A 51,192-nucleotide genomic window follows, 5' to 3' on the forward strand; every position below is an offset into this window, starting at 1 on the left:
GTCGGGGACCGGCAGCAGCTGCGCGGAACCCTGCCGGACCTCCACGTTGCGCAACCCCGCACACCGCCGGCGGGCCCGGTCGACGAGGTCCCCATGGGGCTCCACACCGATCACCCGCGCGGCCTGCGCCGCGAACCCCGGCAGGTGAAAACCGCTGCCGCAGCCGACGTCGAGGACACGGGCGCCGGTCAAGGGTCGGCGTTCGAGCATGGCGGACTCGATCACCCGGTCGGGGTCGACGGCGAGGTTCTCGAGTTCGTAGGTCCCGGGGCTGTTCCAGATGTTGGGGCTCGGCCGGGCGCCCTTCGCGATCCGCGGCATGTCGAAGGCTCTGACCTGACCCGTGGCTCAGGTGAGCTTGCGGGCGCGGGACGCCTTCGCCTTGGCCCGCAGCGGGTCCGCGGGATGCGGGGCCAGCCGTTCCCGGGCGGCGAGATGGGCCTCGCAGTGCTTGACGACTTCGTCGTACGCACCCTTGCCCATGAGCTCGACCAGCTCGGCCTTGTTGGACAGGTAGAGCGGCTCGCGCGCGGTGTGCGCCTCGGTGTTGCCCGTGCAGTACCAATCGAAGTCGTGGCCGCCGGGCCCCCATCCGCGCCGGTCGTACTCCGTGATCGTCACCTCGGTGTAGGTGGTGCCGTCGGTGAGTTCGACGTCGCGGTAGAGCCGCCGGATGGGAAGCTGCCAGCACACCTCCGGCTTGGTCTCCATCGGATGGAGGCCGGTACGCAGCGCGTACTTGTGCAGGGAGCAGCCGGTGCCGCCCTCGAACCCCGGCCGGTTGTGGAAGATGCAGGCGCCGTCGTAGACGCGGGTCTTGCGGTCGCCGTCCTCGTCGGTCTCGATCCAGCCGTTCTTGCTGCCTTCGGCGCGTAGCTGCCAGTCCTCGGCGGTGAGCTTCTTGACGAAGCCGCGGACGCGCTTCTCGTCCGCCTTGTCCGCGAAGTGGGCGCCGAGTACGCAGCACCCGGCGTCGGGTTGTTCGGTGAAGATGCCAGGACAGCCGGCGCCGAAGATGCAGTTCCACCGGGACGTGAGCCAGGTGAGGTCACAGCGGAAGACCTGGTCGGCGTCGTCGGGGTCGGTGAACTCCACCCACGCGCGAGGGAAGTCAAGCGATACCTCGGGCACGCCCCGAACCCTACGCCCCGGCCGTCCGCGCACAGCCGCGCCCCGCCGGACCGGCTCGCGGAGGTCACGCCGCGCCGTACCAGCTCGATCGCCGCGGCCAGTCCTGACCTGGACGGGTTTGTGTCCAGATGGGCTCCACCCCTGACCAGCCCGGGCGCTGCGGAGCGCCGGTCGGGCCTAACCGGGTAGCGTCAACTCATGCGGCTTGGCGTGCTCGACGTGGGCTCCAACACCGTCCATCTCCTCGTGGTCGACGCGCGCCCCGGTGCCCGACCCCTTCCGGCCTACTCCCACAAGGCCGAGCTCCGGCTCGCCGAGCACCTCGACGACCAGGGCGCTATCTCCGACGCCGGGCGGGCGGCACTCGAGCGGTTCGTGGCCGAGGCGCTCGAGATCGGTGAGGACAAGGGGTGCCAGTCGGTTCTGGCGTTCGCCACCTCTGCCATCCGGGAGGCGACCAACGGCGACGACGTCCTCCGTGCGGTCGCCGAGTCGACCAGCGTCGAACTCTCCGTTCTGCCCGGTGCGGAGGAGGCCCGGCTCACCTTCCTCGCCGTGCGCAGGTGGTTCGGATGGTCCTCGCGCCGGCTGCTGGTGTTCGACGTCGGCGGCGGGTCGCTGGAGATCGGCATCGGTGTCGACGAGGACCCCGACGCCGCGCTGTCGATGCCGCTGGGTGCGGGTCGCCTGACGCGTGACTGGTTCACGTCCGACCCGCCGGACCGCGACGAGGTGCGGGCGTTGCGCAAGTACGTCCGAGCCGAGATCGCGCGGCACGCCGGTCTGGTGGTGCGGTTCGGTGCGCCGGACCATGTGGTGGGTACGTCGAAGACCTTCCGCCAGCTGGTCCGGGTCTGCGGCGCGGCGCCGTCGTCCGAAGGGCCCTACGTCAAGCGGGTGATGGCGCGGAGCGTGCTGGAGCAGTGGATCCCGAAGCTGGCCGCCATGTCGGCGGGGGAGCGGGTCGAACTGCCTGGCGTCTCACCGGGACGCGCGCACCAACTCCTCGCTGGCGCGATCGTCGCTGACGCGGCCATGGATCTGTTCGGGGCTGAGGAACTCGAGGCGTGTCCCTGGGCGCTGCGTGAGGGTGTGATCCTCCGGCACCTCGACACGATGGAGCCGGAGGACTTCGCATGACAGAGCTGTCCGCGTGAGGGAGGCCGTCGCCTGATGGGGGTCTGCGCGTGATGGGGGTCTTCATGTGATGAGGGACGTCGCGTGACGCGGGACTTCGGTGTCCGGTTGGTGGTCGACGGCGGACAGACCATGCTCCGGATGGGCGTCCTCCAGGAGTCGGACCAGCCGGTTCCGCCGCTGCGCGAGCAGGTCTCGGTTCCGGGGTTCCAGTGGACGGCCGGTGAGGACCCGGTCGAGCAGCAGTGCCAGCGGGTCGTCGCCGCCTGGGAGGCGCTCGGCCGGCCAGGTCCCGTCGACGTGGTGGCTCTTGGTCTTGCCGGCGGCGCGTCCGACCGGCCGAGCCGGGAACGCCTCGCGCCGCTGGTCGCCGAACGCCTGGGCGCCCGCAAGGTGCTCCTGACAGGCGACGACGTCACGACGCACCTCGGCGTCCTCGCCGGCGAGCCCGGGGTCGTCGTGGCGGCCGGGACCGGCGTGGCCTGCCTCGCCGTCACGTCAAGCGGGCAGCTGATCAACATCGACGGGCTGGGCTACCTCTTCGGTGACTCCGGCGGTGGGTTCTCGCTGGGACTGGCCGGTCTGCGGGCCGCGCTCGCGGGCTACGAGGGCCGGGGCGCCGCGACCGCGTTGACGGCCCGGGCCGAACGCCGGGTCGGCCGGCCGCTGCGGGACGCGGTGAAGACGTGGTACCGCTCGCCCTCGCTGGTCGCCGACGTCGCGGCGTTCGCGGCAGAGGTGGCCGAGGTCGCGCAGGCGGACCCGGTGGCGCGGGTGCTGTGCCTGTCCGCCGGTGAGGAACTCGCCGTCAGTGTGACCGCCGCCGTCCGTAAGGGTTTCCCGGCCGCGCCCGACGGGAGTGTGCCGGTTTCCTGGGCCGGTGGGGTCCTTGGGGCTCCCGTCATCTTCGAGGCGTTCTCGACCGGAATGGCCGAGCTGTGCCCGGCCGCCACGTTGCGTACGCCGCAGGGCGACTCGCTCGGCGGTGCGGTGCGGCTGGCCGCCAGCGCGGAGGTGCCGCACCTGGCCAGTGTGGTCGTACACCTGACCGCGACCGCCCGCCCCGAGGGGCGGTAACCCCGCTGCCTGAGGGGGTCGGTAAGCGGCTGCCCGAGGGGCGGTAACCGCCCGCCCGGGGGAGCCCGGCTTCGCAGTCGCCGGACCGCGCGGGCGCGGTAGCCGTACGCTGGGGGCCGTGCAGCCCGTCGCGCCCACTACCCATGTCCGGGGCAAGGACGTCGTCGTCCGGGTGCCCGACGCGCGGATCGCGCTGTCCTCGGCGTCGGTCTACCCCGAGTCGACCGCGACGGCGTTCGAGCTGGCCGCCCGCCTGGGGTTCGACGGCGTTGAGGTCATGGTGGGTGCCGATCCGCTGAGCCAGGACATCAGCGCGCTGCGCCGGCTGAGCGACTACCACCAGCTGCCCGTCGTCTCCATCCACGCACCCACGCTGTTGATCACCCAGCGGGTCTGGGGCACGGACCCCTGGGGCAAGCTCGACCGCAGCGCGGAGGCTGCGAAGGAGCTCGGCGCCTCCGTGGTAGTCGTCCACCCGCCGTTTCGCTGGCAGCGCGACTACGCCCGCGACTTCGTGACCGGGGTGGCCCAACGCCAGCAGGAAACGGGCATCAGTTTCGCGGTCGAGAACATGTTCCCGTGGCGGGCCGCCGGGCAGGGCCTCCAGGCGTACCTCCCGGGTTGGGACCCGCGGGACTTCGACTACGCCGAGGTGACGCTCGACCTGTCCCACACGGCGACGGCGGGCGTGGACGCCTACGAGATGGCGTACGACCTGGGCGACCGGCTGACCCACGTGCACCTCGCGGACGGCACCGGCTCCAGCAAGGACGAGCATCTGGTGCCCGGCCGCGGTAACCAGCGCTGTGCCGAGGTGCTCGAGCTGCTCGCCCGGCGCGGCTTCACCGGCTCCATCGTCCTGGAGGTCAACACCCGGCGGGCGGCCAGCCGGGCAGAGCGGGAGGCTGACCTCGCCGAGGCACTCGCGTACGCCCGCCTCAACTTCGCGGCTCCCGTCGTTCCTTCCTACGCCGTGACCGTCGACGGCACCATCGAGGCGGTCGGCGGCGGCACGTCCGGCTGACTCCGAGTCGCCGCTACGTTCTCTCTCCCGGGATGCTCACCCGCCTCCCGGACCCGCGCCGTGAACTTCTTTCGGGCAGCCTCTTGCCCTGAATGTCTCTTTCGCCCATCCTGACTAGGACATCCCTTCCCAAATCCGGGCGCCTACCTGCGCACATCCGGATTTCGGGCGCAGCCGGCGAAAAGAGGTCCGGTGATGGTCAGGATTCGGCATCAGGCGTTCAGACTTCTCGTACTCCTCGGGTTCGCTACCGGATCGCTGATCGCGACCGGTATTCCCGCCGGCGCCGCCACTCCCACATACACCGCGCTGGGTGACTCGTATTCGTCCGGCGTGGGCACCCGCAGCTATTACTCCGACGGCACGAACTGCAAGCGTTCTCCGTACGCCTATCCGGTGTTGGACGCCGCCCGGCTCAGCGCCAGGTTGACGTTCGCGGCCTGTTCGGGTGCGAAGGTCGCCGACGTTCGAAATGGTCAGTTGGGCAGCCTGAATTCCGCGACGACCTACGTCACCGTCTCGGTCGGCGGAAATGACACCGGGTGGTCGTCTGTCCTTCTGAAATGCGCCCAGCCCTGGCCGACGACCTGCTGGGGCGAGATCGACGCCGCGAATTCGTTCATCCGTAACACCCTGCCGGGTCGGCTCGACGGACTCTATTCGGCGATCAGGGCTGCCGCGCCCAACGCGCGGGTGGTCGTCGTGGGATATCCGCGCCTCTTCAACGGCCGGGAATGCAATCTCGCGGCCCGGATCAGCCCGGGTGAGCAGAGCGCACTCAACGCCAGTGCCGATTTGTTGGTGACGACGATCGCGGGTCGGGCGGCGGCACACGGGTTCAGGTTCGTCGACGCGCGGGGACCGTTCACCGGCCACGCGGTCTGTGACACCGTGGAATGGCTCAACGGTCTGTCCAACCCGATCAGCGAGTCCTATCACCCCAACCGGAGTGGGCAGACGGGGTACGCCAACCTGGTGGAATCCGCCCTGCGAAGCTGACCGCCTTTGCGGACCGTTGATCAACCGTCAGGCCCGCGCCCGCGATATGAGACAAGGCCTCTGAGCTTGTTGGGTTGTCAGAGGTTTCTCGGTCTCTTGGCCGATAAACCTCTGACAACGTGCGGGTTACCTTGCGCGGTCTTACTGAGTACCGCCTATTTCTCAGAGGCGACCGCACGGAGACGGCGATGACCCCCCATTCCCACGCGCCATCGCCGTCTTCGTGCGGTCGCGACCGCCGGCCAGGTCAGCCAGCTGATCAGGTCAGCTGATCAGGCCGACCTGAACTGCTCCTCCTCCGTCGAGCCCGTCAGCGCCGTCGTCGACGACTGCGGAGAGATCGCGGTGCTCACCAGGTCGAAGTAGCCCGTCCCCACCTCGCGCTGGTGCCTGGTCGCGGTGTAGCCGTCCCGCTCGGCCGCGAACTCGCGCTCCTGCAGAGCGACGTACGCCGTCATGCCATCTCCGGCGTACCCATGCGCGAGCTCGAACATCGAGTGGTTCAGCGCGTGGAAGCCCGCCAGGGTGATGAACTGGAAGGTGTATCCCATCTCGCCCAGCTCCCGCTGGAACTTCGCGATCGTCCCGTCGTCGAGGTGCTTCTTCCAGTTGAACGACGGTGAGCAGTTGTAGGCGAGCATCTGGTCGGGGTATTCCGCCTTGATCGCCTCGGCGAACTCCCGCGCCACGTCGAGGTCGGGCTTGGAGGTTTCCATCCACAGCAGTTCGGCGTACGGCGCGTAGGCGAGGCCCCGCGCGATGCAGGCGGGCAGGCCGTTGCGGACGCGGTAGAACCCCTCAGCCGTCCGCTCGCCGGTCACGAACTCCCGGTCCCGCTCGTCGATGTCGCTGGTCACCAGCGTCGCGGCCTGCGCGTCCGTCCGCGCGACGATCAGCGAGGGTACGCCGCACACGTCGGCGGCGAGCCGGGCCGCGTTGAGGGTACGGATGTGCTGGCCGGTCGGGATCAGGACCTTTCCACCCAGGTGGCCGCACTTCTTCTCCGAGGCAAGCTGATCCTCCCAGTGCACGCCGGCCGCGCCCGCGGCGATCATCGCGCGCATGAGTTCGAACGCGTTCAGCACGCCGCCGAACCCCGCCTCCGCGTCGGCCACGATCGGGGCCAGCCAGTACGGCGCGTCGCGGTCGCCCTCTGCCCAGGTGATCTGGTCGGCCCGGAGCAGTGCGTTGTTGATCCGGCGAACGACCTGCGGCACGGAGTTCGCGGGGTAGAGGCTCTGGTCGGGATAGGTCTGGCCGGCCTGGTTCGCGTCGGCCGCGACCTGCCAGCCGGACAGGTAGATCGCCTTCAGTCCGGCGCGTACCTGCTGCACGGCCTGGTTGCCCGTCAGCGCCCCGAGTGCGTTGATGTAGTCCTCTGTGTGGAGGAGGCGCCACAGCCGCTCCGCTCCCAGCCGGGCGAGGGTGTGTTCCTCCTGGACCGAGCCGCGCAGGCGTACGACGTCCTCGGCGCTGTAGGTCCGCTTGATGCCCTTCCACCGTGGGTCGCTCTCCCAGCTTCTCTGTAGCTGCTCGGTGAGAGAGCGTGCCGCCGGTTCCGGCTCGTCCTGAGTCGTGGTGTTCGTTCCGCTTGACGTCGTCTCCGTTGGCGTCATCGCGCTCACCCTCCCATTTGGTGGACCTCTGTCTGAGTCTCGGACGGGTACGACCGAAGGCGGGCCGATCTGCGGTGGAAACTTCGAGCGTTCTTCTCCTACGATGAACTCACGCCGTTCGTTCAGCATGAAAGGATGGCTGAAATTGCCAACAGATCTGCATCTTGCGACCTTTGGGCAGCGACTGCGGCATCTGCGTCGGACGCGCCGCCTCACCCTTGCCGAGTTGGGTGCCCGGGTTGGTCGGGCACCGTCCCAGCTGTCCCTGATCGAGAACGGCCGGCGCGAACCCAAGCTCTCTCTCATCAGCGCGCTCGCGGACGCTCTCGACGTACCCCTCGACGACCTGCTCTCACCGGCGCCTCCGAGCCGCCGGGCGGAGCTGGAGATCGCGCTCGAGGACTCCCAGCAGGAGCCGCTCTACCGCGGGCTCGAGCTGCCCTACCTCAGGGTCGGCCCGCGCGTCCCGATCGAGGTGCTCGAACACCTCGCCGCGTTGTACACCGAACTCCGGCGCCGCGACACCAAGCCGACGGCCACCCCGGAGGAGGCGCGGGTCGCCAACGCCGAGTTGCGGCGGCAGATGCGGCAGCGGGGCAACTACTTCCCCGAGATCGAGCAGCTTGCCGTCGGGATGCTGGACGCGGTGGGATATCGCAGCGGCACGCTGTCAGACGCGCTCGTCGCGGCGATCGTGCTGCACTGCGGATTCAGCGTGCGGTACGCCGAGGACCTGCCACGGTCAGTCCGCTCCATCGCGGACCTGCGCCACCGGTGCATCTACCTCCGCCGCGAGTCGCTCGGGATGCACACGCCACGCGGGATCCTGCTCCAGACTCTCGGCCACTTCGTCCTCGACCACGAGCAACCCCGCGACTTCGCCGACTTCCTGCGCCAGCGGGTCGAGGCCAACTACTTCGCCGCCGCGGTGCTCGTGCCCGAACAGGTCGCCGTGCCGTTCCTGCGGCGGGCGAGGGACGACCGGGACCTCGCCGTCGAGGACCTGCGGGACGTGTTCTCCGTGTCGTACGAAATGGCCGCCCACAGGTTCACCAACCTGGCCACGAAGCACCTCGGCGTGCGCTGCCACTTCGTCCGCAACGACGAGGCCGGCACGATCTACAAGGCGTACGAGAACGACGGGCTGGTCTTTCCGTCGGACTCCTCCGGCGCCATCGAGGGGCAGCGGATGTGCCGGCACTGGGCGGGCCGGCGGGTCTTTTCGTCCCCGGACCGGTACTCCGCCTACTACCAGTACACCGACACCCCCGAGGGCACCCACTGGTGCGTGGCCCATGTCGATCCCGGCCGCGAACGGAACTTCGCGGTGACGCTCGGCGTGCCGTACGACGACTCGCGGTGGTTCCGGGGGCGCGAGACCACCAACCGCGCCACCTCCCGCTGCCCGGCGGGGCCGTGCTGCCAGCGCCCGCCCGCGCCGCTGGCCGACCGCTGGTCGGGCATGGCCTGGCCGTCGGCCCGGGCGCACTCCCACGTGCTCGCCGTACTCCCGCCCGGGTCGTTCCCCGGCGTCGACGAGACGGACGTCTACGCGTTCCTCGACCAGCACGCCCCGCCCGACTGACGAATGCCCAACGGCTGGCTGGAAGCGTAGGGTCCGGGCACAAACGATCACGTACACGTGGTCATTGGGGGCTTCGCATGGTGTCGATGCCATGCAAGGCGGGTAATGACCACGTTTACGTGATCATTTCGCCGGTGGACCCTGTACGGCGCTCTTGGCCAAGGGTGCTGCCGACCCAGAACCGGTCCGTTCGGCTCTGCCAGCGGCCGCGCCGGCCGGGTCGTACCCTTGGTCCCAGATGCACCGCCCCCGCGTACCCGAGAAGGACATGGAAGGCTCACCAGGTTCCGCGGCCACTCCGCCCGCGTCAGATCCCGTGGGCACTCCGCCCGCGCCTGATCCGACGGCCATACCCGCGCCTGCAGGCCACTCCCGACCTGAACAGAAACAGGAGCGCGGGGTGCGCTGATGCTGACGACCTGGCTGCTGCTCGCCACCGCGATCCTGCTGATGCTGGTCTGCGGGGTGTTCGTCGCGGCGGAGTTCTCGCTGGTGACGGTCAGCCGCCCGACGGTCGAACGCGCGGCCGACGCCGGTGTCCCGGGCGCCCGCGGGGTGCGATCGGCGCTGCGTTCCCTGTCGACCCACCTGTCGAGCGCCCAGATCGGGATCACTCTCACCAACCTCGTCATCGGCTGGCTGGCCGAGCCCTCGGTGGCCCGGCTGATCGCCGGCCCGCTGGGAGCGGTCGGTGTTCCGAGCGCGGCCGTGACCGGTGTCGCGTTCGCGCTCGCGCTCGGTCTGGTGACCGTGGCGACGATGGTGTTGGGCGAGCTGGTGCCCAAGAATCTCGCGATCGCCCACCCGTTCGGTGTCGCCCGCGTGGTGCAGGCGCCGCAGCGGGCGTTCACGGCGTTCACCCGACCGCTGACGACGTTGCTGAACGCCGCCGCCAACCGGATCGTCCGCGCGCTTGGTATCGAGCCGCAGGAGGAGCTCGCCTCCGCGCGCGGCCCCGAGGAGCTGGCCTCGGTCGTACGCTCGTCGGCTGAGTCGGGCTCCCTGCCGCCCTCGACGGCGGCGCTCGTCGAACGCATGCTGCGGTTCGACGACAAGCAGGCGCGGGACGTGATGACGCCGCGGACCCGTCTCGTCTGGGTGCACGCCACCGATCGGGTACGCCGGGTCATCGAGCTCGCCCGCGAGCACGGAATCTCCCGGTTTCCCGTCGCCGGCGCTGACCTTGACGACATCGTGGGGGTCATCGAGCTGAGCCAGGCGGTCGCCGTACCCCGCGAGGCCCGTGACTCGACGATGGTCGGCCCGCTGGCGAGTCCGCCACTGCGGGTGCCTGACACAGCGCCGCTCGACGAGGTGCTCTGGGCCCTGCGTGACCACGGGACCGAGTTGGCGGTCGTCGCCGACGAGTACGGCGGTACGGCGGGGATCGCGACGTTCGAGGACGTCGTGGAGGAGATCGTCGGCGAGGTGTCGGACGAGCACGACCAGCCACGGCCGGTGTATCGCCGGGTGGGCGCGGGTTGGATCGTCTCCGGCCTGCTGCGGCCCGACGAGCTCCACGCCCTGACCGGGCTCAGGCTGCCCGAGGCGCACCACAGGTACGAAACGATCGCCGGACTGGTGCTCCAGGAGTTCGGCCGGGTGCCGTGGGCCGGAGAGTCGCTCGTCATCGACGGTCTCGTCGTCACCGTCGAACGCATGGACGGCCGTCGCATCGACCAGGTGCGGATCGAGCCGGCGCCGGAGGGTACGAACCCACACCCACCGGGCGGTCAGCGATGAGCAACGGCGTCGCGCTGCTGGTGGCTCTGGTGTTGCTGGCCGGCAACGCGTTCTTCGTCGGCGCGGAGTTCGCGCTCGTGTCAGTACGCCGCAGCCAGATCGAGCCCCTGGTCGAGAAGGGCTCCCGGCGGGCCCGCGCGACCATGTGGGCGATCCGCCGGGTCTCGCTCATGATGGCGGGCGCGCAGCTTGGCATCACCCTGTGCACCGTCGGCCTCGGCGCGGTGGCCGAACCCGCGGTGGCGCACCTCCTCGAACCCGCGTTCCACTCCCTCGGCCTGCCCGCGGCGGCGGTCCATCCGGTCGCGCTCACGATCGCGTTGGTGATCGTGGTGGCGCTCCACGTGGTGATCGGGGAGATGGTGCCCAAGAACCTCGCCCTGGCCGCACCGGACGAGGCCGCCTTGGCGCTCGGCCCGGTGTTGGGCGCGATGGTGCGGGCGATCCGGCCGGTGATCAGCGCGCTCAACGGCATCGCGAACGCCCTCCTCTGGCTGGTGCGGGTCACCCCGCGAGACGAGGTGTCCGACGCGGTGACACACGAGGAGGTCGGCCATCTGCTCGCCGAGTCACGGCGGGAGGGCCTGCTCGACCCCGACGAGCACCGGCTCACCGCCGAGGCCCTGTCGTTCGCCGAGCGCACTGCCTCCGATGTCGTGATCCCACTGGACTCCGTGGTCCTCGCTGGTCCCGACACGACCCCCGCCGAGATCGAGGCGCTGGCTGCCAGCACGGGCCACTCGCGATTCCCGCGCCGTGACGAACGCGGTGACCTGTCCGGCTACGTGCACCTCAAGGACGTCCTGGCCGTGGCCGGTGACCAGTGGACCTGGCCGGTGCCCGCGGAGCGGATCCGACCCCTGCCGGCGATTCCCGCGACGACACCGCTCGTCGACGTCCTCGCCGCGCTGCGCAACGGCGCGAGCCACCTCGCCCGGATCGACGACGAGCAGGGCACGACGATCGGGATCCTGACCCTCGACGACGTACTCCTGAACCTCGTGCCCTCCCGGCACCCGCAGGGCTCCGAGCTGTGACGACCGGGCGGGCGGGTGGGCGTAGCCGGTGGGCGTAGCCTGTTCCCGCCGATCGGCGAGCGCTGGACGGGCGTACGACAACGAGTCCGATCGGTCGATGTAGGGAGGCCCAGAGTGGTGCTACGCCAGGCGCTGCTGACCGCAGCCCGCAGCGGGCGGCTGAAGAAGTTCGTCTCCACGATGCCGGTCTCAGCGGCGATCGTGAGCCGGTTCGTCGCGGGTGAGACAGCCGACGAGGCGGTCGAGGCGGCCCGTCGGCTCATCGGGGGAGGCCTGCAGGTGTCCCTCGACCATCTGGGCGAGGACACCCGCGACCGCGAGCAGGCCGACCGCACGACCCAGGCCTACGTCATCCTCCTCGAACGCCTGTCCCATGCCGGTCTGTCCCGCGGCGCCGACGTGTCGGTCAAGCTCTCCTCCATCGGTCAGGCCCTCGGCGCCAACGGCGAGAAGATCGCCCTCGACAACGTCCGCACCATCGCCCTCGCGGCGCGGAACGCCGGGACCACCGTGACCTTCGACATGGAGGACCACGCGAGCGTCGACTCGACGCTGTCGGTGCTGCAGGAGACCCGCCGGGACTTCCCCGAGACCGGCGCGGTGCTCCAGGCGTACCTCCACCGCACGGAGGCGGACTGCCGCGACCTCGCCCACGAGGGTTCGCGGGTACGGCTCTGTAAGGGCGCCTACGACGGTCCGCCGCACCTCGCGTACCAGAAACCGCACGACGTCGACCTGTCGTTCGTCCGCTGCCTGAAGGCCCTCATGGCCGGGCAGGGCTACCCGATGGTGGCGACCCACGACCCGCGCCTGATCGAGATCGCCGGCGCCCTCGCGATGCGGCACGACCGGTCGCGCGGGAGCTATGAGTTCCAGATGCTGTACGGCATCCGGCCCGACGAGCAGCGCCGGCTGGCCTCCCTCGGCGACACCGTCCGGGTGTACGTGCCGTACGGCGACCAGTGGTACGCCTACCTCATGCGCCGGCTCGCCGAGCGTCCCGCCAACACCGGGTTCTTCCTGCGCTCGCTGCTGAGCCGAACCTAAGGGGACCCCGCCTTTTGTACGGGCCGCGCCTTGATACGCGCCGGTCCTGACATGGAAAGGAAATGGAGAAGAAGCGGGATGAGCGAGCGCAGCGAGCGAATCATTCGATACAGCGCGACGAAGCGAGGACGCGCATGAGCACGGGTCAGCACACGATCGCCATCATCGGCGCCGGCAAGATGGGCGAGACGATCCTGTCCGGCCTCCTGCGCGCGGGCTGGCCGGCATCCGCCCTGGTCGCGACGGTACGCCGGGCTGAGCGCGCGGAGCAGCTCGCCGCGAGGTACGGCGTCCGGGTCCTGTCCAACGACGAGGCCGTGGTCGCCGCGGACGTTCTCGTGATCGCGGTCAAACCCCAGGACGCGTCCCGGCTGCTCGCCGAACTCGGGCCGAAGGTCCCACCGGGCAAGGTGGTCGTCTCGCTGTGTGCGGGTCTGCCGACGTCGTTCTTCGAGAAGCGGCTGCCTGACGCGACCCCGGTCGTCCGGGTCATGTCCAACACCCCGGCGCTGGTCGACCAGGCGATGAGCGCTATCTCGGCAGGGTCGCACGCGACCGCGGCCCACCTCGCCCTCGCCGAGGAGATGCTCCAGCCACTGGGCAAGACGCTGCGGGTGCCGGAGTCGCAGCAGGACGCCGTGACCGCGTTGTCGGGTTCGGGTCCGGCGTACTTCTACTACCTCGTCGAGGCGATGACCGACGCCGGCATCCTGCTCGGCCTGCCCCGCCAGGTGGCGCACGACCTGATCGTCCAGGCGGCCCTCGGCGCCGCGGTGATGCTGCGCGAATCCGGCGAGCACCCGGTGACCCTGCGCGAGGCGGTGACCTCGCCCGGAGGGACGACGATCAGCGCGATCCGCGAGCTGGAGAGCCACCGGGTGCGCGCGGCGGTGCTCGACGCGATCGAGGCGGCCCGCGACCGCGCCCGCGAGATCGCCGCCTCGGTCGACTAGGAGGTCGCGCGACCTCCTAGCCGCCCCGGCCCGTGCGCGGTCGGTCTTACAGCGTGCCGAGCCCGATCGCCTGCTTCGCAGCCGCGACGGTCGGTGCGGCCAGCGCCTGCGCCCGCTCAGCCCCCGCCCGCAAGGTCGCGTTGACGTACGCCGGATCCGCGGCCAGGTCGGCGCACTTCTTCCGGAGGGGATCCAGCACCGCGACCACCGCCTCGGCGACGTCCTTCTTGAGAGCGCCGTACGACTGGTACCTGCGGGCGAGGGCGGCTGGGTCGTTCTCGTCCAGGCAGGCCGCGAGGATTTCGAGCAGGTTGGTGATCCCGGGCTGGTTCTCGACGTCGTGGCGTACCTCGCTGCCGGGGTCGGTGACGGCCCGCATGATCTTGCGGCGTATGACGTCGGGGGAGTCGAGCAGCCGGATGGTGCCGGCGGCGTCATAGGGGGCGCTCTTGCTCATCTTGGCGGTGGGGTCCTGCAGGTCCATGACCCGCGCGGCGACGATGGCAGGGCTCATCTCGGGTACGACGAAGATCTCGCCGTAGCTGCGGTTGAACCTGAGCGCCAGGTCGCGGGCAAGTTCGAGGTGCTGCCGCTGGTCGTCGCCGACCGGGACCTCCGTCGTGCGGTAGGCGAGGATGTCCGCGGCCATCAGGACGGGGTAGGTGTACAACGACACCCGGGTCTTCGGCCGGCCCCGCCCCTTCTCCTTGAACTGGATCATCCGGTTGAGCTCACCTGTGTACGCGGTGCACTCGAGCAGGTAGGAGAGTTCGGTGTGCGCGGGCACGTCGCTCTGCCGGACGATCACGCAGACTCCGGGATCAAGACCTGCCGCGAGGAACAGCGTCACGGTCTCCTCGGCGAGTTGGCACAGCCGTCTCGGATCATGGTCGGTCGTCAGGGCGTGCAGGTCGGCGATGCAGAAGACGCAGCGCGCCTCGTGCTGGACGCTGACGAACCTCCGCAGGGCGCCGAGGTAGTTGCCGAGCGTGAGCCGGCCGCTCGGAACGATGGCCGAGAAGATGGTGCGGGTCATTGGAGGTGTGCTCCTTCGGGTCGGAGCCGCTCCGGCGAGGGGAGCGCCGCCCACGACAGAACGGCCGCCCTCGACGGGACGGCCGCGGTCGCTTTGTGTGTGCGCGCGAATGTTGGGCCGCCCTAGGCGGCCCACCAACCAAGGAACCGTTGCGTACGCACGGGTCCACGATAACCGCTCGCCCGCCGGACGCGCACCGTGCGAGGATCCTCGCCGTGGTGAGCGAGCAGAGGACCGCGGCAGACGCGGGCAGCGGGTCGAGAGCCGTGGAGATCCGCCGAATCGGACCCGACGACTGGCAGGTGCTGCGCGACATCCGGCTGGCAGCCCTCCGCGAGGCGCCGTCCGCGTTCGGGTCGACGTACGCCCGCGAGGCTGCGTTCGGTGAGGCGGAGTGGCGGGACCGGCTGGCGGCGCGCCGGACGTTCTTGGCCTACGTTCCCGGGCTCGGCGCCGGTCCGGTAGGGATCAGCGGCGGGTACGTCGACGAGGACAGTCCGCCCGGCGAGGTCGAGCTGGTGTCGATGTGGGTCAGCCCGACCGCTCGCGGGCATGGGGTCGCCGCGCCGTTGGTCGAGGCGGTCCTGGGGTGGGCACGGGACGAGGGCGCCCAGACCGTGCACCTGTGGGTCACTGTGGGGAATGACCGGGCGCGCCGGTTGTACGAACGCTGCGGGTTCATCCTGACCGGCGAGAAGGCGCCGCTGCCCTCAGACCCGAGCCTCTCGGAGCTCGGCATGGCGCACGCGGTCGCCTGACGCCGCCACAAGCAGTCGCACCGCCTCACAGGACCGCCGGGGCGCCGGTCCGTAGTTCCCAGGCGAGCGCCACCAGCTCGGTATACCAGGCCTCGTTCGTGGCGAGGAGCAGCTGCGCCTCGGCCAGCGGGACCGCGCGTACCTCCTCCACCTGTTCGCCGTCCGGCGGATTGGTGGGTGTGGAGTCGAGGACGACGTCGGTGAAGCACCAGAGCCAGGCCTTTTCTGGATGCGGGAGATGGGGCCGGTAGGGCTTGGGCTGGTCGCTCACGCAGTAGTGGGCACCGAACCACCGCAGCGGTCCGACCCGCCGCGCGCCCGCCTCCTCCGCGATCTCCCGGTCGACGGCCTGCTCGACGGACTCGTCGGGTTCCCGGGTGCCGCCGGGCAGGAACCACTCGCCGGTGTCGCCGCGGCACACCGTGATCGCCTCGCCGACGAACCCCACGACGTGGATGCTCTGGACAAGATCCGCAGGCGGCAGCGTCGTGGAGAACCGCGCGTCCATGTGGCCCCACTGCCAACGTTGCGGGGCGTGCAGCGCAGGGAAGCGTACGGCGAGGCTCGTGGGTTCCATGCCGGCGAACTCTAGGCCGTACCCCCCAGCCCCGGCATGCGCCGGCCGCCAGCGGCCGGACAGGATGGCCGTCGTGACCGAGGAGAGAACCCACCCACCGGTGATTGGCGTCGACGTCGGCGGCACCGGTATCAAGGCCGGACTCGTCGACCATGACGCGCGCATCCTGCGAACGCTGCGGCGACCGACGCCCACCACCGGCGGCGCGGCCGCCGTCCTCGACACCGTGGTCGAGGTCGTCCAGTCGCTGCGGGCCGAGGCCGGGAAGCCAGTCGCCGCCGTCGGGCTCGCCGTACCCGGCATCATCGACGAAGCCCGCGGCGTCGCCGTACTCTCCGCCAACCTCTGGTGGCGCGACACCCCCGTCCGCGACGCGATCGCCCATGCGACCGGCCTGCCCGTCGCGCTCGGCCATGACGTCCGCGCCGCCTGCGTCGCCGAGTGGCAGGTGGGTGCGGCGCGCGGCAGTTCCGACGTACTCCTCCTCACCCTCGGCACCGGCATCGGCGCCGGGGTGGTGACCGACGGGCGGTTGCTGGTGGGTGGTGGGTACGCCGGGCAGCTCGGCCACGTTGTCATCGACCCCGATGGTGCGGCGTGCGGCTGTGGGCAGCGGGGCTGCCTCGGCAAGATCGCCTCGGCCAATGCGGTCGTACACCGCTACCGCGAGCGGGTCACGGCCGCCGACGCCGCGGGGCCGGACCTCTCGGCGCGGGACGTCGCCCGGCTCGCCGGCGCCGGCGAACCCGCCGCGGTCCAGGTGTGGGAGGAGGCGGTGGCCGCGTTGGTGACCGCGCTCGCCACCGCGGTGACGATCTTTGGTTCGGAGCTGGTGGTGCTCGGAGGCGGCCTCTCGCTCGCCGGTGAACAGCTGCTGAGCCCGGTCCGCGAGCAACTGCACGCGCGGCTGACGTTCCAGCGCAAACCCCGGATCGTATCCGCCGCCCTGGGCGACGAGTCGGGCCTGCTCGGCGCCGCGATCCTCGGCCGGGGCGCGGCCACGCCGTCCTCGGCGGTGGACGGGTCCGCCCAGTAGGGCAAGGTGGGGCTTTGACGTCCTCTCCGCCGTGAAGGGCGGGGATTTCAACCCACTATCCGGAGGTAGCGTGTTGTGGTTCACGCTTCGCGGCGGTGCCCGACGGCACCGCTCTGCGTGCTGTCACGGCCCGTCCGGCCCACATCGACCACTGCTCCAACGCCAGGTTCCACATGAACCGGGCGTGCCCACAGTGATCCAACAGCCCTGCCTCCTGCGTAGGCGATGGCATCAAACGGAACCGGGACACAACTCCTCATACAACCACCGACCACTGACAAGCCGACCAATGATCGAAAGGAGGGAGTGGCGTATCCACTCCGGCCCAAAAGCCGGGACTTCCACGCCACACACATGGTGACGGGACTCGCGCGGCTGGTTTACGACGAAGGCCTGACGGCGTACAACTTCGGCCCCTCCCATCCGCTGGCGCCGATCCGGGTGAAGCTGACGGTGGCGCTGGCGATGGAGTTCGGCATCGTCCGGCCAACGGTCGGCCCCAACGACCTGGGCGGAGTCGAGCTGGTCGCCGCGCCGTCCGCGCCGGACGACCTGGTGACCCGGGTCCACGATCAGGCGTACGTCGACGCGGTCAAGCGAGCCAGCGTCAACCCCGACCTGACAGACCTGGAGCACGGCCTGGGTACGCCGGACAACCCGACGTTCGCGGGGATGCACGACGCATCCGCCCACGTCGTCGGCGCGAGCGTCGAGGCGGCGCGCAGCGTGTGGGAGGGCGAGGTGCTCCACGCGGTCAACGTCGCCGGCGGGCTGCACCACGCCATGCCCGCGTCGGCGAGTGGATTCTGCGTCTACAACGACCCGGCGGTCGCGATCCGCTGGTTGCTGGACGCCGGCTGCCCGAGGGTCGCCTACCTCGACCTCGACGTTCACCACGGCGACGGCGTCCAGGAGATCTTCTACGACGAACCCCGCGTCCTCACCATCAGCCTGCACGAGTCGCCGCGCACGTTGTTCCCGTGGGTGAGCGGCTTTCCCACCGAGACAGGTGGTCCGCACGCCGACGGGTGCGCTGTCAACGTCGCGTTGCCGATGGGTACGGGTGACGGCGGCTGGCTGCGGGCCTTCCACGCGGTGGTGCCGCCTCTGCTGCGGGAGTTCCAGCCGACCGTCCTCGTGAGCCAGCATGGCTGCGACAGTCACCGGGTCGACCCGCTCGCCCACCTGACGCTCTCCGTCGACGGGCAGCGGGCGGCCGCGCTCGCCGTCCACGACCTCGCGCACCAGGTCTGCGAGGGCCGCTGGGTGGCGACCGGCGGTGGTGGGTACGCGCTGGTCGAGGTCGTCCCGCGCACCTGGAGCCATCTGCTCGCCGTGGCCGGCGGCCAACCGCTCGCGCCAGAAACCCCAATCCCGCTGTCCTGGCAGCAGGCCGTCGAGACCGACTGCCGGCGCCCGGCACCGCGCACGATGACGGACGGCGAGCCGGCGGACTACCTCGACTGGTCCTCCGGCTACGACCCCGCGGATCCGCTCGACCGGGCGATCAGGGCGACGCGGTTCGCGTCGTTCCCCTCCCACGGGCTCGACCCCGGTCTCTAAAGAGGTCGCGCGAGTAGCTCCTACTTCCAGGCCGGCTGACTCTCGGCGTCCCGCGGATGCCGCGAGGTGCCGGCAGTACGGACAGGCGGGCGGGCCGAGCGCCCGGTGCTGGCCTGTACCCTGTGAGGGCGCGTCAGTCCACCTCAGGCACGTTCGCGGTATTTTTCGCGGGAAGTCCAGAGTTCGGGTGCGCATTCATTGGGTACGTACTTGTCCGAAAGGTATCCGCGTGGGTTCCGTTATCAAGAAGCGTCGCAAGCGTATGGCTAAGAAGAAGCACCGCAAGCTCCTCAAGAAGACGCGCGTCCAGCGCAGGCGTCTGGGGAAGTAGCGACCTTTCGTGCCCACGGGGTGAGGCGCAGATGGCGCGCGTTGTACTTGTCACTGGAGTCTCCCGCGATCTCGGGAGCCGCTTCGCGCGCCTGCTCGCCGCCGACCCGGCGGTCGACCGCGTGCTCGGCGTCGACGTCGTACCACCACGGCACGATCTTGGTGGTGCGGAGTTCGTCCGCGTCGACCTGCGCAGCCCGGTGGTGTCCCGGGTCCTCGCCCGTGAGGAGGTCGACACCGTCGCGCACCTGAACGTCATCTCCACGCCGCAGCACGCCGGCGGTCGCGCGACGATGAAGGAGATCAACGTCATCGGCACGATGCAGCTGCTGGCCGCCTGCCAGCGGCTGCCGTCGGTCCGCAAGGTGGTCGTGAAGTCCTCGACCACGGTCTACGGCGCGTCGCCCGATGATCCGGCGATGTTCACCGAAGACATGGAGCCGCGGAGTAGCCCCCAGTCGGGGTTCGCCAAGGACGCGGTCGAGGTCGAGGGGTACGTCCGGGGTTTCGCCCGCCGCCGGCCCGATGTCGCCGTGACGACGTTGCGGTTCGCCAACGTGATCGGGTCGCGGGTCCGCACCCCTATGACCCGCTATTTCACGATGCCGGTCGTGCCGACCGTGCTGGGCTTCGACGCGCGGTTGCAGTTCACGCATGAGGACGACCTGCTGGAGGCGTTGCGGCACGCGACGGTGAGCCAGGCGCCCGGCACCTTCAACATCGCCGGCGACGGCATCCTCATGCTCTCCCAGGCGATCCGGCGGATGGGTCGCCCGGCCGCGCCCGTGCCCGCCTTCGCGGTGGCGACCTTCGGGCAGGCGTTCCGGGCTGCCCGCCTTGCGGACTTCACGCCCGAGCAGCTCTCCTACCTCACGTACGGCCGGGGAGTCGACACCACCCGGATGCGTGAGGAACTCGGTTTCAAGCCGACCTACACGACCGCCGAGGCGTTCGAGACGTTCGCCTCCGCGCACGAGCCGGGCCTGATGAGTGACGAGCGGATCAGGAACGCCGAAGACGGAATCGCCGCATTTCTCGGTGTGCGGGACGCGTCAGAGGGGGTACCACAACGCCATGGCTGATTCGTCCGAGGCGAAAGTTATCCCGATCAGGGGACACCACGCCGGAGCGAACGCCGGTTCGTCCGAGGTGCCGGACGCGGGCGCGGCGCACTCGATCCCCGACACCCTGCGGGACACCGCGGGCGCGCTCGCCAAGGGCATCGCGTCCCGGTTCCTCGGCGACGACTGGCAGGGCAAGGTCGCCGCGGGCCTCGCGTTCACCCGGCGCCGGCTGACCGGCGACTACCAGGTCGACGACCTCGGCTTCGACCCCGACCTCACCGAGAACGTCCTGATGGCGTTGCTCCGCCCGCTCTATCAGAGCTGGTTCCGGGTCGAGGTGCGCGGCATCGAGAACATCCCCGAGGTCGGCGGTGCGCTCATCGTCGCCAACCACTCCGGGACGCTGCCGCTGGACGGCCTGATGACGCATCTCGCGGTCCATGACACGCATCCCAACCGCCGCCACGTCCGCATGCTCGGCGCCGATCTTGTGTTCCGGATGCCCTTCATCTCCGAACTCGCCCGCAAGGGCGGCACCACCCTCGCCTGCAACGAGGACGCCGAGCGGCTCCTCACCTCCGGAGAGCTGGTGGCCGTCTTCCCGGAGGGCTACAAGGGACTGGGAAAGCCGTTCTCGGAGCGGTACAAGCTGCAGAGGTTCGGACGCGGCGGTTTTGTTGCGGCCGCGCTCCGCACCGGCGTACCCATCGTGCCCTGCTCCATCGTGGGTGCCGAGGAGGCCTACCCCCTGCTCGGGAACGTCGAGCCGCTGGCCCGCCTGCTGGGCGTTCCGTACCTGCCGATCACGCCCACCTTGCCGTGGCTTGGCCCACTGGGCCTGATCCCGCTGCCGTCGAAATGGATCATCGCGTTCGGTGAGCCCGTCTCGACCGAGGCGTACGACTCTGACGCCGCGGAGGATCCGATGCTGGTCTTCGACCTCACAGACCAGGTCCGCGAGACGATCCAGCACACGTTGTACGCGCTCCTGCTCGACCGCCCCGACGCCTTCTGACCGGAGCCTCCGAGCAGCCGTTCGGTAGGCGTTCTGCGTGTCGCCCCGGCCAGAAGCCGAATCAGAAGCCGAAGAGGTGGTCGAAGATGCTCCTCGACGTCTTGGTCGGTGACGGCTCCGGCTTGGGCGGGTCGATCGTCGGCAGGGGCCGCAGGGTCTCCCGTGGTGCCGGTGAGTCGCTGGGCCGAGGACCGCTCGTCGGGGGCGTGGGCGCCGGAGACGTGGTGGGCACCTGTGTCGGCAAGGGCTTCGGCAGCGGGAGGTGGGTGCCCGTCGGGGCCGGCGCACCCTGCTGAGGGAACGGCCACGGCAGGGGCAGCGGGAGCGGAAGCGGCAAAGCCGTCGGTAGCGGCAAGGGCAGCACCGTCGGCAGTGGTAGCGGGAGAGGCAGCGGGTTGGGCGCTCTGCTGGTTGGCGTCGGCCCGGGGCTCCCGATCGTCCCGGTCGGATCTGGCTCTGGCTTAGATGGCCACGGCCAGGGGAGGGGTAGCCGCGGATCGAGCGTCGGTAGCGGCTTGGATGTCTCGGGTCCTCGTGGGCCGGGATTGGTGGGGTAGGGGAACCGTGGTGCCTTGGGAAGTCGCGGGCTCGAGGTCGGGGAGGTCGAGCCGGTCCTGCGCTGGGGGGTGCTCGAGGTGCTCGGCGTCGGCGAGGCGGTCGCGGTGGGGTCGTCGGTCTCCGGTGTGTCGACGACCGCGTCACTGACGTCGCTGGTGCCGGAGGAGCAGAGCGGGCACAGCGTGAGCGCCCGCTGCTCCATCTGGTCGAGGGTCGTCATCGCGTCGGTGTAGGCATCGTCGACCTGGGCCGGAAGCATCGCTTCGAGCGCCCGCAACCGCGGTTTGGTGTTGGCGACGAACTCCAGGATCTGCGTGATGGGCGCCGTCCGCTCGCCCTGGTGGTAGGCCTCGACGAGGAGGTTTCCGCCCTGGCGTACGTCGTTGGTGAAGTCGTTGAGCGTCGACTGGCTCAGCTGGATCCGGTGGGTGTCCCGGGAGGAGATCGGCCGGCGACCGGTCAGCGCGGAGGCTTCGGTCAGCCGGGTCGACGCCTGGTCGAGGTACTGCCGGCCGCGGGACTCGGCGTTGGTGGCGACCGCCGTCTCCGTGCGCTCCAGCCCGCGCTTGATGGCGTACAGCCAGTCGCCGGGCTGGGCGCTCCGGGCCGCGGCGGCGGTGCCTGCCATGCCTCCCGCCAGCACGACGGCGACGGCGACCGCGATGACGCGGAGCCGGGTGGGGGTGCGTACGCCGCCCCGGGCCGTGGGCACGGGATTGTGGGTGGGGGCCAGGCGGGGCGGCGCCTCGGCGGCCGCCGAGAGGAGGCGCTCACGCAGGGATGAGCGGAAGGCGTCGGAAGGTGCGACCGGGGCGGGCCGCAACATCGCCACGAGCTCCAGCAACGGGGCGACATGGGGATCGTGTGAGTGCCGCGAATTTTCGACGAGGCGCGCGAAGTCCTCAGCCCGCCGGCGGGACGCCAGGAGTGAGGTCATCAACGGTCTCCTCGAGCATGCGGTCTGGGGATGGTTGAGGTCATCCGCATCAGCTGAGGCGATCCGGACATCCCGCTCAACGATTTGCGCTGCTCCGGGTTACGACCTGGTGCACAGGGGGTGCACAAGCGGACTGGACGCACGGTGAGATCTGGCCCCACGGACTACCGGATGCCCTCGGGGAGCAGCTTCGCCAGATTGCGGACCGCCCGCAGCTGGAGCTGCTTCACCGCACCCTCGCTCTTGGAGAGCACCTGCGCGGTCTCGGCCACCGACAGGCCGTTCAGGAACCGTAGGACGAGGCACTCCTGCTGGTCGGCGCCGAGCTGCTTGATCGCCTTGACGAGCGCCTCGTTGGTGAGACTCGCGAGGACGTCGTCCTCGGGGCCGTCGGCGGCCGAGTCGTAGTCGAGGATCTCGCCGGTGGCCACCTCGAGTCGGAACCTCCCCGACTTGAAGTGGTCGGCGACGAGGTTGCGGGCGATGGTGACCAGCCAGGCGCCGAAGTCGCGTCCCTGCCACCGGAACGTCGAGAGCGCGCGGAGCGCCCGCAGGAAGGTCTCGCTGGTGAGGTCCTCGGCGAGCACATGCGTACCGGCCCGGTAGTAGATGTAGCGGTACACCGTCGACAGGTAGTGGTCGTAGAGCTGGCCGAAGGCTTCGGCGTCGCCCCTCTTGGCCAGCTCGACCAGGGCCACGATCCGGGTCGTACCAGCGTCCTCGGCCTCCTGGCGTACGCCCGCCCGCTGGAACGCGAGGTGGGTGCCGGTGCGTGCCTTGGCTGCCTCGCCGTGCGAGGCCTGCATCAGCCAGGGGTCGCCGAGGTCGGCGACAGCATGGTGGTCAACCGAGCCGGTCGACCCGCCCACGGAGACGGTCGCCAGAACCCGATCACGATCGGGGTCCAGCGCCGCTGCCAGCACCGCATGGACGAGTGCGTACAGCTCGGCCACTCCAGCTTGGTCTGCGAGAGTGGAGCGTTCGGTATGCGGCATCAGTGTCTGCTCCCGCTCCCCAGGAAGGGGATGGTTCGGCCTACGCATCGCATCGTAGGGAAGATCGACTCAGACGGGAACATTCTGTAATGAATGACTACGCTCTGCCGCCAGTTTTCTGTCATACCCGTCGCCCGACGTTCCGCCGCAGAGCGGCGGCCGCGGCCAAGGCGCCACCCACCGCACCCGCGAGCCCAGCCGCGACCAGGCCGGCACGGGCAGCACGACGGCCTCGACGGAAGTCGCGGATCCGCCAGCCGCGCTTGCGGGCGTGGGCGCGCAGCCGGCGGTCGGGGTTGATGGCGTACGGCGTGCCGACCAGCGAGAGCATCGGGACGTCGTTGGCCGAGTCGGAGTAGGCCGAGCAGCGGCTGAGGTCGAGCCCTTCCTGCGCGGCGAGCAGGCGTACGGCGTCCGCCTTCGCCGTGCCGTGCATGAGGTCACCCACGAGGCGGCCGGTGTAGTAACCGTCGACCGTCTCGGCGATGGTCCCCAGCGCCCCGGTCAGGTTGAGCCGGTCGGCGATCAGCTGGGCGATCTCGACCGGAGCGGCGGTCACCAGCCAGACCCGCTCACCCTGGTCAAGGTGGCGTTGGGCGAGGGCGGCGGCGCCGGGCCAGATCTTGGTCGTGAGCACCTCGTCGAAGATCTCCGCCGCGAGCTCGGTGAGCTCACTGACCGGCCAGCCCCGGATGAACGCCAGCGCCTGCTCGCGGATCTGGTGAACGTCGTCGGGGTCCTCCGAGCCGATGACCCGGAACTTCAGCTGCTGCCAGCCGGCGCCGAGCACCTCGCGGGTCGAGAAGAACCGGCGGCTGTGCAGGCCACGGGCCAGGTAGAACAGCGAGGCGCCGCGCATCAGGGTGTTGTCCACGTCGAAGAACGCGGCCGCCCGCGGATCTGTCGGGACAGGGTGTTGCGTCGCCGTCGCACCAGTGGACGGAGAGTTCTGGACATCCTCCGCGGGCGTCATGAGCACCGAGCTTAGAGCGTCTTGGCCGCCTCGTGCCGGCAGCACCGGCGCCTACCCGGCTCGCCCGCGTTTTGCGGCCGGCCGCCCGCCGCGCCGGCCCCGATATGTCTCGGCGCGGATCGCGGATCTGTGCCAGACTCGCGAACGTGGTGTTGGCGTTTCGCACGCGGCTGCTCCCGGACCCAGTGAGCGCTCCGGTGAACGTTGCCGACCTGGTTCGTCGTTCGGCTGAGACGGCTCCCGACCGCCTGGCCCTGATCGCCGGCGACCGGCGGCTGACCTGGGCAGAGCTTGATCGCGCGGTCGACACCGTGGCGGCGGCGCTGTCTGGTGCCGGCCTCGTCACCGGTTTCCGGGTGGCGATCGCGCTGACCAACTCGGTGGAGTTCGTGACCGCCTACTTCGGTGCGCTGCGGGCCGGGCTCGTGGCGGTGCCGATCAATCCGGCGAGCCGGGCTGAGGAGGTCGCCGGGTTCCTTGCCGTGACGCGGGCTCGGGTGGTGTTGACCGACGGGGCCAGTGTCGCGGCGGTCCGCCAGGCCATCCGCGGTCACGACGGCCCGCTCGGCCATGACGGTGAGGCCGCTCCGCTGGTGGTTCCCGTCGGGATAGCGGCCCTTGCCGGTGAACGCACGTACGACGAATTCCTGGCCGCTGCCGCGTCGTCGCCGGCCGTGCCGCCCGCCGACCCCGAGACGCTGGCCGCGCTGGTCTTCACCTCCGGCAGCGGCGGCACACCCCGCACCGTCATGCTCACCCACCGGGCGCTGCTCGCTGGCCTCGACCAGATGGCCGCGATCGAGCCGCCGCCGATGGGGACCGGTGACGTCGTCCTCGGTGTGCTGCCCTTCTGCCACATCTACGGCCTGAACGGCGTCGTCGGACTTGCCGCCCGCACGGCCGGGACCATCGTGGTCGTGTCCCGTTTCGACCCCGAGCACACGCTCGACCTCGTGGCCGCGGAGAAGGTGACCAACATCCCGGCCGTCCCACCCATCCTCGCCAGCTGGCTCAGGTGCGACGACCTGGCTCGGCGGCTGGCGAGCGTCCGCGTGCTGGTGTCGGGTGCGGCGCCGCTGCCGGCCGGCATACGCCGGGGCATCCAGGCGGCGACCGGGCTCGTGGTGCATGAGGGGTACGGCCTCACCGAGGCGGCGCCCGTCGTGACGAGCACGCTGTGCTCGGCCGATCCCTCCGACCCGGACCAGCCCAAGCCCGGGTCCGTGGGCGCGCCGCTGCCCGGCGTCCAGGTCCGGGTCGTCGACGAGACCGGAGCCGATGTGGAGGTGGGGGAGCCCGGCGAGGTGCTCGTCCGGGGGCCCAACCTGTTCTCCGGGTACTGGCCTGATGCCACGGACGCGCCCGGCGAGGACGGCTGGTTCGCCACCGGTGACCTGGGTTACCTCGACGAGGACGGCGACCTCGCGCTGGTCGACCGGCAGGGCGAGGTGATCGTCGTGTCCGGCTTCAGCGTCTACCCACGCGAGGTGGAGGAGCTGATCGCCGAGCTGGAGCAGGTCGCCGAGGTGGCAGTGGTCGCCGTTCCAGACGAGCGGACCGGTGCGGCGGTGAAGGCGTACGTCGTGCCACGGCCCGGCCAGGAGGTGACCGCCGAGGCGGTGCTGAGCCTGTGCCGCGACCGGCTGGCGCGGTTCAAGCAGCCGAGCGTTGTACAAATCGTTCCGGAGCTGCCGCGTTCGGTGACCGGTCGGGTGGCGAAGTCGAGACTGCGTATCGCCGAACGCTAGTCGGCGATGGGATTCTGAGGCCGCGGGAGTTCGGGATGGCGCGGGTCACGCTCTACAGCAAGCCGGGATGTCACCTTTGTGATGATGCCCGGGAGATCATCGCCGCCGTCTGCGCCGACCTCGACGTCGAGTGGCACGAGGTCGATATCGAGGGTGACGAGGAGTTGTACCGTCGGTTCTGGGAGCAGATCCCGGTGACGTTTGTCGATGGTGCACAACATGATTTCTGGCGGGTCGACGAGGCCCGTCTGCGGTCAGCCTTGACCTAGGTCGTCCGCTTTCGGGGCGCTCGACGAACCGCTCGATTTTGTTCGCACGTTCACAAAGTCCTAGGCTTGGAGATCGCTGGTCGGGACAGTTCCGGCCGGCCAGAGGTGTCACCGCTGTCGTCGACGCCTCTCGACCCCAGGAGTGAAGTGAGTCCGCCGCGCCCCCGCCGTACGAGCGACCATGACGCGCGCCCCAGCCGCGGGATTCCCGAGGCGACCGTCGCGCGTCTGCCGGTCTACCTGCGCGCACTGACCGCGCTGGGCGACCGCGGCATCGCGACCGCCTCCAGCGAGGAGCTCGCCCGGGCGGCCGGGGTCAACTCCGCCAAGCTGCGTAAGGACCTGTCCTACCTCGGGTCGTACGGCACCAGGGGCGTGGGCTACGACGTGGAGTACCTCCGCTACCAGATCGCCCGCGAGATCGGTCTCACCCAGGACTGGCCGGTCATCATCGTCGGAATCGGTAATCTCGGTCACGCGCTGGCCAACTACTCAGGCTTCGCCTCCCGCGGATTCGGCATCGTCGGCCTGCTCGACGCCGATCCCGCGCGGGTCGGCGAGCAGGTCGGTGACTACGTCATCAAGGCCTACAACGAGCTCGAGCGGGTCGTCGAGGAGTACGGCGTCGCGATCGGCGTCATCGCCACGCCGGCCACCGCAGCCCAGGAGGTGTGCGACCGGATGGTTGCGGCCGGCATCACGAGCGTGCTCAACTTCGCTCCCGTGGTGCTGAAGGTTCCCGCCGGAGTCGACGTTCGCAAGGTCGATCTGTCCACCGAACTCCAGATCCTGGCCTACCACGAGCAACGCAAGGCGCTTTCGCAGCCCGGCCGACTCGACCACGTCGACGGTGTCGCGACTGAGAGGAGTCCTGTTATTCCATGAGTATCTTGGTCATCGGCCTGTCTCACCGTGGCGCGCCGGTCGAGCTTCTCGAGCGGGTGGTGCCGGCTACTGACTCGATCGACAAGTTCCTGACCGATGCGGTGGACTGCCCGCACGTCGGTGCGGCAGTTGTCGTGTCGACCTGCAACCGCGTCGAGATCTACGCCGAGGTCGAGCGGTTCCACGGCGGTGTCGAGGAGCTGGCCGAGCTGCTCGCCCGGCACTCCGGCGTACCCACCGCGGAGCTCACGCCCCATCTGTACGTCCGCTACGAGGATGGGGCGGTGAGCCACCTGTTCTCGGTGGTGTGCGGCCTGGATTCGATGGTGGTCGGTGAGACCCAGATCCTCGGTCAGGTCAAGGCGGGACTGCGCCGGGCGCAGGACGCCGAGACCGTGGGCTCGGTGCTCAACGGCGTGTTCCAGCACGCCCTGCGGGTCGGCAAACGCGCCCACACCGAGACCGAGTTGGGACGCGCAGGCCGGTCGGTGGTGACCGCCGCCCTCGGCCACGCGACCCGCCACCTCGGTGACATGACAGGACGCGGCGCGCTCGTGGTGGGCGCCGGCTCGATGGCCGCGCTGGCCGCGGCGACGCTCCGCCGTGACCTTGGAGCCTCGGTAGCGGTGACCAACCGCACCCCCGACCGGGCGCGCCGGCTCGCCGCGAACGTCGACGGCCGGGCCGCGGCGATGAGCGACCTCGCGCAGGAGCTGGCCACGGTTGACGTCGTGGTCTCCTGCACCGGAGCGGTCGGCGCCGTACTCTCCACCGAACTCCTGCGCACGGCGGTCGCCGCCCGCGCGGGTCGGCCGCTGGTGATCTGCGATCTGGCGATGCCCCGCGACGTCGAGCCGAGCGCCGGCGAGCTGGCCGGGATCACCCTGATCGACCTCGCCAGCCTGGCCGCCAGCCCGGACGGCCCCAACACCGACGTCGAGGCGGTCCGCGCGATCGTCGCCGCGGAGGTTCTGGAGTTCGCATCGACCCGCCGGGCCGCGACCGTCGCGCCGACGGTGGTGGCGTTGCGCAGTATGGCGGCGGAGGTGGTCGAGGCCGAGTTGCGCCGGCTCACGATGCGCGTCCCCGACCTGGAGGACCAGGCCCGGGTCGAGGTCGCCAAGACCGTGCGCAGGGTCGTCGACAAGCTGCTGCACGCCCCGACGATCCGGGTCAAGGAGCTCGCCGAGCAGACCGTCGAGACGTCCTACACCGACGCGTTGCGGGAGTTGTTCGCCCTCGACCCGTCCACGGTGGAGGCGGTCGAGAACGCCGATCCGGCTGAGCCGGTGCGACCGGGTGAGGAGGGGCCGCGATGAGCGTTCTCCGTATCGGCACCCGCCGCAGTGCCCTCGCACTCGCCCAGACCCGCACCATCGCGGCGGCGCTGGAGCGGGCCGGGCATCCGTGTGTGCTCGTCGAGGTGACCACCGAGGGCGACCGCAACCGCAGCCCCCTCACCAGGATCGGCGGCCAGGGTGTGTTCGTCGGTGCCCTGCGCGATGCGCTCCTCGCCGGTGAGGTCGACGTCGCGGTGCACTCGATGAAGGACCTGCCCACCCAGCCCGTGGAGTCCATCACGATCGGCGCCGTGCCGCGCCGCGAAGACCCGCGGGACGCCCTCGTCGCCCGCGACGGGCTCACCCTCGCGACCCTGCCACCTGGCGCGCGGGTCGGCACCGGCTCGCCGCGCCGACTCGCCCAGCTGCGGCTGGACAAGATAGACCTTGAACTTGTCGAGATCCGGGGGAACGTCGATACCCGGATCCGGAAGGTGTACGACGGTGAGCTGGACGCCGTCGTACTCGCTCGGGCCGGCCTCACCCGACTGGGCCGGCAGGATGAGATCACCGAGACGTTCGACCCGGCGGAGTTCGTGCCGGCGCCCGGACAGGGCGCCCTCGCCGTCGAGTGTCGCGCCGCCGACGAGAGCGTGCTGCATGCTCTCGCCGTACTCGATGATCCCCGCAGCAGGGCGGCGACCACCGCCGAGCGCGCCGTACTGGCCGGATTGGCGGCCGGTTGCAGCGCACCCATGGGAGCCTTCGCCGACACCATCGGCGGGGTGGAAGGGGAGTTCCTTTCCCTCCACGCCGTCGTGGCCGCCGTCGATGGCTCCGCCAGCGTCCGCCTGTCCACCTCGGGGCCTCGCGGCGAAGCAGAGGAGCTCGGCCACGCACTCGCGGCCGCCCTGCTCGCCGAGGGCGCCAGCCGTTTGATCGAGGAACGCGTCACGTGACCGCGAAGAACAAGACCACGAAGAAACTCCAGGGCTCGGTGTCCTTCGTCGGCGTTGGCCCAGGCGACCCTGCTCTTGTGACCCTCCGGGCGAAGGAGCTGCTGGGACGCGCCGACGTCGTCGCCGGCGAGCTCGCGACCTTCGAACCCGTGGTCGCCGCCTACGTCAGTGAGGAAGCCGAGCGGCTCGAGCTGACCGAGGACGCTGTGACACCGGCCGAGGCCGGCCGAGTCCTGGCCAAGCACGCCAAGGACGGCAAGCACGTCGTACGCCTGTACGTCGGCGACCCGTTCCTCGACGGGCACGCCTCGGAGCATGTCGCCGCGTTCGTCCGGCAGCACGTGCCGTTCGAGGTGACGCCGGGCCTGCCCGTCGCGACCGCCGTACCCACCTACTCCGGCACGCCGCTCACCACGGCGAAGGTCCGCGAGGCTCGCGTCATCGACGTGAGCGCTGGTGAGCCGGAATGGGAGACGCTCGCCGAGGGATCAGCCACGCTGGTCGTCACGGGTGTCACCGACGGGCTGAAGGACATCACCGGCCTCCTGGTCAAGGCTGGCCGGGACGCGTCAACGCCGGCCTCTGTGACCACGGCCGGCACCACCACGGAGCAGCGTACGATCGCCGGCACGCTCGAGACGCTGGCCAGCGAGGTGAAGTCGGCGCGGCTCGCCGGCCCCTACGTGCTGGTGGTCGGACCGGCCGTTGCCATGCGGGACAAGCTGTCGTGGTTCGAGACCAAGCCGCTGTTCGGTTGGCGGGTCCTCGTGCCGCGCACCAAGGAGCAGGCCGGTGTGCTGTCGAAGCTGCTCCGGCAGTACGGCGCGGTGCCGGAGGAGGTGCCCACCATCTCCGTCGAGCCGCCGCGCAACCCCCAGCAGCTCGACCGGGCGATCACCGGGCTGGTCACCGGGCGGTACCAATGGGTGGCGTTCACCTCGGTCAACGCGGTCCGTGCCGTGCGGGAGAAGTTCGAGGAGTACGGCCTGGACGCCCGGGCGTTCGCCGGCCTGAAGATCGCGGCCGTTGGTGAAAAGACCGCTGAGGTGATCCAGGCGTGGGGCATCAAGCCCGACCTGGTGCCGACCGGCGAGCACTCCGCCCGCGGGCTGCTCGAGGAGTGGCCGCCGTACGACCGGGTGCTCGACCCGATCAACCGGGTGTTCCTGCCGCGCGCCGACATCGCGACGGAGACGCTGGTCGCTGGCCTGGTCGAGTTGGGCTGGGAAGTCGACGACGTGACGGCGTACCGCACGGTGCGCGCCGCTCCGCCGCCCGCTCCGATCCGCGAGGCGATCAAGACCGGCAAGTTCGATGCGGTGGCGTTCACCTCGAGCTCGACCGTGCGCAACCTGGTCGGTATCGCCGGCAAGCCGCATGCGACGACTGTGATCGCGGCGATCGGCGCGCAGACGGCGACCACGGCCGAGGAGCACGGGCTCCGGGTCGACGTCCAGCCGCCGGCGCCCTCGATCGAGGCGCTCGCGGAGGCGCTGGCGGAGTTCGGTGAGGCTCGCCGGTCCGCGCAGATCGAGGCCGGTGACCCGGTGACGAAGCCGTCTGAACGCAAGGCCGGCGCGCGCCGCCGCGCGAAGTAGCAGCCGGAGTGATGTCGACCGACTTGTCCGAAGGTGCGCGGGAACCTTCGGACAGGTCGTGGGCTTTTGGGAGGCCCATGACCCGGTCGGGCAGCGTCTGCGCGACACTCGAAGGGTCCGGGCACTTACTGAAGGGTACTTGTCATGGGATTTCCCGACATCCGTCCTCGGCGGTTGCGGACCACGCCCGCGATGCGCAGGCTCGTCGCCGAGACTGAGGTCGCTCCGCGGTCGCTCATCCTGCCGCTCTTCGTCCGCGAGGGCATCACCGAGCCCGTTCCGGTCACCTCCATGCCGGGGGTTGTCCAGCACACGCTCGACACCTTGCGCAAGGCGTGTGTCGAGGCGGTCGAGGCGGGCGTGGGTGGCCTGATGCTGTACGGGATCCCGCGCGCCAAGGACGCGAACGGCTCCGGGGCCACCGATCCCGACGGCATCCTCAACGCCGCGATCCGGGAGGTCGTCTCCGAGGTTGGCGAGGCGAGTGTCGTCATGGCCGACCTGTGCATCGACGAGTTCACCGACCATGGGCACTGCGGGGTCCTTGCCGCCGACGGCTCGGTCGACAACGACGCCACGCTGGAGAGGTACGCCGAGATGGCGCTGGCGCAGGCGGAGGCCGGCGTCGACCTGGTGAGTCCGAGCGGCATGATGGACGGCCAGGTAGGGGTGGTACGCCGGGCTCTCGACGGGGCCGGGCACACCAACGTGGGCGTCCTGGCCTATTCCGCGAAGTACGCCTCGGCGTTCTACGGACCGTTCCGCGAGGCCGTGGACTCCAGCCTGAAGGGCGACCGCAAGACCTACCAGCAGGATCCCGCCAATGCCACCGAGGCGATGCGGGAGACCGCGCTGGACGTGGCGGAGGGCGCCGACCTGGTGATGGTGAAGCCGGCGCTTGGCTACCTCGACGTCGTACGCCGGATCAAGGACGCGGTCGACGTCCCGGTCGCGGCCTACAACGTGTCGGGGGAGTACGCCATGGTGGAGGCGGCCGCCGCCAACGGCTGGATCGAGCGGGAACGCGCGATCCTCGAGGTGCTCACGTCAATCCGGCGAGCCGGTGCTGACATCGTTCTCACCTACTGGGCCACGGAAGTCGCCCGCGGCTTCCGCTGAGCGACCTCTCAGGGTCCGGCATCGTCAAGGCGGCCTTGCACCGACTACCCAGTCGATGCAAGGCCGCCTTGACGATGGGCGCTACCTCACGCGATCAGCTGCTGGCGAGGGCGTACGCCGCCGTACCAATCAGCTCCAGGGACTTCTGCAGCCGCGCCGTACTCACATTGAGCGCGATGGTGTCCTCCGGCGTGTGGTAAATCGGCTCGAGCTCCGCCGGACCCCCGGCACCCCGCCAGCTGAAGTTGCCCGCGGCGATGCCCCGATTGTGGAACGGCACGTGGTCACTGGAGCCACGGAGCACCGGGCCCCGCACCTCCGACGCGTACCCCAGCCGGGCGGCGGCCGCCGCGACGGCGTCGGTGGTGGTGTTCGAAAGCCCGTCCACCGACAGGAGGTAGTAGACGACGGCTGGGCCCCAACTGGTGGCCACCATGTCGTTCTGGAAGCAGCCGACGATCCGACCCGCTGCCGCGTCGTCGAGCTGGTCGACGTAGTAGGTGGATCCGATGAGTCCCTGTTCCTCCGAGCCCCACAGGGCGAATCGCAGGGTCTTCCTGGTCGGGAGGCTCTTCAGCGCGCGGGCGACTTCGAGGGTCAGCACCGTTCCGCTGCCGTCGTCGTTCCCGCCCGGTGAACCGATGACGCTGTCGTAGTGGGCGCTCACCATGACGACACCGGCGTCGGGGCTCGGCCCGCTGGGCGGGCGCTCGGCGATGACGTTGTGGGACGTGAGATTGGCGTGCGTGGTGACCGTCAAGGTGAGCTTGACGGAGCCGGCGGCGAGGCGAGCTCTGAGGCGCTCGCCGTGGTACTGCGCGACGCCGATGACGGGAACGCCGACCTCGGCGGGCAGCACGGGCGTGAAGGTACCCGCCTTCCGACCCTCCACCGTGGAGATGTTCACGAGGAGAACTGCGGCGGCACCCCGCTCGATCGCGAGGTTCACCCGGATCGCGCTGTTGGCGTCGCCTTCGGCGCTCGTGCCGCGCTGGAGGAGCACGATCGCGCCCCTGACGTCCGCCGGATAGTCGCTCTCCCCACCGGCACCGCCGTCGACGACCTGGCCCGCGAGGGTGAGGTCCCGCCGGCCCTGTCCGGAAGCCGCGGCCTGCCACGGCTTCTCGCCGCGCACGCTGAGATCGGCGAGGTACTTGTCGGCGACTGGGAACGGTTGCAGCGTGACGCGATAGCCAAGGTCACGGAGCCGCGCCGCGAGGTACTTCGCCGCCTTCATCTCCGACGGCGTACCCCCGATCCGCGGGCCGATCTCGTCGCTGAGGTACTCAAGATGCGTCAGCGCCCGTTTGGCGCTGACCTGCGCGAGGACCTTACGGTCGCCCGACGTCAGCGCCGTCCCCGGTGCGAGGGTTGACGTGGTCCGGGTGGCGGCGTGGGCAGCGGTCGGGCCGGCCACTGTGGTCAGGCCGGCAAGCGCCGCGGCGCCCGTCAGTAGGTCTCGACGGTTGATCGAGGGCATAGGCGTACTCCTTGATCAGGAAGGAAGCTGCCGGGAACTCTGGCAGGGACCCCGCGCTTCGTAAAGCGCGCGCAAACCGCGGACCTCACCGTGGCCGAAGCCGGCCGTGAGAAGGCCCGACCTCTCTTACGTACGTGTGAAGAGGTGGCCGGATCCGGTCAGTCGCGTTCACTCCACGGACGCCCGCCTTGACCAAATCGTGATCGAAACGATGCAGAGGTGGACGTCGGCCAACGAGGTGTCATGAGACGGGCACCAGAGGGAACGCCGGCATCGCCGCTCGCGTCAACGCATTGTTGCCTGGCGGCGCGCGAGTTGCCTGATCGTCAAGGACCGCTTGGCGGCGGCGCCGGCGCGCGGGAGGGGATCTGCGCGGGGAAGGCTGGCGCATGGCGGGAGAAGACGCCGCCAGACATGGAGGGGCCGCCGCGGCGCCCGGTCGGGGGGGAGGTAACCAGGCGCCGCGGCGGCCGAGGAGGCCCGGCGCGCCCGGGGGGGTGAGGGCGCCGAGCCAGCTAGGGGCCGCGGTCCGTTGCGGACCTACGGTCTAGGAATGGCGTCTATGAGGTGGTTGAGCCGGACTGTACGCGCATGATCGAGGGGATTCGGATGGTGTTGTGGTGACCGTATCGGCTCTCGGAACGGCAGCTGCCTGCCTACACCGATATCACCGCTGCGGCCCTCAGCGGTCCCCCGTGTCATCTCGACCTCCCCGGCTCACGACTCACCTTACGTCGCCGCCACGCGTCTTTGAAGCCCGGACTTCTGGCCGATTCAACGACGGCGACCGCGAAGGGTTACGGCACTGATCAAAAACTTGGTGGACCCACCCCGGAGGTCGCGGATCCGGGGAGAGGGAGAATGACGCGGTGACCGCCCCCGAAATCTCCGCCGCCTCCGCGCCAGCCACCTCTCAGGCACTCTTCGAGCGTGCCCGAGTCGTCACTCCGGGTGGTGTGAACTCGCCTGTCCGCGCCTTCCGCGCGGTCGGGGGGACGCCGAGGTTCATCACCCGCGCGCACGGCGCCTACCTCGTGGACGCCGACGGTCGCGAGTACGTCGACCTCATCGGTTCCTGGGGTCCGATGATCCTCGGTCACGCTCACCCCGAGGTGATCGCCGCGGTCACCTCGGCCGTCGCGGCGGGCACGTCGTACGGCACGCCCACGGTGCCCGAGGTCGAGCTCGCCGAGGAGATCGTGCGGCGCACGCCCGTCGAACAAGTGAGGTTCGTCTCATCGGGCACCGAGGCCACGATGTCGGCCATCCGGCTGGCCCGAGGTGTGACCGGGCGCACGAAGGTGGTGAAGTTCGCCGGCTGTTACCACGGCCACGTCGACGCGTTGCTGGCCTCCGCTGGTTCGGGGGTCGCGACGTTCGGACTGCCCGACTCACCCGGGGTCACCGGTGCCCAGGCGTCCGACACGATCGTCGTTCCCTACAACGACCGGGCGGCCGTGACTGAGGTGTTCGAGCGGTACGCCGACGAGATCGCCTGCCTGATCACCGAGGCGGCGCCCGGCAACATGGGAGCGGTCCCACCCGAGGACGGCTTCAACGCGTTCCTCGCGCAGACCTGCCACGACCACGGCGCGTTGTTCATCTCCGATGAGGTGATGACGGGGTTTCGGGTGACGCGGTCCGGTTGGTACGGCATCGACGGTGTGGTTCCCGACCTCATGACCTTCGGCAAGGTGATGGGTGGCGGCTTCCCGGCGGCGGCGTTCGGGGGACGGGCCGCGCATATGGCGCAGCTCGCGCCGGGTGGCCCCGTCTATCAGGCCGGCACCCTGTCGGGTAATCCGGTCGCGACGACAGCGGGCCTCACCACGCTGAGGCTCGCGACCGACGAGGTCTACCACCACCTCGACCGGACGGCCGCCGTGGTGGCCGACCTGGTGAGCGCCGCCCTGGCCAAGGAGGGCGTGCCGCATCTCGCGCAGTTCGCCGGGAACCTCTTCAGCATCTTCTTCGTAGACCCCGCTGAGGTGCCGCGGGTCCGTGACTTCGCCGACGCCCGCACCCAGGCGCAGCACCGCTTCCGGGCGTTCTTCCACGCCATGCTCGACGGCGGCGTGCACCTGCCGCCGAGTGCGTTCGAGGCGTGGTTCGTCAGCGCCGCCCACGACGACGCCGCGCTCGACCGGATCGCGGCCGCGGTGCCGGCGGCGGCGCGAGCCGCGGCCGCCGCACAACCAGACGAGGAGACCAGGTGACCAGTGCCCATGGTCGGCTGGCCAGTGATCAGGAGTGCCTGTGAGTAAGAGCCGGACGCTCGTCCATCTGCTTCGGCACGGCGAGGTCGACAACCCACGCAAGGTTCTCTACGGCCGGCTTCCCGGTTATCACCTGTCAGAGCTGGGCCAGGCGATGGCCCGCCGGGTCGCCGAGACGGTGAAGGACCGGGACATCGTCCATCTGGGCTCTTCTCCACTCGAACGCGCCCGCGAGACCGCCGAGCCGTTCGCTGTCGAGTTCGAGCTGACAGTCACCAAGGACGAACGCCTGATCGAGGCCGCCAACGTCTTCGAGGGCATGACGTTCGGGGTTGGTGACGGGTCGCTGCGCCGGCCCTCGTCGTGGCGGCACCTGCGTAACCCCTTCCGCCCCTCGTGGGGCGAGCCGTACCGCCAGATCGTCGTACGCATGCTCGGCGCGATCGCGGACGCCCGGCGGGCGGCTGAGGGGCATGAGGCGCTGCTGGTGTCGCATCAGCTCCCGATCTGGACGGTGCGTTCGTACGTCGAAGGGCGCCGGCTCTGGCATGATCCCCGCAAGCGTCAATGCACCCTTGCCAGCCTGACGACGTTCACGTACGACGGTGACCAGCTGGTCTCCGTCGACTACTCCGAACCCGCCGCCGACCTGCTCCCCGCCGGTCTGGCGGGCACGAAGAAATTCGTCGCGGGAGCGTGAGTTTGTCGTGTACCGCCGCCGTCGTCGCCTGACGACCCTCGCGCTTGGTCTTGTGACCGGCGCCCTGAGCTTCACCCTGCTGGTCGCCTGCTCGTCCGGCGGCTCGTCGAGTTCGCAGTCGAGTAACGCCAGCACCCGGTTCGTCACCGGTAGCGGGACGGTCACCACGATCCCGCCAGCCGAACGCCGGAAGGCTCCCGCGGTGCGCGGCAAGTCCCTTACCGGCAAGGAAGTGGGGCTCGCCGACTACCGCGACAAGGTCGTGGTGATCAACGTCTGGGGATCGTGGTGTCCGCCCTGCCGCAAGGAAGCGCCCGACCTCAGGAACGCCGCGGCCTCCCTGGCGCCCAAGGGTGTGGAGTTCCTCGGCATCAACACCCGGGACAACGACCTGGGGCCAGCTCAGGCCTTCGTGCGCACGTTCAAGGTGCCCTATCCCAGCATCTTCGACCCGAAGGGCGCGCAGCTGCTCGGGTTCCGTGACACGCTGCCGGCGAGCGCGATCCCGTCGACGCTGGTGATCGACCGTCAAGGTCGGGTTGCGGCAAGGGTTCTGGGTGAGGTCAGCCAGCGGACGCTCGAGCAGTTGGCCTCCGACGTCGCGGGGTCAGGATGAGTGTGGGAGACGGGTTCGCCAACACGGCCCTGAACGGCTCGCTGGTGCTGGCGATTCCAGTGGCGCTGCTGGCGGGTCTCGTGTCGTTCCTGTCCCCGTGCGTGCTGCCGCTCGTTCCGGGTTACCTGTCGTACGTCACCGGCCTGTCGGGCGCGGACCTGGCCTCGGCCCGCCGGGGGCGGGTGGTGGCGGGTGCGTTGTTGTTCGTCGCGGGGTTCGCGCTGGTCTTCGTGTCGGCGGGCCTGCTCTTCGGAGCACTCGGCAACTTCCTGGCTGTCAACGCGGGGTTGCTCACCAAGGCGCTCGGTGTGGTGACCATCGTGCTCGGCCTGGCGTTCCTGGGATTCGTACCCTTCCTGCAGCGTGACATCAGGATCCACAAGGTGCCGTCGGTCGGGCTCGCCGCGGCGCCGCTGCTCGGGGCGTTGTTCGGCCTCGGCTGGACGCCGTGCCTCGGACCCACCCTTGGTGCGGTGGCGACGCTCGCGGTCAACGAAGCGACCGCCGGACGGGGCGCGGTCCTCATGCTCGCGTACGCCTTCGGGCTCGGGATTCCGTTCATCCTGGTGGCCGTGGGATTCCGGCGGCTGCTCGGCGCGCTCACGTGGGTACGCCGGCACCATGTCTGGGTCACCCGGGCCGGCGGCGTCCTGCTGATCGGGGTTGGTCTGCTGCTCCTCACCGGCGGGTGGGACGCCGTGGTCGGCCCGATGCGGCAGTGGGTCAGCGGCTTCGAAACGGTGGTGTGACGATGACGCAGACGCAGGAGCGGACCCGGGCCTCCGGAGCCCCCAACCCGCCGGCCCTCGGCCCGTTGGAGCTGGCCCGCTGGGCCTGGCGGCAGCTCACCTCGATGCGCACCGCGCTGCTGTTGTTGTTTTTGCTGGCGCTCGCGTCAGTGCCGGGCTCGATCATCCCGCAGCGGCAGGTCAACCCCGTCGTGGTCGCCGACTTCATCCGGGCCAACCCGGAATTGTCCAAGTGGTACGACCGGTTCGGGCTCTTCGACGTCTTCAGTACGCCGTGGTTCGCCGCGATCTACCTCCTCCTGCTGGTTTCTCTGCTGGGCTGCATCCTGCCCCGCGCCGCACAGCACTGGCAGGTCATGCGCGCCCGCCCACCCGCCGCCCCGCGTCACCTCAACCGGATGCCAGGTCACCGTTCCTGGACGACGGACGCGTCGCCGGCGGAGGCGCTCGCGGCAGCCAAGGAACAGCTGATGGCACGCAGGTACCGCGTCGTCGTCGACCAGCCCACGGACGAGTCCGCGGGCGGCTCCGCGTCTGGATCCTCGGGCGGGGCGTCGGTCGCGGCTGAGCGCGGCTACCTCCGCGAGATCGGCAACCTGCTCTTCCACGTCGCCATCGTCGTGGTCCTGGTCGGGGTCGCGATCGGTAGCCTGTTCGGCTTCCGGGGCACCGCGCTGGTCGTTGTCGGCAACGGCTTCGCCAACACGATCACGCAGTACGACGGCTACCAGAGCGGTGCGTTGTTCACAGACAAGCAACTGCCGCCGTTCGCGCTCACGGTGAAGAAGTTCATGGTGAAGTTCGAAACGCAGGGGGAGGCGCGCGGCTCGGCGCGGGAGTTCGGCGCGACGCTCGACGTCACCGCCGAGCCGGGAGCGCCCGTGCGCGAGTACGACCTCCGTGTCAACCATCCCTTGCAGGTGGACGGCGCGGAGGTGCACCTGATCGGGCATGGCTACGCGCCGCGTTTCACGGTGCGGGACGGTAACGGCGAGGTCGCGTTCTCCGGGCCGGTGCCCTTCCTGCCGCAGGACGCGATGTTCTCCTCGACCGGCGTGGTGAAGGTCCCCGATGCCCGGCCGAAGCAGTTGGGGTTCCAGGGCTTCTTCCTGCCGACGGCGATCATCGACCAGCGCAGGGGACCGACGTCGGCGTTTCCGGACGCGGTGCGACCGGCGGTGTTCCTGACCGGATACCAGGGTGACCTCGGGCTCGACAACGGCGCGCCACAGTCGGTCTACCGGCTCGACCAGACTCGCCTGACGCAGTTCCGCGCCAGTGACGGGCAGCCGTGGCGGCTGCAGCTGACCCCCGGACAGTCCGCCCGGCTGCCTGACGGCGCCGGCAGCATCACCTTCGACGGGTACACCCGCTGGGTCAACCTCCAGATCAGCCGGAATCCCGGCGCGCCGATCGCGTTGGTGGGTGCTGTCTGCGCGCTCGGGGGATTGCTACTATCCCTCGTAGTACGTCGCCGCCGGATCTGGGTGCGGGTCACCGAGGCTGACGGGCGTACCGTGGTCGCGATCGCCGGGCTGGACAAGAGTGATCCGGCACTGGCGCCGCGCGTGGTCGGGCAGGCCGAAAGGTCCGCCCGCGAGGCGGGTGCCGAACGCGACGCGACCACGCGCACCGGTGAGACCGATCTCACCGCCGAGATCGACCGGATCACCGCGGACCTTCCCGGGTCCGCGGCGACTGTCGGGGAGGAGCACCTGTGAGCACGATGCTCGCGAGTCTGTCGGACAACTTCGTCCATGCCGCGACTGTCGTGGTCGCACTCGGGATGCTGGCGCACGCCGGCGAGTGGGCGTTCACTCGCGAACGCCGTAGCGCCGCGCGGTCCGCGGCGCGGCTCGCCAGCACCACACGCCAGACCAGCGATGCGGCCACTGCGTCAGCCGCCGCGGGTGGATCCGCTGCCGCTGACAGCGCAGGGGTCGCCGTCCTCACCCCCACCGCGGAGGTCGCGGGCGGTGAGGGGGCAGGCGAGCGCGGTGAGAGTGACCGCTCTGACCGGGCGGCGATGTTCGGCCGGATCGGGGTGGCCCTCACTCTCCTGGCCACCGTCCTTCTCGGCGCGGGAGTCGTAACCCGCGGCATTGCGGCCGACCGGGTGCCGTGGAGCAACCTCTACGAGTTCGCCATCACCGGCAGCTTCATGGTGTCGGTCGCCTACCTCGTGACGCTTCGAAGGCTCCGGCTCGACTTCCTCGGGCTGCCGATCACCGGGTTCCTGCTTGTCATTCTCGGCATCGCGACCACCGTCCTCTACACCCCGGTCTCCGGCCTGATCCCCGCGCTCCAGTCGTACTGGCTGGTCATCCACGTGTCGGCGGCCGTCATCGCCACCAGCGTCTTCACGCTCGGCGCTATCGCGAGCCTGCTCCAGATCCTGAAGGCGCGAGAGGAACGCCGCCTGATCGCGACCGGTGCCTCGCCCGCTGGCAGTTACCTCGCCCGGCTTCCGTCCGCGGAGGCGATCGACCGGATCGCCTACCGGCTGAACGCCTTCGCGTTCCCGGTCTGGACCTTCGCGCTCATCGCGGGTGCCATCTGGGCGGCGGCGGCCTGGGGTCGCTACTGGGGCTGGGACCCCAAGGAAACCTGGATGTTCATCACCTGGGTCTGCTACGCGGCCTACCTCCACGCGCGGTCGACGGCCGGGTGGCGTAGCAAGGTCTCGGGGATCGCGTTGGTGGCGTACGGCGCGCTGCTCTTCAACCTGGTCGGCGTCAACTTCTTCATCTCCGGGCTCCACTCCTACGCCTGAGCACGCCTGATCCGGTCCGCCGGGTCCCTTAGCTGACGCCCCAAATGACCACGTATACGTGATCATTTGGGGCCTCACAGTGTCCGATCTGTTCAAGGCGGTGCCCGCTGGGTCCTGCCAGGCTGGACCCATGGTTGATATCACCGGGGCCACGCACTTCCTTTCGCTGCACGGGCGGCTCCTCGACCGCCGCCGCCTCGGTTTCGTCCTGGGGCACGCTGACGCAGATGCCGTCGTGGCCGCACTGGCCGCCTACCGCAATGCCGATGGTGGGTTCGCGGGCGTACTCGAACCCGACCTGCGCACCCTGAGCAGCCAGCCGGTCGGCGCCACGCACGCGTTCGACGTCCTCGCGGAAGTCGGGACACCGGGCGGATCCTTCGCCCGCGAGACGCTCGACTGGCTGGAGTCCGTCTCCTGTCCTGATGGCGGTCTGCCGTTTGTCCTTCCCACCGCCGACGACGCACCTCACGCGCCGTGGTGGACCCCGGCACCGCAGCCGGTTTCGTCGCTCCACATGACCGCGGAGGTGGCCGCCGCCGCGTACCGCCTGGCGGAGTTCGCCCCTGACCTGCGCGAGCATGACTGGCTTCGCCGCGCGACGGACTTCTGCTGGCAGCAGCTGGTCGGCTACAAGCCGCCGCACCCGGTGGAGTTGCGCTTCGTCGTGGAGTTCCTCGATGCGGTGCCCGATCACGCCCGCGCGACTGACGCGCTCGACGCCCTGCGCCCGCACCTCCCGACCAACGGCATCCTCCCTGTCGAGATCGGCGCGGAGGGCGAGCAGCTCACCACCATGGACCTCTCACCCTGGCCAGCCAGCCGGTCGCGCAAAATGTTCGAACCGGCCGCGGTCGAGCGGGACCTGGCCACCCTCGAGACGGGCCAGCGCGACGACGGTGGGTGGACCTTCGACTGGGCGTCGATGTCGCCGGCGGTCGACTTCGAGACCCGTGGCCTGATGACCGTGCGGGCGCTACGCGTGCTCCACGCGAACGCCCGCCTCACCGGCACGGCGCCCTGACCAAGGACTGGATGACCCGCGGTATCAACTGGTATCGCGCGGTATCATCGGCGCCGTGGCTATGACACTTCGGCTCAGCCCTGAGGAAACAGAGGCATTGCGCGCTGTCGCGGAGCGCGAGCACCGCTCCATGCAGGAGGTCGCCCGCACCGCGATCGCTGAGTACGTCAACCGGCGCACGGTCCGCCGCGACGAGGCTCTTCGTCGCATCGTCGCCGAAGACGGCCCATTGCTTGACCGATTGGGCAAAGCGTGACGGAGTTCCTCACTCTGGATGATCTGGTCGCAGCCGCGGAAGCGGCGCTCGGCTCGCCCGAGGTCCGCGACTGGGGCCTCCTGGAAGCCGCGGTCGCCCGACCTCGGGCCAGCGTTCTCGGCGAGGACGCCTACCTCTCACTGCACGCGAAGGCAGCGGCTCTGTTGCATTCGGTGGTCGGCAATCACGCCCTGGTCGACGGCAACAAGCGACTCGGCTGGGTGGCCGTTCGCCTCTTCTACGTGATGAACGGCAGTGACCTGCGAGCCGACCACGACGAGGCGTTCGACCTGGTGATGGCCGTTGCGGCCGGCGAACTCGCCGACGTCGACAAGATCGCCGAGATCCTGGGGCGCTGGGTGGCGTGAGGCCGGTCAGGCCGATTCAGCGAGCGCTGAACGCGGGGTAGAACGGCAGCGGCTCGATGATGTCCCAGCGCCGGCGCGCCGCGGTCCGGATCTGCTCGGCCACGCCGGCAAGGGGCGCAAGCTCGGGTTGACGGCGGGCCGCGTCGGTGAGTTCGTCCATCCGCTGCAGGGCAAGCTGGCGCCGGGAGCCGAGGTGGAAGTCGTACGCCTGGAAGTACTTTCGTTCGGCACCCTCGGCGTCGAGGGCGTAACCGAGATGCCCCAGCCCGGACTGCAGGGCCCAGTACGCCTGGCAGGCGTTGAGAGCAGCCGCGAACTCCGCGGGCGGCACCTCCCTGCCGGCGGCGGCGAGACGGTGGCGGTACCTCTCGACGAGCAGATCGGAGAGTCCGGCGGGCAGCCGGCGGACACACCAGCACGTCGGCATCATCGTGCGGAGGTACGCGAGGTCGAGGAGCGCGTGCCCCACGCCACCGAACTCCAGGTCGAACAACCGCACCGTGCCGTCGGCGTACACGCGGTTGTTGTCAGGGCAGCAGTCGTTGGCCCGGTAGGCAGTCCAGGATCCGGGCTGGTGGACGAGTGACTCGATCCACCGGAGCGCGCCGACGGCCGCCGGGTCGATGGTGACGCCGCCATCCAGTTGGGCGAGCCCTTCGGGTAGCCGGGTCGCCAGCTCACCGGGGGCCAACGCGAATTGAGGCGGCACCGGGCCAAGGCTCTGCCGTACCCGGTCGTACGCCGGGGCCTGCTCGAACGTCGCGAGATGGATCGCGGCGAACGCGTCGACATACCCACCCAGCGCCGCCGTCGCCCGCTCGGGCGTGTCCGCGAGCAGGACGTTGGCCAGGCTGGGGCCGGCGCCGAGGTCCTCCATGAGGACGAACCCCAGCTCGGCGTCGCCGCCGTAGAACGCCGGCACGACCGCGGGCGGCTCGGGTAGGGAGGAGAGGAACTCCAGGCCGGCCCATTCGTTCCAGAGCCGGGTCGCCGGGCTCCAGGGTTCTGCGTCTGTCGGGTCGAAGGCGCCGGTCGTGTCGTTACGGTGCGCGAGCTTGACGATCGCGGCGTCCACGGGTGCGCCGGCGAGCCGGATCCGCGCGACGAACGCATGGCCCTCGTGGTTGAGGACCTCATGCGCGGTCACGCTGACCGGCGTACCGAACCGTTGGCTCAGGTGGGCGCCCGCGCGTACGCAGACCTCGTCAGGCAGCGGGGGTACGTCGGTGTCCGCGTGGAGATCGACCATCTGGCGATGGTAGGGAACGCGGCGACTGGTCAGGAACCAGAAGACTGGTCAGGAACCGGATGAATTGGAGCCAGAACTGTCGTCGTCGCTGCGGCCGAGCTCGCGTTCGCGGCGCTCGAGGTCGGCCTGCCACTTGCGGAGCCGGTCGTCCTCGGCCTTCTGGCGCTGCTCCTTCAGTCGAGCGAGGAACTCCGGATCGTCGTCGGGTGCCACCGGCCGGACTTCACGCGGTGGCACCGGACGGGAACCGCGGTAGGCGTCCGTAACCGGCCGGCCGGCGGCGAGCCAGGCGATGGGTCCGAAGATCGGGACGAGCAGGAGGAGGACGGCCCACGCCCAGCGGGGCATGGTGCGCACCTGTGCGCTGGAGCTTTGAGCCAGGTCGACCAGGCAGTAGACGAGCAGGACTATGGCGACCAGGACGGGCAAAACCCGGAGCACCCGAACCCCTCCTCGGCGGCGTAGCTACGACGAACCTTCGGGTCGAGCGTAGCCGCCATCGGTGGGGCCGGGCGTCCGGATCAGCGAGGGAGAGGGGAGAGGGGGAGCGAAGGCTCAGCGGTGGCGGCGCCACCGGAGGCGGAGGCGGTGGCCGCCGCGGAGCTGGCCGCGAGAACCATCGAGGTCAGCCGTGGCCGAACCCTGCGACGGTGTGGGAATGCGAGGCGAGGCGGCCAGGGACGACTGGCCAAGGTGTGGGAGCTGTCGGAGTGTGGCGAACTCCGGCGAACCGATGTACATCGGCGGGGGTTTACCTCTCAATCGATGAGCAACTAGCGTGAACTCCTACGATTCTAAGGTAAGGTCCGCGAAACGCCTAATGTTTTAGGGAGTCAAAGCATCGTGGGTGCAGGACCTCATATGGACGAGCTCGACCACCGTCTGGTCGACGCTCTGCGCGACAATGCCCGCGCGTCGTACGCCGAGCTGGGACGCCTGGTCGGGCTGTCGGGACCGAGCGTCCAGGAGCGGGTCCGCCGGCTGGAGGAACGCGGCGTGGTCACCGGCTACCAGGCGCTGGTCCGCCCGAGCGCACTGGGCCTTGAGGTCACCTCGCTCATCGGACTCCTGCTCTCCGACGGCGCCGACCAGGCCGCGGTGGTCGAGCGCCTGTCCGGGGTCGCGGAGATCGAGGACTGCTGGTACATCGCGGGCGACGAGTCGTTCGTCGTGAAGGTCCGCGTCCGCAACGTGGACGCGCTGGAGGACCTCCTCGGCCGGCTGCTGCGGATCGACGGGATCAGCCGGACCCGGACGACACTCGTTCTTTCCACCAAGTGGGAGGGTCGGCTTCCACCGAGCGTGTCTGACACCGAGATGTAGCGTCTGGAGCCATGGCCGAGACGACCTCCCTCGTGACCCTGGACGACGTGACCGCTGCCGCCGCCCGGATCGAGGGTCGCGTCGCTCGTACGCCGTTGGTGCCGACAGCCTGGAGCGATCCGGCGCGGCCCCTGTGGCTCAAGCCCGAGAACCTCCAGCTCATCGGGGCGTTCAAGATCCGGGGCGCGCTCAACGCGGTCGGCGCCATGGACGAACGCACCCGTTCGCGGGGCATCGTCACGCACTCCTCCGGCAACCACGCCCAGGCATTGGCCATGGCGGCCCGGGCGTACTCCGTCAAGGCGCACGTGGTCATGCCGGACACCAGCCCCGCCGTCAAAGTGGCGGCGACCCGGGCGCTGGACGCCGAGGTGATCCTGGTGCCGCCGGCCGAGCGGGCGACCCGGGTCGAGGAGCTGGTGGCCGAACACGGGTACGCGTTCGTCCCGCCGTTCGACCATCCAGACGTGATCGCCGGGCAGGGCACGATCGGGCTGGAGATCCTGGCGGACCTTCCGGAGACCGCTACCGTGCTGGTGCCGGTCGGGGGAGGTGGGTTGCTGTCGGGCATCGCCACCGCCGTGAAGGGTCTGCGTCCAGACGTGCGGGTCTTCGGCTGCGAACCGGAGCTCGCCGGTGAGACGGCCGAGAGCCTGCGGGTCGGCGAGCGCCGGGTCTGGCCGGTCGAACGCACGTACCGCACCATCGCAGACTCGGTCCGTGTCGGTCTGGGCGAGCTGACCTGGCAGCACATCAGGGCCCGGGTCGACGGCGTCCTCACCGTCTCCGAGGACGCCATCCGGGAAGCGGTACGCGTGCTGGCGACCAGGTCGCGGCTCGTCGCGGAGCCCGGCGGGGCGGTCGCGGCGGCGGCGTACCTCACGCGATGCGCCGAACTGCCGGAGGGGCCGGTGGTCGTGGTGGTGTCGGGTGGGAACGTCGAGCCGGCCCTCCTCGCGTCGTTGCTGGCCGGCTGACGTACGCTGCGAGGGTCGTGCGTACCTTCCTCGTTTACACACTGCTCCGACTCGTCATCTTCGCGGCGTGCTTCGGAGTACTTTTCGTCCTCTTTGGCAGCCAGGCGTCCGGCTGGCTGATCGCGCTGCCCGCCCTCCTCTTCACCTCGGGCCTGTCCTGGTTGCTCCTGCGCCGCCAGGGTGCCGAGGCGGGACGAGCGTTCTCCAGCGGCGTGCACGCCGCGCGCGGCCGGCTCGACGCGGCCACCCGCAAGGAAGACGTCGACTGACGTAGCGGGTGATCCTTCTGGCGGGAGTTACCCTGCAGCCATGTCTGGTTCTGAGTCTCCGCGTAGGTCGAGGCGGCCGATCCCCGACCGGGCCTGGGTGGCGGAGGCGATCCGGAGGGTCGAGGCGGACGCCAACCGCAGCGCCGACACGCACCTGCACGTCTTCCCGCTTCCGGAGGAGTGGGGCATCGAGCTGTACCTCAAGGACGAGTCCGTCCATCCCACCGGCAGCCTGAAGCACCGGCTGGCCCGGTCGCTGTTCCTGTACGCCCTCGCCAGTGGCTGGATCGGGGAGGGCACCATGATCATCGAGGCGTCCAGCGGGTCGACCGCGGTGAGCGAGGCGTACTTCGCCCGGCTGCTCGGCCTGCCGTTCGTCGCGGTCATGCCGGCCTGCACGAGCCCGGAGAAGATCGCGCTCATCGAGTTCTACGGCGGCCGATGTCATCTCGTCGACGACCCGTGCGGCATCTACGCGGAGTCGCGTCGGCTGGCCGAGGAGACCGGCGGCCACTTCATGGACCAGTTCACCTACGCCGAGCGGGCCACCGACTGGCGGGGCAACAACAACATCGCCGAGAGCATCTTCGAGCAGCTGTCGGCCGAACGCCATCCGGTGCCGCGCTGGATCGTGGTGGGCGCGGGTACGGGCGGGACGAGCGCGACCATCGGACGATACGTGCGCTACCGCCGGCACGAGACCCAGCTGTGCGTCGTCGACCCGGACGGTTCGGCGTTCTACGGCGGCTGGTGTGACGACGACCCGGACCGCACCGCGTCCGGATCGCGGATCGAGGGGATCGGCCGGCCGCGGGTCGAGCCGTCGTTCGTACCCACCGTGGTCGACCGGATGATGCGGGTGCCCGACGCGGCCTCGCTCGCGGCGATGAGGTTCCTCATGGTGGCGACCGGTCGGCGTACCGGCGGCTCGACGGGCACCAACCTGTGGGGTGCGCTGGCCCTGGTCGCGGAGTTGCGGGCGGCGGGTGAGCAGGGCAGCGTGGTCACCCTGATCTGCGACAGCGGCGACAGGTACGCCCACACCTACTACGACGACGGGTGGGTCGCCGCGCAGGGACTCGACCTCATGAGGTACGCGAAGACGCTGGAGGAGTTCGCCGCGACCGGCGAATGGCTCGCCCCCTGAGCGGGTAGCTGTCGATTATGAGCGACCAATCCCGCCGCGATCCGCAGGGCACGAACCGGTGGACCAAGGAAGGCGCCACGCCTGGCGAGGACCCACGCGAGATCGATACCGAGCAGATCAATCCCGAGTACGTCCGCCGCCTCCAGGAACGTCGCCAGGTCACTCACGCGGAGGAGGAGACGCCGGGCGAGATGGGCACGACCGCGACGGTGTACGACCCGACCGAGCGCGACTGACCCGCCGCGCCGCGAGGCCGTGCGGCCCGCCGGCTGGCCTGCTGCGCTGTCTGTGGCCCGGTCAGGCCAGCGCGAGCCCGACGGTGAGAAGGAAGGCGAAGGCGAGTTCGGCGACACCGGTGTCTCGCAGGACGGCGATCAGCGGGCGTCCCGTGATCCCGCTGAGCAGTTGCCGGACGGGCCGGACCGCCAGCGGCAGCGACAGCAGGGCGAGGAGTGCCCAGGGCGTCGTCGTGAGCGCGAGCAGGATGACCAGGGCATAGGCGACGACCTGGAGCGCGACGTACAACGTGCGGGTTCGCGGATCGCCCAGCACCACCGCGAGGGTGCGCTTCCCGCTCTCCTGGTCGGTCGGGATGTCGCGCAGGTTGTTGGCGACCAGGATGGCGCAGGTCAGGGCGCCGATCGCGATCGCGCCGGCGACGGCTGGCCAGGTCACGCGGAGGACCTGCACGTACGTCGTACCGATGACCGCGACCAGCCCGAAGAAGACGAAGACGCTGACCTCGCCCAGGGCGCGGTAGCCATACGGGCGTGAGCCGCCGGTGTAGAACCACGCGGCCGCGATCGCGGCGACGCCGACGAGGACGAGCCACCAGGCGGTGGCGAGGGCGAGGATCAGGCCGCAGATCGCGGCGACCCCGAAACTCGCGAACGCCGCAGCCTTCACCGACGCGGGGGTCGCCGCGCCGGATCCGACCAGGCGGAGCGGTCCGACCCGGTGGTCGTCGGTGCCGCGGATGCCGTCGGAGTAGTCGTTGGCGTAGTTGGAGCCGACCTGGAGTGCGATCGCGACGACGAGTGCGAGCGCGGCCTTCCAGGCGACGAAGGAGTCAGCGGCGGCTGCCGCTCCCGTGCCGACGAGCACGGGGGAGATCGACGCCGGCCAGGTGCGGAGACGAGCGCCTTCCAGCCACTGCGCGGGGGTTGCCACGATCACGGAGTCTTTCAAGCGGTACGGCGGTGCTGGAGGGCGGGTCTGGATGACGCCCTCGGCGGGACGGATACCCGCCCTGACTGCATAAACGTTCCGAATATAGTAACTTCATGCATTTGCGGGAGATCGCGACGGCTTCAGAGCTTCAGCACTGCTGCGCCAACGACGGGCTGGTCATGTGGGCGGCCCAGGGGTTCGCGCCTGGTGTGCGGGCATGGCGACGAGGTGACGCCGTGGCCGTTGCGTCGCCGTACCTCTCCTGCCGCGACCGGCTCGCGGTGCACGGTCCCGCTGACCAGGTGGCCGCGCTCGTCAACGAGGTGTTGGGCCTGGTGGGGCCGACGTACCGTCTGGTCGGCGATGCCACGCTGATCGAAGCGCTCCCGGGACGGGTCGCGGGCCTGGAGGTGATGGGTGCGTTCGGCTGGATGGAGACCGACCGGCCGGTGGACCGGAACTCGGTGGTGGACCGGAACTCGGTGGTGGACGGGAACTCGGTGGTGGACGGGAACTCGGTGGTGGACCGGAACTCGGTGGTGGACGGGAACTCGGTGGTGGACGGGAACTCGGTGGTGGGCGGCGCGCGCTGGTTGGAGCCCGGCTGGTCTGCGGTGATCGCCGAACTGCTGTACGAGGCATACCCGGCGTCGTACGCCCGGCCCGGGCTCGTGGGCGTTCACCGTTGGGCGGGGAGCATCGACTCCGGCGGAGCGCTCGCCGCCGTCGCGGCCGACGCCTGGTCCGCTCCGGAGGTCGGGTTCGTCGCGGGGGTCGCGGCCCGGGTGCGATCGAGGGGGCGAGGCCATGCCGCCGCGGCGTTCCGGCTGGCGGTCGACACGCTCGTCGCCAAGCACGGACGGGTGGCGCTGATGGTCAACGGCGCAAACGAGGCCGCCGTCGGTCTCTACCGCGGGTGCGGACTTTCGTGGCGGACGGTCGCGGCGGCGGGTGTGCGGACCTGCGTCGCAGCCTGATGGCCACCGTGTTGTTGGCGGTCGGGTGGTTGTTGGTGGCGCGGTGCTTGTCGGCCGGCGGTGCTTGTCCGCGGGCGGTGCTTGTCGGCGGGGCGTGGCACGCTCTGGCCGGTGATCATCGCGCCCTTCGACCCAGCCCTACGTGAGCGCTACCTCCAGCACCTCGGGTTTCGGGTGCCGCCCGGACCGCCGTCCCCCGATGCGCTGCGGGTCCTGCACCATGCGCAGCTCAACCACGTGCCGTACGAAAACCTCGAGATCCAGCTCGGGCGGCCGACGTCCATCGACCCGCACGAGTCGGTGCGCCGGATCGTCACCGGGCGCGGTGGCTACTGCTACCACCTGAACGGCGCGTTCGCGGGGCTGCTGGTGAGCCTCGGCTACGACGTCGCGCTGGTGCGCGGTGCGGCTCCGTCGGCGGGGGACGGCAGTGCGTGGGGCAACCACCTCGTCCTGCTCGTGTGGTTCCCAGGCGAGACGTGGCTTGCCGATGTGGGGATGGGGGACGGGTTTCGTGATCCCGTGCCGCTGGTCGACGGAGTGCTGGATCAGCCGCCGTTCCGTTACCACCTCGAGCACCTTGACGGACCCCGCTGGAGGTTCCATCACGATGAGCGGGCCTCCTTTGCCGGGTTCGACCTCGACGTGACGCCGGTGTCTCTGACGGCGTTCGCTCCCGTCCACGAACGACTCTCGACGTCAGCAGACTCGCCGTTCGTCCAGAAGCTTGTGGTCCAGCTGCGGCGTGCCGACCACGCGCTGACCCTGCGGGGTTGCGTCCTGACCTGCGTCGACGCGACCGGCCGGTCGAGCCGGGACGTCCGCAAGGAGGATGAGTGGTTCGGCCTCCTGTACGACGAGTTCCGCCTGCGGCTCGACGATGTGCCGCGCGACACGCTCGCAGCGTTGTGGGATCGAGTGTCGGCGTCTCACGACGCGTGGGACCGCGCTGGGCGCCCCTGACCCCGGGGCGCGCGCAAGGCGAGGTTGACGGTCGCGAAGATGTTTATCCACAAGGAATTCTGGTCTCGGCGAGGTGATCGTTTCCTCGTCATACTGGCACACATGTTCGATCACGGGGATGTTGATGTGTCGGCGTTGGCTGAGGCCGCGCCGGGTCCTGAGCTTGCCGCCACGCTGGCGGCGATCGATTTGAACGCTGTGAACGGCTATGCGCGGGTCGTGGTGATGCGGGCGTGGCAGCGTCAGGTGTCGTGGGCGTCGTGCCGCATGTATGAGGCGATGTCCTACGTGGCGCGGTCACCGATGGGCGGCGAGGACGCACCGCCAGAACTCCTTGATACCTGCAGCGAGTTCGCTTCGGTTGAGATCGGGGCGGCGTTGACGTTGGCGCCCGGTTCGGCCGATCGTGAGCTGTGTTTGGCGCTTGACCTCGCCACACGCCTCCCAGGGACGCGTGCCGCTCTGGAGGCGGGTCGGATTGATGTGAACAAGGCGCGGGAGATCGCCTCCGAACCAGCTTCCTGTCCGATGAGCTTGCCCGCCAGGCCGAGGAATGGATCCTGTCCAAAGCACCAGAGCTGACCAGGCAGCAGATCGAACGCCGCCTGAAAGCCAAGGTGATCAAACTCGACCCGGAGGGTGCGGAAGAACGCCGGAAGGCAGCCAAACGCGAACGCCGCATCAAGTTCAGCGCCGGTGTGAACGGGACCGCCAGCATCTTCGGCCACGACCTCCCGCTAGAGAGAGTCGTCCAAGCGAAGGCGTTCATCAAGGAGATGAGTGAGCATCTCAAGGCCGGTGGGGATGACCGCTGGCTCGACGAAATCGAAGTCGACGTCTTCCTCGACCTGCTATGTGGTCGGCATCTGGACACCAATGGCATGGC

Annotated in this window: 52 protein-coding genes and 1 pseudogene (1 of these 53 cut by a window edge); 40 read left to right on the forward strand and 13 right to left on the reverse strand. The window is 70.0% G+C overall.

Going from position 1 to position 51,192, the window contains the following annotated elements:
• Together B141_RS0133095 and B141_RS0133100 are read right to left on the reverse strand one after the other, a co-directional pair.
• Positions 1–321, reverse strand: partial view of a class I SAM-dependent methyltransferase gene (locus B141_RS0133095; protein WP_020579480.1) — the 5' portion only. Its footprint begins 378 nt before the window's first position; 321 of the gene's 699 nt are visible here — the first part of the coding sequence; its start codon is at positions 319–321; the stop codon falls past the left edge of the window.
• 27 nt (positions 322–348) lie between these two features.
• Positions 349–1,131 (reverse strand): DUF3109 family protein, encoded by a 783-nt coding sequence (locus B141_RS0133100; RefSeq protein WP_051114252.1) that lies wholly within the window; start codon positions 1,129–1,131, stop codon positions 349–351.
• Between the two features lie 198 nt (positions 1,132–1,329).
• On the opposite strand from B141_RS0133100, the gene B141_RS0133105 reads away from it, so the two are divergent.
• The 4 genes from B141_RS0133105 (at position 1,330) to B141_RS0133120 (ending at position 5,368) form a co-directional block, all read left to right on the forward strand.
• Positions 1,330–2,271 (forward strand): Ppx/GppA family phosphatase, encoded by a 942-nt coding sequence (locus B141_RS0133105; protein ID WP_020579482.1) that lies wholly within the window; start codon positions 1,330–1,332, stop codon positions 2,269–2,271.
• A gap of 81 nt (positions 2,272–2,352) precedes the next feature.
• The gene (locus tag B141_RS46510; protein ID WP_020579483.1) at positions 2,353–3,345 is read left to right on the forward strand and encodes a BadF/BadG/BcrA/BcrD ATPase family protein; all 993 of its coding nucleotides are present in this window, start codon (positions 2,353–2,355) and stop codon (positions 3,343–3,345) included.
• 172 nt (positions 3,346–3,517) lie between these two features.
• Entirely contained in the window at positions 3,518–4,369 is an 852-nt protein-coding gene (locus tag B141_RS44140) for a sugar phosphate isomerase/epimerase family protein (RefSeq protein WP_020579484.1), read from the forward strand.
• Between the two features lie 195 nt (positions 4,370–4,564).
• Positions 4,565–5,368 (forward strand): SGNH/GDSL hydrolase family protein, encoded by an 804-nt coding sequence (locus B141_RS0133120; RefSeq protein ID WP_020579485.1) that lies wholly within the window; start codon positions 4,565–4,567, stop codon positions 5,366–5,368.
• Between the two features lie 272 nt (positions 5,369–5,640).
• Here B141_RS0133120 and aceA read toward each other — a convergent pair whose 3' ends face one another.
• Positions 5,641–6,984, reverse strand: coding sequence for an isocitrate lyase (gene aceA / locus B141_RS0133125; protein ID WP_020579486.1), 1,344 nt, complete (start codon positions 6,982–6,984; stop codon positions 5,641–5,643).
• Positions 6,985–7,129: 145 nt separating this feature from the next.
• Here aceA and B141_RS0133130 point away from each other — a divergent pair, with 145 nt between their 5' ends.
• The 5 genes from B141_RS0133130 to proC all read left to right on the forward strand — a co-directional run bounded on the left by B141_RS0133130 (position 7,130) and on the right by proC (position 13,349).
• The gene (locus B141_RS0133130) at positions 7,130–8,569 is read left to right on the forward strand and encodes a helix-turn-helix transcriptional regulator (protein WP_026257792.1); all 1,440 of its coding nucleotides are present in this window, start codon (positions 7,130–7,132) and stop codon (positions 8,567–8,569) included.
• A gap of 408 nt (positions 8,570–8,977) precedes the next feature.
• Positions 8,978–10,312: a hemolysin family protein gene (locus B141_RS0133135; RefSeq protein ID WP_020579488.1), complete on the forward strand. Its 1,335-nt coding sequence runs from the start codon at positions 8,978–8,980 to the stop codon at positions 10,310–10,312.
• Positions 10,309–11,349 (forward strand): hemolysin family protein, encoded by a 1,041-nt coding sequence (locus B141_RS0133140; RefSeq protein WP_020579489.1) that lies wholly within the window; start codon positions 10,309–10,311, stop codon positions 11,347–11,349. The genes B141_RS0133135 and B141_RS0133140 overlap by 4 nt, the downstream gene beginning before the upstream one ends.
• A gap of 114 nt (positions 11,350–11,463) precedes the next feature.
• Positions 11,464–12,396, forward strand: coding sequence for a proline dehydrogenase family protein (locus B141_RS0133145; RefSeq protein WP_237742865.1), 933 nt, complete (start codon positions 11,464–11,466; stop codon positions 12,394–12,396).
• A 134-nt stretch (positions 12,397–12,530) separates the two neighbouring features.
• Positions 12,531–13,349, forward strand: coding sequence for a pyrroline-5-carboxylate reductase (gene proC, locus B141_RS0133150; RefSeq protein ID WP_020579491.1), 819 nt, complete (start codon positions 12,531–12,533; stop codon positions 13,347–13,349).
• A 46-nt stretch (positions 13,350–13,395) separates the two neighbouring features.
• On the opposite strand, the gene trpS is transcribed toward proC, so the two are convergent.
• Positions 13,396–14,385, reverse strand: a complete 990-nt coding sequence (gene trpS / locus B141_RS0133155; protein WP_020579492.1) for a tryptophan--tRNA ligase — start codon at positions 14,383–14,385, stop codon at positions 13,396–13,398.
• 218 nt (positions 14,386–14,603) lie between these two features.
• Here trpS and B141_RS0133160 point away from each other — a divergent pair, with 218 nt between their 5' ends.
• Positions 14,604–15,143: a GNAT family N-acetyltransferase gene (locus B141_RS0133160; RefSeq protein WP_202806001.1), complete on the forward strand. Its 540-nt coding sequence runs from the start codon at positions 14,604–14,606 to the stop codon at positions 15,141–15,143.
• 25 nt (positions 15,144–15,168) lie between these two features.
• On the opposite strand, the gene B141_RS0133165 is transcribed toward B141_RS0133160, so the two are convergent.
• Positions 15,169–15,720, reverse strand: coding sequence for an NUDIX hydrolase (locus B141_RS0133165; protein WP_040423017.1), 552 nt, complete (start codon positions 15,718–15,720; stop codon positions 15,169–15,171).
• A 73-nt stretch (positions 15,721–15,793) separates the two neighbouring features.
• Here B141_RS0133165 and B141_RS0133170 point away from each other — a divergent pair, with 73 nt between their 5' ends.
• Positions 15,794–16,756, forward strand: a complete 963-nt coding sequence (locus B141_RS0133170) for an ROK family protein (protein WP_020579495.1) — start codon at positions 15,794–15,796, stop codon at positions 16,754–16,756.
• Positions 16,757–16,811: 55 nt separating this feature from the next.
• Here B141_RS0133170 and B141_RS52435 read toward each other — a convergent pair whose 3' ends face one another.
• Positions 16,812–16,988, reverse strand: coding sequence for a helix-turn-helix domain-containing protein (locus B141_RS52435; protein ID WP_272944123.1), 177 nt, complete (start codon positions 16,986–16,988; stop codon positions 16,812–16,814).
• A 74-nt stretch (positions 16,989–17,062) separates the two neighbouring features.
• Here B141_RS52435 and B141_RS0133175 point away from each other — a divergent pair, with 74 nt between their 5' ends.
• The 4 genes from B141_RS0133175 (at position 17,063) to B141_RS0133185 (ending at position 20,728) form a co-directional block, all read left to right on the forward strand.
• Positions 17,063–18,319 (forward strand): arginase family protein, encoded by a 1,257-nt coding sequence (locus B141_RS0133175; RefSeq protein WP_020579496.1) that lies wholly within the window; start codon positions 17,063–17,065, stop codon positions 18,317–18,319.
• A 229-nt stretch (positions 18,320–18,548) separates the two neighbouring features.
• Complete coding sequence (locus tag B141_RS48215) at positions 18,549–18,650, forward strand: 30S ribosomal protein bS22 (RefSeq protein ID WP_081683056.1); 102 nt, start codon at positions 18,549–18,551, stop codon at positions 18,648–18,650.
• Between the two features lie 31 nt (positions 18,651–18,681).
• Positions 18,682–19,731 (forward strand): NAD-dependent epimerase/dehydratase family protein, encoded by a 1,050-nt coding sequence (locus B141_RS0133180; protein ID WP_020579497.1) that lies wholly within the window; start codon positions 18,682–18,684, stop codon positions 19,729–19,731.
• On the forward strand, positions 19,724–20,728 hold the full coding sequence (locus B141_RS0133185; RefSeq protein ID WP_020579498.1) for a lysophospholipid acyltransferase family protein: 1,005 nt from the start codon (positions 19,724–19,726) through the stop codon (positions 20,726–20,728). The genes B141_RS0133180 and B141_RS0133185 overlap by 8 nt, the downstream gene beginning before the upstream one ends.
• 61 nt (positions 20,729–20,789) lie before the next feature.
• Here B141_RS0133185 and B141_RS0133190 read toward each other — a convergent pair whose 3' ends face one another.
• The 3 genes from B141_RS0133190 to B141_RS0133200 form a co-directional block, all read right to left on the reverse strand.
• On the reverse strand, positions 20,790–22,223 hold the full coding sequence (locus B141_RS0133190; protein ID WP_020579499.1) for a DUF5667 domain-containing protein: 1,434 nt from the start codon (positions 22,221–22,223) through the stop codon (positions 20,790–20,792).
• Positions 22,224–22,387: 164 nt separating this feature from the next.
• A complete protein-coding gene (locus B141_RS0133195; RefSeq protein ID WP_237742866.1) occupies positions 22,388–23,266 on the reverse strand; it encodes an ECF subfamily RNA polymerase sigma factor, BldN family in 879 nt (292 codons plus the stop codon).
• A 73-nt stretch (positions 23,267–23,339) separates the two neighbouring features.
• A complete protein-coding gene (locus B141_RS0133200; protein ID WP_020579501.1) occupies positions 23,340–24,191 on the reverse strand; it encodes an HAD family hydrolase in 852 nt (283 codons plus the stop codon).
• A gap of 197 nt (positions 24,192–24,388) precedes the next feature.
• On the opposite strand from B141_RS0133200, the gene B141_RS0133205 reads away from it, so the two are divergent.
• The 7 genes from B141_RS0133205 to hemB all read left to right on the forward strand — a co-directional run bounded on the left by B141_RS0133205 (position 24,389) and on the right by hemB (position 32,049).
• Positions 24,389–25,939 carry a class I adenylate-forming enzyme family protein gene (locus B141_RS0133205; protein ID WP_237742867.1) on the forward strand — a complete coding sequence of 517 codons (1,551 nt, stop codon included), beginning with the start codon at positions 24,389–24,391 and terminating at the stop codon, positions 25,937–25,939.
• A 35-nt stretch (positions 25,940–25,974) separates the two neighbouring features.
• Entirely contained in the window at positions 25,975–26,208 is a 234-nt protein-coding gene (locus tag B141_RS0133210; protein WP_020579503.1) for a glutaredoxin family protein, read from the forward strand.
• 147 nt (positions 26,209–26,355) lie between these two features.
• Entirely contained in the window at positions 26,356–27,093 is a 738-nt protein-coding gene (locus tag B141_RS44145; RefSeq protein ID WP_020579504.1) for a redox-sensing transcriptional repressor Rex, read from the forward strand.
• Positions 27,090–28,412 (forward strand): glutamyl-tRNA reductase, encoded by a 1,323-nt coding sequence (locus B141_RS0133220; protein WP_020579505.1) that lies wholly within the window; start codon positions 27,090–27,092, stop codon positions 28,410–28,412. The genes B141_RS44145 and B141_RS0133220 overlap by 4 nt, the downstream gene beginning before the upstream one ends.
• Positions 28,409–29,332: a hydroxymethylbilane synthase gene (hemC, locus tag B141_RS0133225; protein ID WP_020579506.1), complete on the forward strand. Its 924-nt coding sequence runs from the start codon at positions 28,409–28,411 to the stop codon at positions 29,330–29,332. The genes B141_RS0133220 and hemC overlap by 4 nt, the downstream gene beginning before the upstream one ends.
• Positions 29,329–30,930 carry a bifunctional uroporphyrinogen-III C-methyltransferase/uroporphyrinogen-III synthase gene (locus tag B141_RS0133230; RefSeq protein WP_020579507.1) on the forward strand — a complete coding sequence of 534 codons (1,602 nt, stop codon included), beginning with the start codon at positions 29,329–29,331 and terminating at the stop codon, positions 30,928–30,930. The genes hemC and B141_RS0133230 overlap by 4 nt, the downstream gene beginning before the upstream one ends.
• Positions 30,931–31,074: 144 nt before the next feature.
• The gene (gene hemB, locus B141_RS0133235) at positions 31,075–32,049 is read left to right on the forward strand and encodes a porphobilinogen synthase (protein WP_020579508.1); all 975 of its coding nucleotides are present in this window, start codon (positions 31,075–31,077) and stop codon (positions 32,047–32,049) included.
• Positions 32,050–32,143: 94 nt separating this feature from the next.
• Here the strand turns inward: hemB and B141_RS0133240 are convergent, their stop codons facing one another.
• A complete protein-coding gene (locus tag B141_RS0133240; RefSeq protein ID WP_020579509.1) occupies positions 32,144–33,529 on the reverse strand; it encodes a M28 family peptidase in 1,386 nt (461 codons plus the stop codon).
• Positions 33,530–34,398: 869 nt separating this feature from the next.
• On the opposite strand from B141_RS0133240, the gene hemL reads away from it, so the two are divergent.
• The 9 genes from hemL (at position 34,399) to B141_RS0133285 (ending at position 42,231) form a co-directional block, all read left to right on the forward strand.
• Positions 34,399–35,745: a glutamate-1-semialdehyde 2,1-aminomutase gene (gene hemL / locus B141_RS0133245; protein WP_020579510.1), complete on the forward strand. Its 1,347-nt coding sequence runs from the start codon at positions 34,399–34,401 to the stop codon at positions 35,743–35,745.
• 40 nt (positions 35,746–35,785) lie between these two features.
• Positions 35,786–36,445 (forward strand): histidine phosphatase family protein, encoded by a 660-nt coding sequence (locus B141_RS0133250; protein WP_020579511.1) that lies wholly within the window; start codon positions 35,786–35,788, stop codon positions 36,443–36,445.
• Between the two features lie 7 nt (positions 36,446–36,452).
• Positions 36,453–37,061, forward strand: a complete 609-nt coding sequence (locus B141_RS0133255; protein WP_020579512.1) for a TlpA family protein disulfide reductase — start codon at positions 36,453–36,455, stop codon at positions 37,059–37,061.
• 2 nt (positions 37,062–37,063) lie between these two features.
• Positions 37,064–37,810, forward strand: a complete 747-nt coding sequence (locus tag B141_RS0133260; protein WP_020579513.1) for a cytochrome c biogenesis CcdA family protein — start codon at positions 37,064–37,066, stop codon at positions 37,808–37,810.
• Positions 37,811–37,812: 2 nt separating this feature from the next.
• Positions 37,813–39,531 (forward strand): cytochrome c biogenesis protein ResB, encoded by a 1,719-nt coding sequence (gene resB, locus B141_RS0133265; RefSeq protein WP_040423023.1) that lies wholly within the window; start codon positions 37,813–37,815, stop codon positions 39,529–39,531.
• Between the two features lie 5 nt (positions 39,532–39,536).
• Positions 39,537–40,583, forward strand: a complete 1,047-nt coding sequence (gene ccsB, locus B141_RS0133270) for a c-type cytochrome biogenesis protein CcsB (protein ID WP_040423068.1) — start codon at positions 39,537–39,539, stop codon at positions 40,581–40,583.
• 130 nt (positions 40,584–40,713) lie between these two features.
• Positions 40,714–41,607, forward strand: a complete 894-nt coding sequence (locus B141_RS0133275; RefSeq protein WP_026257797.1) for a hypothetical protein — start codon at positions 40,714–40,716, stop codon at positions 41,605–41,607.
• A gap of 55 nt (positions 41,608–41,662) precedes the next feature.
• Positions 41,663–41,863, forward strand: coding sequence for a ribbon-helix-helix protein, CopG family (locus B141_RS0133280; protein ID WP_026257798.1), 201 nt, complete (start codon positions 41,663–41,665; stop codon positions 41,861–41,863).
• Entirely contained in the window at positions 41,860–42,231 is a 372-nt protein-coding gene (locus tag B141_RS0133285; RefSeq protein ID WP_020579518.1) for a type II toxin-antitoxin system death-on-curing family toxin, read from the forward strand. The genes B141_RS0133280 and B141_RS0133285 overlap by 4 nt, the downstream gene beginning before the upstream one ends.
• Positions 42,232–42,247: 16 nt before the next feature.
• Here the strand turns inward: B141_RS0133285 and B141_RS0133290 are convergent, their stop codons facing one another.
• On the reverse strand, positions 42,248–43,480 hold the full coding sequence (locus B141_RS0133290; RefSeq protein ID WP_020579519.1) for an aminoglycoside phosphotransferase family protein: 1,233 nt from the start codon (positions 43,478–43,480) through the stop codon (positions 42,248–42,250).
• Positions 43,481–43,528: 48 nt separating this feature from the next.
• Entirely contained in the window at positions 43,529–43,921 is a 393-nt protein-coding gene (locus tag B141_RS44150; protein ID WP_020579520.1) for a PLD nuclease N-terminal domain-containing protein, read from the reverse strand.
• 420 nt (positions 43,922–44,341) lie between these two features.
• Here B141_RS44150 and B141_RS0133305 point away from each other — a divergent pair, with 420 nt between their 5' ends.
• Genes B141_RS0133305 through B141_RS0133325 form a run of 5 tightly spaced genes read left to right on the forward strand, consistent with a single transcriptional unit; the run spans position 44,342 to position 47,432 of the window.
• Positions 44,342–44,803 (forward strand): Lrp/AsnC family transcriptional regulator, encoded by a 462-nt coding sequence (locus B141_RS0133305; RefSeq protein WP_020579522.1) that lies wholly within the window; start codon positions 44,342–44,344, stop codon positions 44,801–44,803.
• A gap of 11 nt (positions 44,804–44,814) precedes the next feature.
• Positions 44,815–45,780: a threonine ammonia-lyase gene (locus B141_RS0133310; RefSeq protein ID WP_020579523.1), complete on the forward strand. Its 966-nt coding sequence runs from the start codon at positions 44,815–44,817 to the stop codon at positions 45,778–45,780.
• 17 nt (positions 45,781–45,797) lie between these two features.
• Entirely contained in the window at positions 45,798–46,049 is a 252-nt protein-coding gene (locus tag B141_RS0133315) for a DUF4229 domain-containing protein (RefSeq protein ID WP_020579524.1), read from the forward strand.
• A 40-nt stretch (positions 46,050–46,089) separates the two neighbouring features.
• Complete coding sequence (cds1, locus tag B141_RS0133320) at positions 46,090–47,196, forward strand: L-cysteine desulfhydrase Cds1 (protein WP_026257801.1); 1,107 nt, start codon at positions 46,090–46,092, stop codon at positions 47,194–47,196.
• A gap of 17 nt (positions 47,197–47,213) precedes the next feature.
• Positions 47,214–47,432 (forward strand): hypothetical protein, encoded by a 219-nt coding sequence (locus B141_RS0133325; protein WP_020579526.1) that lies wholly within the window; start codon positions 47,214–47,216, stop codon positions 47,430–47,432.
• A 61-nt stretch (positions 47,433–47,493) separates the two neighbouring features.
• Here B141_RS0133325 and B141_RS0133330 read toward each other — a convergent pair whose 3' ends face one another.
• Positions 47,494–48,366, reverse strand: coding sequence for a 1,4-dihydroxy-2-naphthoate polyprenyltransferase (locus B141_RS0133330; protein ID WP_026257802.1), 873 nt, complete (start codon positions 48,364–48,366; stop codon positions 47,494–47,496).
• Positions 48,367–48,479: 113 nt separating this feature from the next.
• On the opposite strand from B141_RS0133330, the gene B141_RS49935 reads away from it, so the two are divergent.
• The 4 genes and pseudogenes from B141_RS49935 to B141_RS52445 form a co-directional block, all read left to right on the forward strand.
• Positions 48,480–49,343, forward strand: coding sequence for a GNAT family N-acetyltransferase (locus tag B141_RS49935; RefSeq protein ID WP_020579528.1), 864 nt, complete (start codon positions 48,480–48,482; stop codon positions 49,341–49,343).
• A gap of 111 nt (positions 49,344–49,454) precedes the next feature.
• The gene (locus tag B141_RS0133340) at positions 49,455–50,306 is read left to right on the forward strand and encodes an arylamine N-acetyltransferase family protein (RefSeq protein ID WP_020579529.1); all 852 of its coding nucleotides are present in this window, start codon (positions 49,455–49,457) and stop codon (positions 50,304–50,306) included.
• Between the two features lie 102 nt (positions 50,307–50,408).
• Positions 50,409–50,888: a DUF222 domain-containing protein gene (locus B141_RS52440; RefSeq protein WP_020579530.1), complete on the forward strand. Its 480-nt coding sequence runs from the start codon at positions 50,409–50,411 to the stop codon at positions 50,886–50,888.
• A gap of 35 nt (positions 50,889–50,923) precedes the next feature.
• Positions 50,924–51,192, forward strand: a pseudogene (locus B141_RS52445) (HNH endonuclease); the annotation flags it as partial.

The sequence above is a fragment of the Actinopolymorpha alba DSM 45243 genome (genome assembly GCF_000373925.1).
Lineage (GTDB): Bacteria > Actinomycetota > Actinomycetes > Propionibacteriales > Actinopolymorphaceae > Actinopolymorpha > Actinopolymorpha alba.

Bases quoted from the DNA above. Each gene is read 5' to 3' on its own strand.
- B141_RS0133240 (WP_020579509.1), bottom strand. From the start codon at position 33,529: ATGCCCTCGATCAACCGTCGAGACCTACTGACGGGCGCCGCGGCGCTT.
- B141_RS52440 (WP_020579530.1), top strand. From the start codon at position 50,409: ATGTTCGATCACGGGGATGTTGATGTGTCGGCGTTGGCTGAGGCCGCG.
- B141_RS0133275 (WP_026257797.1), top strand. From the start codon at position 40,714: ATGGTTGATATCACCGGGGCCACGCACTTCCTTTCGCTGCACGGGCGG.
- B141_RS0133190 (WP_020579499.1), bottom strand. From the start codon at position 22,223: ATGACCTCACTCCTGGCGTCCCGCCGGCGGGCTGAGGACTTCGCGCGC.
- cds1 (WP_026257801.1), top strand. From the start codon at position 46,090: ATGTCTGGTTCTGAGTCTCCGCGTAGGTCGAGGCGGCCGATCCCCGAC.
- B141_RS0133185 (WP_020579498.1), top strand. From the start codon at position 19,724: ATGGCTGATTCGTCCGAGGCGAAAGTTATCCCGATCAGGGGACACCAC.
- B141_RS0133305 (WP_020579522.1), top strand. From the start codon at position 44,342: ATGGACGAGCTCGACCACCGTCTGGTCGACGCTCTGCGCGACAATGCC.
- hemB (WP_020579508.1), top strand. From the start codon at position 31,075: ATGGGATTTCCCGACATCCGTCCTCGGCGGTTGCGGACCACGCCCGCG.
- hemC (WP_020579506.1), top strand. From the start codon at position 28,409: ATGAGCGTTCTCCGTATCGGCACCCGCCGCAGTGCCCTCGCACTCGCC.
- B141_RS49935 (WP_020579528.1), top strand. From the start codon at position 48,480: ATGCATTTGCGGGAGATCGCGACGGCTTCAGAGCTTCAGCACTGCTGC.
- B141_RS0133135 (WP_020579488.1), top strand. From the start codon at position 8,978: ATGCTGACGACCTGGCTGCTGCTCGCCACCGCGATCCTGCTGATGCTG.
- proC (WP_020579491.1), top strand. From the start codon at position 12,531: ATGAGCACGGGTCAGCACACGATCGCCATCATCGGCGCCGGCAAGATG.
- B141_RS0133165 (WP_040423017.1), bottom strand. From the start codon at position 15,720: ATGGAACCCACGAGCCTCGCCGTACGCTTCCCTGCGCTGCACGCCCCG.
- resB (WP_040423023.1), top strand. From the start codon at position 37,813: ATGACGCAGACGCAGGAGCGGACCCGGGCCTCCGGAGCCCCCAACCCG.
- B141_RS0133120 (WP_020579485.1), top strand. From the start codon at position 4,565: ATGGTCAGGATTCGGCATCAGGCGTTCAGACTTCTCGTACTCCTCGGG.
- B141_RS52435 (WP_272944123.1), bottom strand. From the start codon at position 16,988: ATGCCATCGCCTACGCAGGAGGCAGGGCTGTTGGATCACTGTGGGCAC.
- aceA (WP_020579486.1), bottom strand. From the start codon at position 6,984: ATGACGCCAACGGAGACGACGTCAAGCGGAACGAACACCACGACTCAG.
- B141_RS0133210 (WP_020579503.1), top strand. From the start codon at position 25,975: ATGGCGCGGGTCACGCTCTACAGCAAGCCGGGATGTCACCTTTGTGAT.
- B141_RS0133105 (WP_020579482.1), top strand. From the start codon at position 1,330: ATGCGGCTTGGCGTGCTCGACGTGGGCTCCAACACCGTCCATCTCCTC.
- B141_RS0133325 (WP_020579526.1), top strand. From the start codon at position 47,214: ATGAGCGACCAATCCCGCCGCGATCCGCAGGGCACGAACCGGTGGACC.
- B141_RS0133195 (WP_237742866.1), bottom strand. From the start codon at position 23,266: ATGCGTAGGCCGAACCATCCCCTTCCTGGGGAGCGGGAGCAGACACTG.
- B141_RS0133180 (WP_020579497.1), top strand. From the start codon at position 18,682: ATGGCGCGCGTTGTACTTGTCACTGGAGTCTCCCGCGATCTCGGGAGC.
- trpS (WP_020579492.1), bottom strand. From the start codon at position 14,385: ATGACCCGCACCATCTTCTCGGCCATCGTTCCGAGCGGCCGGCTCACG.
- B141_RS0133220 (WP_020579505.1), top strand. From the start codon at position 27,090: ATGAGTATCTTGGTCATCGGCCTGTCTCACCGTGGCGCGCCGGTCGAG.
- ccsB (WP_040423068.1), top strand. From the start codon at position 39,537: ATGCTCGCGAGTCTGTCGGACAACTTCGTCCATGCCGCGACTGTCGTG.
- B141_RS0133140 (WP_020579489.1), top strand. From the start codon at position 10,309: ATGAGCAACGGCGTCGCGCTGCTGGTGGCTCTGGTGTTGCTGGCCGGC.
- B141_RS0133310 (WP_020579523.1), top strand. From the start codon at position 44,815: ATGGCCGAGACGACCTCCCTCGTGACCCTGGACGACGTGACCGCTGCC.
- B141_RS0133200 (WP_020579501.1), bottom strand. From the start codon at position 24,191: ATGACGCCCGCGGAGGATGTCCAGAACTCTCCGTCCACTGGTGCGACG.
- B141_RS0133290 (WP_020579519.1), bottom strand. From the start codon at position 43,480: ATGGTCGATCTCCACGCGGACACCGACGTACCCCCGCTGCCTGACGAG.